Source organism: Cryobacterium sp. PH29-G1 (assembly GCF_030063365.1).
In the GTDB taxonomy this organism is placed as follows: domain Bacteria; phylum Actinomycetota; class Actinomycetes; order Actinomycetales; family Microbacteriaceae; genus Cryobacterium.
In genome coordinates, this window is sequence record NZ_JASISY010000003.1 from 230,687 (window position 1) to 287,069 (window position 56,383).

The window sequence follows — 56,383 nt, forward strand, 5'->3', positions numbered from 1 at the left end:
GCTCGCGATCGGCGGCATCATTATCGGCAATGCCATGTCGATTGCCACGCTGACCGGCCGACGCTTCTCGGAAGCGGTCGGCGACCACTGGGACGAGGTCGAGGGCTGGCTGGCGCTTGGAGCCACGCCACGGCAGTCCACCCGCGCGCTCGCCCGGCAAGCCGTCTACTTCGCGATCATTCCCACGACTGACCAGACCAAGACCACGGGGCTCGTCACGTTGCCGGGGGCGTTCGTCGGCGCGATTTTCGGGGGAGCCTCACCGCTGGAGGCCGGACGGTTTCAGATCGTCGTTCTGGCCGGCATCCTCTGCGCCGGGGCACTAGTCGCGGTCACCCTGATGCACCTCATTTCCCCAGTCACCCAGAAACCCCTCCCCTAACCGCGAGAGCGGAAAATTTGTTGCTTCAGCCCGGCTGAAGCAACGTTTTTCCCGCTCTCGCGGGAAGGGGAAGGGGGAAGGGGGAGGGGGAGGGTGGCGGGGCTATTCGATGGAGCGGTGGATCAGGCGGGACAGCACGATCGCGCTGCGGGTGTGGTCGACGTTGGGGGCCAGGCGCACCTTTTCGAGTGCCGCTTCCAGGCCCGGAATGTCCCTGGCGCGAATGTGCACCATGGCGTCGGCGCTGCCGGTGACCGTGCCGGCGTCGACCACCTCGGGTACGCCCGAGAGGATGCGCAGTAATTCGTCGGGGGCTACGGTGCCGCGGCAAAACAGCTCAACGTACGCTTCCGTGCTCATGCCGTCGACGGCCGGGTCGACCTGAATGGTGAAGCTGCGAATCACCTTGTCGGCTACCAACCGGTCGACGCGGCGTTTTACAGCGGATGCCGACAGCCCGACGACCGAGCCGATGTCGCCATAGCCGGCGCGAGCGTTCTGGCGCAACAGGTCGAGAATGCTGTGGTCGAGGTTGTCCATGGGTCGAGTCTAGGGGCGCGGAGTGCGCAAAATTGCGTCGTGGTCATCATTCTCGACGATTTCTTGCGCAGATCAGCGCGAAACGTTGAATCATGCTGTGTGAGACTATGATCGGCGTCCCGGAACGATCAAGGTTGGTTGAGCCGGGCTCTCGTGAGCGACCTGGTCCGCCATTCACCCCGAGTTCTGCTGGTTTGTTCCGAACCACGGATCCCCGAAGGAGCCTCATGTCGATCGATTCAGCCGTCCCCCTTCTCGCCGAAGAATCCGCCGTTCCCGTGCGCATCGCCACCAAGCGCTCGGTTCTCATGTGCAAGCCGCAGTTTTTTACCGTGGTCTACCGCATCAACCCGTGGATGGATCCGGCTCTTCCCACCGACACCTCGCTCGCCGTGGCACAGTGGCAGACGCTCTATGACACCTACATCGGCCTCGGCTTCGATGTGCACCTGATCGACCCGATCGATGGCCTGCCCGACATGGTCTACGCGGCGAACGGCGGCTTCGTCATCGCCAATCAAGCGTACGGCGCCAAATTCACCCACGTGCAGCGTCAGCCCGAGGGCCCCGCCTACATGGACTGGTTCGCAGCCAACGCTTTCGACGTGCGCGTTCCCGTGGAGACCAACGAGGGCGAGGGCGACTTTCTGCTGGTCGGCGATGTCATCCTGGCCGGTACCGGCTTTCGGAGCGACTCGAACAGCCACGCCGAACTCTCCAAGATCGCCGGCCGCCCGGTCATCACCCTGCGCCTGGTCAACCCGAGTTTCTACCACCTCGACACGGCCATTGCCGTGCTCGACCCTGCGACAAGCTCAGGCCGAGGCGAAATCGCCTACCTGCCGAGCGCTTTCGACGCACCGAGCCTGGCCATTTTGCAGGAGAGGTACCCCGACGCTGTGATCGCCACCGAGGAAGACGCCGCTATTCTCGGCCTCAACTCCTACTCCGACGGCTACAACGTGGTCATCGCGGCCCGCGCCAAGAATTTTGAACGCCAGCTGCGTGCCCGCGGCTACAACCCGATCGGCGTCGACCTGTCCGAGCTGCTGCTCGGTGGTGGCGGCGTCAAGTGCTGCACACTCGAGCTGCGCCGATGACCGCGCCCACCGACTCCGCGCGGGCTCACTCCACCCCCACTATTGCCGGTCCCGCCGGCACCGCGACCCAGAAGGAGCACGATATGACCTCGAACCTGACCAACGCGCAGGCCGTAGCCGCAGCATCCGTTTCGCCCGCGGCCGCCGACCTGATTGCGCAAGAGAGCGCGCACGCCGCACACAACTATCACCCGCTCGAGGTGGTCGTTGCGTCGGGTGACGGCGCCTGGGTGACGGATGTTGCCGGTCACCGCTATCTGGATTGTCTCGCCGCGTACTCCGCCGTGAACTTCGGGCACTCCAACCCGGTGCTGCTCGATGCTGCGCGGGCGCAGCTGGGCCGGATCACCCTGACCAGCCGAGCCTTTTACAACGATCAGCTCGGCCCGTTCGTGACCGCCCTGGCCGAACTCGCCGGCAAAGACATGGTGTTGCCGATGAACACCGGCGCCGAGGCGGTGGAATCCGGCATCAAGGTGGCTCGTGCCTGGGGCTACCGGGTGAAGGGCGTTGCGCCCGAACAGGCCAACATCATTGTTGCCGCCGGCAACTTCCACGGCCGCACGACCACGATCATCAGCTTCTCCGACGACGAGTCGGCTCGGGCCGATTTCGGCCCGTTCACGCCCGGCTTTCGCACCGTGCCCTACGGCGATGCCGCGGCGCTCGAAGCGGCGATCGACGAGAACACCGTAGCCGTGCTGCTGGAGCCCATCCAGGGCGAGGCCGGCATTGTCGTACCGCCGGCGACCTATTTGCCGGCCGTACGGGAGATCACCACGCGGCACAATGTCTTGTTCATCGCCGATGAGATTCAGTCGGGCCTCGGTCGTACCGGCTCAACCTTCGCCTGCGATCTCGTCGGCGTCGTGCCCGACCTGTATCTGCTCGGCAAGGCCCTCGGCGGCGGCATCGTGCCCGTCTCGGCCGTTGTCGGCAACAGCGATGTGCTCGGCGTGCTGCACCCGGGCGAGCACGGCTCGACCTTCGGCGGCAATCCGCTCGCGGCGGCTGTCGGTTTGGCCGTGGTGCAGATGCTGGCCACCGGCGAATACCAGCAGCGCGCAACCGAGCTCGGAGCACGCCTGCATGCCGGACTCAGGGGCCTGATCGGCCACGGCGTGATCGCCGTGCGCGGCGTCGGACTCTGGGCCGGCATCGACATCGACCCGGCGCTGGCACCGGGGCGGGAGGTCTGCGAGGCGCTCCTCGAACGCGGCCTGCTGGCCAAGGACACGCACGGCTCGACCATTCGCCTGGCGCCACCGATCGTGGTCTCGGCCGAAGACGTGGACTGGGCCGTCGAGCAGCTGCGCCTCGTGCTCGAAGGCCTGGGCGCGCAGTAGCGCTCGATCGAGTCTCTCGTCGCTGGATGTACGTAAGCTCGGAGGTTTTCGTGCCCGTGCCCGTGCTCGTGCAGGCGGCCCTAGGCTGGCAGCCATGTACACCGACCGGCCCGAAGCCGAACTCCGCACCTATCGCAGCGCACAGGTCGATCCGGCCGATTTCGACGCTTTTTGGGCCGAAACGCTCGCCGAGGCCGAGACGCACGACCTCAATGTCAGGGTCAGCGCGGTTGACGCCGGCCTGGCCACTCTCGATGTGTATGACGTGACCTTCTGCGGCTATGGCGGCCAGCCGATCAAGGCCTGGCTGCGAGTGCCCGCACGCGCTACGGGCCCGCTGCCGACCATTGTGCAGTTTCACGGCTACGGCCGCGGACGGGGCCAGGCCTTTGAGAACCTGCTGTGGGCATCCGCTGGCTTCGCGCACTTCGATATGGACGTGCGTGGGCAAGGATTCGGCGGCAGCACCGGCGACACCGCCGACGAGGCGGGGAGCGGCCCGCAGGCGCCCGGGTTTCTCACTCGCGGCATCGATGTGCGCGAAACCTACTTTTACCGCCGGCTCTACACCGATGCGGTGCGTGCGGTCGCGGCGGCGCGCAGCCTCGATCTGGTCGACGCGACGCGCGTGGGCGTTGTCGGTACCAGTCAGGGCGGCGGCATTGCGCTCGCCGTGGCCGGGCTCGTGCCCGATCTGGCCGCGGTCGTTGCCCGGGTGCCGTTTCTCTGTGACTTTCCACGGGCATCCGTCGTCACCGATGCTTTTCCCTACCGCGAGCTCGGCCAATATCTGGCCACCAACCGGCTGAAAGCGGCGCGCGCCCACGCGGTGCTGGCCTACTTCGACGGCGTGAATTTCGCCAAGCGGGCCACTGCGCCGATCGTGGTCACGGTCGGGCTGATGGATCCGATTTGCCCGCCGTCAACGGTGTTCGCGGCGTTCAACAATTACGCCGGACCGAAGCAGATCACGGTCTGGCCGTACAACGGTCACGAAGGCGGTGCCTGGGAGGACGACGCCCTTGCCCTGCGCGCGTTCCGCGAGCAGCTCGGCTGAGCTGGAGCGCGTTGCGCGAAAGGCACCCCTTCTGCCGAGAGCTTCGGTTGCACCGAACGCTCGGCAGAAAGGGCGATTATCGGTTGGCTACGCGCGCACCGCGGCTTTCCGCACTGGCGTCTTGCGCGCCGGGACGGCGTCGGCCGCGGCGACCAGGGGCACGGCAACGGGCTGAAGCCGGGCGAGCTGCGTGACATGCCCGGGGTTCAGCTCCTCGAGCGCGTTCACGCCGAGCAGCCGCATGGTGCGGGTGATCTGCTCCGACAGGATCTGGATGGTGCGGTCGACGCCGGCCTCGCCGCCGGCCATCAGGCCGTACAGGTAGGCGCGGCCGATCATGGTGAAGCGTGCGCCGAGGGCGACCGAGGCGACGATGTCGGCTCCCGACATGATGCCCGTGTCGAGGTGCACCTCGGTGTGAGCGCCGACCTCGCGCGCAACCTGCGGCAGCAGGTGGAACGGGATGGGCGCGCGGTCGAGCTGGCGGCCGCCGTGGTTTGACAGCGTGATGCCGTCGACGCCGAGGTCGACGAGGCGTTTGGCGTCCTCGAGGTTCTGCACGCCCTTGACGACGATCTTGCCCGGCCACTGCGCCTTGATCCAGGCGAGGTCCTCGAAGGTCACGCTGGGGTCGAACATAGAATCGATCAGGTCGGCAATCGTGCCGCTGGACCGGTCGAGGCTCGCGAAAGAGAGCGGCTCGGTCGTGAGAAAGTTGATCCACCAGTCCGGGCGGGGGATGGCGTTGACGACAGTGCCGAGCGTGAGCGCCGGCGGAATCGAGAAACCGTTGCGCTTGTCGCGCAGGCGAGCCCCGGCCACGGGCACGTCGACGGTCACGAGCAGCGTGTCGTAGCCGGCCTTCGCCGCCCGCTCCACGAGCGCCATTGAGCGGTCGCGGTCCTTCCACATGTAGAGCTGGAACCAGTTGCGGCCGTTCGGGTTGGCGGCTTTCACATCTTCGATCGAGCTGGTCCCCATGGTGGAGAGGGCGAACGGGATGCCCGCCCGAGCCGCAGCATGCGCCCCGGCGATCTCGCCCTCGGTCTGCATCATGCGGGTGAAGCCGGTGGGCGCAATACCGAACGGCTGGGCTACCGGGGCGCCGAGCACGTCCCAACCGGTCGACACGTTGGAGACATCGCGCAGAATCGAGGGGCGAAACTCGATGTCTTCGAAGGCCTGGCGGGCGCGGCCGAGCGAAATCTCGGCTTCGGCAGATCCGTCGGTGTAATCGAACGCGGCTTTCGGAGTGCGCTTCTTGGCGATGGTCCGCAGGTCGTTGATGGTGAGCGCTGCGTCGAGGCGACGCTTCTTCGCGTTGAACTCCGGCGTTTTGAAATTCATCAGCGGAGCGAGGTCTTTGATCCTGGGAATGCGGCGTTGAACCATGGTCGTCCTATCGAGTCGTCGGGGTGGAAGAAGAAGAAGCGAGCTGGGTCTCGGCGTAATATCCCGAGATGTGGGCCTGCACGGCGAGGCGGGCGGCATCCGCTTCACCGGCCATGATGGCTGCGAGAATTCCGCGATGCTCAAGCCTGAGGCGAGCGGATGTGGCCGGCCAGCTCGCGAGCGTCGCCAGACCGGCCCTGGCATAGCCCTCGATGGCGCTGCGCAGACCCGCCATGGTGGCGGTGATCACCTGGTTGCCACTGGCTTGGGCGAGCGAGAGGTGAAATTGGGTGTCGAGGGCGAGGAATTCCGCTTCGGTGAGGGTGGGGGATTCCATCGCGGCGAGGATCTGGGCGCTTTCGGCCAGGTCGACGGCGTGCGTGCGGCAGGCCTCGGCGAGGTCGGTGACGATCGAACCCTCCAGCACGAGACGGGTCTTGACCACGTCAGCCACCTCGAAACCCTGTGCGGCGACTTGCAGGCGCATGAGCGCGGACATGCCGCCGCCGGGGCGCGCAACAATGATCGCCCCGGCCGAGGGGCCGGATCCGACAGCCGTGCGAATGAGCCCCAGAACCTCGAGCACGCGCAGTGCTTCACGCACGCTGGACCGGCCGACGCCGAGATCCGCCGCGAGGGTGCGCTCGGGCGGAAGGTGGTCACCCGGGCTGAGTCGCCCCTCGAGCAGGTCGCGTTCTACGGCGTCGAGAACGACCTGCCAGGCGCGTGGGCCGCTGGGCATATGGGGTCCTCTCGGGTTACGCAACAGTCTTATGTGGTCTGACCACAGGTTACACGAATTGGCGGTGTTTGCGAGCTACAGTTTCAGCCAACCCGGGAGAGACTATGCACGCCGCACCCCAGCTCATCGATATGAAACTGCCCGACGGGCCGGGCGGCAGCGCCGGCCTCAGGGCCGTACTCGCGATCCCGGCGGGCTCCGGGCCCTGGCCGGGTGTGGTGCTCGTGCACGAGGCATTCGGGCTCACCGACGTCATGCGCCGCCAAACCATCAGGATGGCCGAGGCCGGCTACCTCGCGCTGATGCCCGACCTCTTCACCGAGGGCGGAACCCGCAAATGCCTCGTCGCAACCTTTCGGGCACTGTCGTCCGGTGCCGGCCGGGCCTTCGTTGACATCGAGTCAGCCCGGGCATTCCTCGGCCAGCGCAGTGACTGCACCGGTCGCATCGGCGTGCTCGGTTTCTGCATGGGCGGCGGCTTCGCGCTCGCCACGGCCACACGCGGTTTCGACGCCGCGTCCGTCAACTACGGTCAGCTGCCCAAGGACCTCGACGACCATCTGCAGGGTGCCTGCCCGATCGTGGGCAGCTTCGGCGGCACCGACCGCTCCCTGGTTGGCGCTGCGGCCACGCTCGCCTCGTCCCTCGAGCGGCTGAAGATCGAGCACGACGTCAAGGAATACCCCGGCGCCGGACATGCCTTTCTCAACGATGCCGAGTCCGGGCCGCGGGTTCTGCGTCCGGTTCTGAAACGTATTCTCGGTGCGGGACCCGACCCGGTGGCCGCTGCCGACGCCTGGACGCGCATCGAAGCGTTCTTCGGCGAACACCTCGGGGCGTCACAGTAGGCGTCAATGCTCTGTCGACTGATATCCTCCAACAGGAATAGGGGACATCATCGCTAAACGCTCAACCATCATTGCCATTGCCACCGTCGCATCCGTTGTCGCCATCGGCGGCGTGGCCGGCGCGCTCGCGCTGGCACCGCAAGCCGGCTCCGACACGACGCTCACCATGCGCGTCTGGGACGAGCAGGTAGCAAAGTCCTACGAAACGTCATTCGCGGCGTTCGAAACGGCCAACCCGGGTATCACGGTGGCGGTCAACGTCGTGCCGTGGGCTGACTACTTCACCAAGTTGCGCGTCGACGTGGCCGGCGAGACCGCCGACGACGTGTTCTGGGTGAACGCCGGCAACTTTGCCGACTACGCGGTCAACGGCAACCTGGTGAACGTCACGGATGCTCTCGGTGCCGACGCGCAGGCAAACTGGCAGCCCAGCGTCATCAGCCAGTACACCCTCGATGGTGCGCTCTGGGGCGTGCCCCAGCTCGCCGACCCGGGGATCGGGCTGTACTACAACGCGGACCTGCTCGCGGCGGCCGGTATCGATGCGGCAACCGTCGGCGACCTGCACTGGGATCCGGCGGCCGGCGACGACACCCTGCTTCCCGTGCTGCAGAAACTCACGGTCGACGCCAACGGGAACACGGCCGACAGCGCCGATTTTGATGCCTCGCAGATCGTGCAGTACGGCTACAACGCGGCCAACGACCTCAACGCGATCTACCTCAACTATCTCGGCTCGAACGGTGCTGCCCTGCAGGACGGCGACGAATTCGTCTTTGACACGGCTGCGGGCGAGCAGGCGTTCCAGTACGTGATCGACCTGATGAACAAATATCACGTGGCCCCGTCGGCCGCCGACACCAACCTCAACGGCGACTTCTCCCTTGATCAGTTTCTGCAGGGCAAGATGGCGCTCTTCCAGAGCGGTGTCTACAACCTGAGCAACGTGAATGAGGGCGCCGGATTCGAGTGGGGCGTGGCCACGATTCCAGCCGGTCCGGCCGGCGCGATCAGCGTGACGAACGGTGTTGTCGCCGCGGGCAACGCTGCCTCGGCTCACCCCGAGGAGACCCAAAAACTGCTCGAGTGGCTCGGCAGCACCGAGGGTAGCGCGGCTATCGGCGCCGACGGGTCGGCATCACCGGCCGTGATCGGTGCGCAGGCCAGCTACGTCGCCTCCTGGCAGAAACAGGGCGTCGACGTGCAGGCATTCATCGACGTGCTCGACAACGGCACCGTGCAGGCGCCGCGGGGTGCGAAATGGGCCGAGGGGTCGGACGCGTTCAAGTCGACCTTCGCCGAAATGTTTCTCGGCCGTATCCCGGTCGGTGAGGCGCTCCACACCGCGCAGGCCGCCGCAAACGAGGCCATCGCCGAGTGATCGCGCCAGAGTACGAGCGCGGCCGCTAACTCGTTAAGACGACGTTGAGCGGCGGCTCGCCGCGCAGCATCCGTTCAACCTGCTGACGCACGAGCCGAGCCATCCGGGGCAGCATGGCGCTCGATGCGCCGCCAACGTGCGGTGAGACGAGCACGTTGGGCAGCGCGAAGAGCGGATGCCCCGTCGGCAGCGGCTCCGGATCGGTCACGTCGAGCGCAAACCGCAGGCGGCCGCTGGTCGCGTGCGCGAGCACAGCGTCGGTGTCGGCCACGCGACCGCGCGCGATGTTCACGAGCAGGCTGCCGTCACGCATCTGCGAGAGGAATGCGTCATCGACGAGGTTGGTTGTCGCCGTGGTGAGCGGAACGCCGATGACGACGATGTCGGCCTGCGGTAACAGCTCGGGCAGGGAATCGAAGCCGTAGATGATGCCGCGCTCGTCGCTGCGAGCTGTGCGGGCCACGCGAACGACCGTGCTCTCGAAGGCGAGGAGTCGAGATTCGATGGCCTGGCTGACGCCGCCGTAGCCGAGCAGCAGCACGGTGCGGTCGGCGAGACTGGCATGGAAGGCGGGTGCCCACACTCCGGCGTCGGCGGCGCGCACGAAGTCATCGATGCCGCGCTGCGAGGCCAGGATCAGTGCGAGGGCGAGTTCGGCGGTGGAGGTCTCGTGCACGCTCGACGCGTTGGCGTAGACGTGCCCGGCGGGAAGGACCCGGTCGACGCCGTCATAGCCGATGGATTGACTCTGCACGAGCCGGGTGTCGACGCCGGCGAGGTGCGCGAGACGGTCGGTCTTGCCCATGTACGGCGTAACGACGATGTCGAAATACGGGCGGGGAGCCGGGCCATCCAGCGCCCACTCAACGACCTCGACGCCGGCAGGCAGCTCGCCGACCGCCTCGCGCAGCACGGAGTCGGGCAGGCTGACCAGAAGTGTTTCGGGGCTCATCCCCCGAGCCTACTTTGCCCCCGACCTCATTGCCGGGCCCGGGCCCGGTCGCTGGGCCCATGATCTATCGCGGGCCCGCTTTCCGGGCCCGGGCCCGGAACGGTTTGCCGGCGGGCCGGGCGCATGGTGCTGAGCGCAACACCGGCGAATACGATCACACCGCCCACGACCTGCGGTGTACTCAGCTGGGCTCCGAGCACGACGGCAATGATCACCGTGAAGACCGTGATCAGGTTGAGAAAGAGTCCCGCCCGGCCCGGCGGAATGCGTTTGAGCGCGGAATTCCACAGCACATAGGAGCCGATCGAGGGAAAGATCGCGATGAAGATCACGGCCCAGCCGATGGCGGCATCCGCTGGCCAGCTCGTTCCGCCCAGCAGCGCGACCGGTGCGAGCAGCACGGCCACGAACGTGCCCTGCACGGCCGTGGCGGTGATCGGCGGCACAGCCAACCCGCGACCCACAATCGTGTACAGGCTCCAGACCACGATCGCGGCCACCATTAGTAGGTCACCCGTGTTCAGCGACCGTGTGAAAACGGATGCCAGCGCGCCATTCGTGATGATCAGCACGACTCCCACCAGCCCCAACAGCAAACCCGCGATTCCCCGCCAGCTGATGCGCTCGCGCAGTAGGACCGCGGCGAGCACGACCATCACGGCCGGATTCGCCGCGTTGATGAGCGAGGCGGACTGCGGAGACGTGTACTGCAGGGCCGTATAGAGCAGCAGGTTGTAGCCGCCCACGCCGAGTCCGGCCAGCAGCAGCAGGCGCGGCCAGTGCTGCAGCACCTGCCCCCAGCGCGGTTTCTCCACGACCTGGGCGAGGATCAGCAGCGGCACGCAAGCCAATGACCAGCGCAGCCAGGTGAGGTCCACCGGGGATATGGTCTCAACCGCGAGGCTGCCCACGATGTAGTTCCCCGCCCACATGAGCGTGGCGAGCACGAGCGCAATCGTTGCCTTCACGCGGGCTGCACTCCGAATCCGGCGTCCGGGGCGAGGGGGTGGTGGATTGGGCCACGGCGGGCTGGCGGAGAGTGAGTCATTGTGTTCCTGGCGCTGGGTAAACGGTCTCCCTCGACCCTAGACCGGTCGCGGAGTGCGTGGTTTGACTTTACTAGACTGATCGGTATAGTAGTCAGTGACCAGATCGGTCTACCTAGGAGGTACTAAACGTATGTCAGAATTCAAGATCGCCGTCGTCATCTACGAGCCCATCACATCCGACTCCGCACACGTCTACCGCGGCCTCAAGACCGCGCTGGAATTCAAGCAGGCCGGCGATGACGTCGTCGTACTCTTCGATGGATCGGGCGTTGAAACCCTGGCTGCGATCTCGGCTGCCGGACACCCGATGAACCCACTCGCCGTGGCGCTCGAGGACAACATTCTCGGTGCCTGCGGCTTCTGCGCCAAGTCCCACCACGTCGCCGAACCGATTGCGGCTGCTGGCTGGACGTTGCTCACCGACAACAAGGGCGAAGCAAGCATCCGTAATCTGGTTGTAGCCGGCTACCAGATTCTCAACTTCTAGCCCTCGCAACATCCGCATCTCGAGCCTCAAACCACTAGGAGCACCCGTGACCCTGACCGTTCTCCTCGACCTCCGCCTGAAGCCGGAAGCGCGCGCCGACGCGCCGGGGATGTTGCGCGACATCCTGGCCGGCACGCGCTCCTTCGCCGGGTGCCTGGGCGTTGACGTGCTCCTTGACTCCGCCGATGCCGGGCACGTGATTTTGTTCGAGCGTTGGGAGTCCGTCGAAGCGGATGCGGCCTACCGCGCCTGGCGCGTCGGTGACGGTGCGACCCAGCTCGGCTCGCTCCTGGAGGCCGCCCCGACGATCACATCGTTCACAACCGCTAGCGACATTTAGGTCACTGGCCGCAGTCACCCGCAGAACTTACCGAAAGAAGCTCACACATGAACCTCAACACCCTGGATCTGACCAATCGTCGCGGCATCATCACCGGCGCCGGACAAGGCATCGGCCGGGCGCTCGCGCTCGAATTCGGTCGTCGCGGCGGCCACCTGCTCCTCGTGGGCCGCCAGCTGGCCACACTCACTGAAACCGCTCAGCTTGTTGCTGCCGAGGGCGGAACGACCGAGATCCTGGTCGAAGACCTGACTCAGTCGGATGCCGTGGCGCGAGTCGCGGAGGCGGTGGCCTCGTGGAGTGTCGTTGACCTTTTGGTCAACAATGCCGGCAACGTGCGCGCGGGTCGGCTCGACGCGACCAGCGAAGCGGATGTGCACGCGATGATCGATCTGAACCTCACCGCACCGATCCTGCTGACCAAGAGCCTGCTGCCCGCCCTGCGACAGAGCGGAACAGGGCGCGGCAGTATCCTGCTGAACATTTCCAGCGGGATCGCGCTGGTCGGGATGCCGTTCTACTCGATCTACGCCGCCACGAAGTCGGGCATTGCGCAATTCGGCGAATCATTGCGCCGCGAGCTGATCGGAACCGGCGTGCACGTCGCCACCGTGTACCCCGGCGCAACCGACACGGCCATGATGACGTCGCAGAACGCTGGCGCCGATCTCGGCTGGGAGCGCCGATCGCTCGCCGAGGTCATCACCGACCTCATTGCGGCGTTGGAAGCCGGCGAGCATGAGATCAACACCGCGCCGGAGAGTCGCCGGTCCATGCAGGAGCTGAACGTCACCGATCCTCTGGCCGTCGATGCCGCCCTCGCGCCGGGCCTCGAGGCCCTCGAACTCGCGGTGCGCGACCACCGCAGCATCTAAGAGTCACGGCATCTGATCGTCTGAGCGGGCGCGCTGAACACTCGTGCGCCCGCTCAGGCCGCGGGGTCGTATTGCCGCGGCGCGAAAGTTTGTGCCACGAGTGACCGGAGGCTCTCAAGGGATCCGGTGACGAGACCCTGGACCCGCGCCTGCACGAGCACGTTGCCAATCGCCGTGGCCTCGACCGGCCCGGCAAGCACCCTCAGCCCGGTGTGATTCGCGGTGAGTTGGCACAGCAGTTCGTTTAGAGCCCCGCCACCGACGATGTGCACCGCGCTTACGCGAGTTCCCGACAGCTCGGCGGCGAGTCGCAAGGTATGTGCGTAGGCGGCTGCGAGGCTCTCGATGATGCTGCGCACCAAATCGACGTCCGTGCGGGGTGGCCGCAAACCGTGTTCAGCGCAATACTCGCGGATACGCGTGGGCATGTCGCCGGGCGGCAGAAAACGGGCGTCGTCGACGTCGAAGATCGTGACCGGGCCGCTGACGGCGCCGGCTTGAGCAAGCAGGCCGGAGAGTTCATACGAGGACCCGGCCTGATCCCAGGTGCGCATCGACTCGCTCAGCAGCCACAGGCCCATGACATTGCGCAGGTAGCGCACGCGTCCATCGACGCCGCTTTCGTTGGTGAAGTTGGCGGCCCGACTCGCCGCGCTCAGCACGGGGGCGGAAAGCTCGACGCCGGCGAGCGACCAGGTTCCCGATTCGGCAGCCGAGTACGCTCATTGGCTATACCGCCGTGGACCTGCTGCTGCGCGAAGCGCAGGGCGGAGCCGACTTCGAGCACGAACAGATCGTGTTCCAGCCCGAACTCGTCATTCGCGAATCCACCGCCCCGTAGCCTGTGTGTCCGGGCCCGGGCCCGCTCTCTGGGCCCGTGATAGATCATGGGCCCAGTTTCCGGGCCCGGGCCCGGGCAATAGAGAACGGGGGAGCTAGCGTGGGGCCGTGGCCTCGACGATCGCGATCTCGCGCGTGGCCGTCTCTCGGTTGCGTTCCGCGGCCCGGTCGCGCGCTTCACGCATATCGATACCGGTCTCGCGGGCGCTTCGGTCATCGGCCTCGAGGGGGATCGCATCGACCAGCACGGGCGCGCCACCGGGCACCGCAGCGCCCCCGAGAACGAGAGCGCCACCGGGCACGGGTGTGCCTCGCCGCGCAGGGGCGCCGCGGCCGTCGCCGCTGTGGCGCACGAGCAGTCGGGGGGTGCTGAACGGATGCACGTGCAACCGAAGCCGACGATAACGCACCATCCAGAACAGTACGGCCGCGGCGGCCAGCAGGCCGGAAGCCGCAGCAAGCCCGAGAGCCCAGCGCGGGCCGAAGTAGTCGGCCACCCAGCCGACCAGCGGGGCGCCGAGTGGCGTTCCGCCGACGAAGATGGCCATGTAGAGCGCCATGACGCGGCCGCGCATCTCGGGCCGGGTCGTGGTTTGCACGTAGGCGTTCGCGGTTGTCATGAGGGTCAGTGACGACAAGCCGATCAGCGTGAGAGATATGGCGAAACTGGTATATGTCGGCATGACCGCGGCCAGGGCGCAGGAGAACCCGAACAGGGCGGACCCGCCCACCACGAGACGCAGCCGCGCCCGGCTGCGACGAGCAGCGAGCAGAGAACCGATCACCGCACCGATGGCCATGATCGAACTGAGCAGCCCGAACTCGGCGGCGCCCCGGCCGAACTCAATCGTGGCCATGGTCGAGGTGAAGATGGCGAAGTTCAACCCAAAGGTGCCGATCAGAAAGACGGCGATCATGACGACGACAATGTCGGAGCGGCCGCGCACGTAACGAAACCCGGCCATGAGCTGACCGCGTTCCCGGCTCGCTTTCGGCGGCTGCCGCAACTGCTTGGTGCGTAGCAGGGTCATGGCGAAGACCGTCGCGGCGAAGGTGATTGCGTTGATCATGAACACCCAGCCGGCTCCGACGGCCACGGTGAGCAGCCCGGCGGCTGCAGGTCCGATAAGACGGGCGCCGTGGAACGACGCTGAATTGAGGGCGACCGCGTTGGACAGTTTGTCTTCGGAGACGAGTTCGGAGACGAAGGTCTGTCGAGCCGGCGCGTCAATCGCAGCGACGACGCCGAGGCCGAGGGCGAACAGGTAGACATGCCAGAGTTGGGCGATATCCAGAACGGTGAGAATGCCGAGCCCGAGTGCCAGGAGACCCATCAGGGTCTGGGTCAGGATCAGTAGCTTGCGCCGATTGAATCGGTCGGCGATGAGCCCCGACCAGGGCATGAGCACGAGCTGCGGACCGAGCTGCAGAGCCATCGTGATGCCGACCGCCGTCGCGTCATAGTCGGTCAACTGGGTCAGAACGATCCAGTCCTGCGCGGTGCGCTGCATCCAGGTGCCGATGTTTGACACCAGAGCTCCGGCGAACCAGATGCGGTAATTGACGACGCTCAGGGAGCGGAACATGGCACTCAACTGTCGGCGAGCTCCTTCATGATCAGGGTCGCGGCGGCGAGAATACGGTGCTGCTCGGGGCTGAGCTGGGCGACACGATGCACGAGCCAGGCATCTCGGCGCTTGCGCGTCTCCTGCATGATCGCGGCGGCGGCATCCGTTGTTGACAGGACGACCTTGCGCCCATCAAGCGCTGAATCGGTGCGCGAGACCAGCCCGGCGTCGACGAGGCACTTGACGGTGCGGGTCATCGAGGGCGGGGTGACCCGCTCAAAATCGCTGAGCTCGGTGAGCGTCAGTGGACCGTGCAGGTAGAGCACCCCGAGCGCCGAGAATTGCCCGCTACCCAATTCGTTGTCAGCCTTTTGCTGGCGCAGTCGGCGTGCCAGGCGGCCGTTGGCGAGCCGAAATTCGTGGCTGAGTTCGGCGGTGTCGGCTTCCACGACGTTCGGCGCGCCCGGCGTGGCGGCGGCTGGCGTGGCGGCGGCTGGCGTGGTTGTGACGCCCCGTGCCGGGGAGTTGGGAGGTGTTCGGGATTCCATATATGTTTAGCATAGCAAATTAGCCTTGCTAAGTATATGAGTTTCGCGCCATGGGCGGGGCCGAACAGGGCAGACTGGCTGTGTGCCTACATATACGGATGCCTCTGGCCTGGTTGTCACTTATTACGTCTGGCCGGTCGAGGCCGCGCGAGCCGTGATTCAAATCGCGCACGGCGTCGGCGAACACGCCCAGCGCTATGCCGCGCTCGCCGCCGACCTCAACCGAGCGGGATACACCGTCTATGCCGACGATCACCTCGGCCACGGTCAGACCGGACTCGCTCAGCACCGCGGCGACCACACGAAACTCGGCCGGCTCGGCGCGGGTGGGCTGCGCGCGGCTGTAGCCGGCGTGTATCAGTTGAGCGGGATCATCCGCTTAGAGCACCCGAACCTGCCACTCGTGTTGCTCGGGCACAGCTGGGGATCGTTCATGGTGCAGATGATCGTGAACAAACATGCCGCCGAATATGACGCCATCGTGCTCTCCGGTACCGCGTACCGCTGGCCGGGCTATCTCGATGGGGGCGACCTCAACCGCAAACACCACACGCTCGGCACGACCGGTGTCGAGTGGCTCAGCCGCGACCCGGCCGTCGCGCAGGCCTTCGTGGCCGATCCGCTGACCACGGCTACGCCACTGGCGCAGCTGTTCGGCATTCGAGAGGCAGCCCGCCTGTTCGGTCGGCCCGCCCGTGATCTGCCCAGCGACGTACCGGTGCTCCTGCTCGTCGGCGGAGACGATACCGTCGGCGGGGAGCGCAGCGCGCTCAAGCTGGCCAATGCCTATATTCAGCGTTCCGGTCTGCGGGATGTGCGCTTGATCGTGTATCCGGGTGCGCGGCACGAAGTCTTCAATGAGACCAACCGCTCTGAGGTGATCGGCGACCTTGTGGCCTGGCTTAGCGAACACCTGCCACCCACGCCGTAGGCTGGTTTCATGCATGGTGAATATAAGGTTCCGGGCGGCAAGCTCGTCGTCGTTGATCTCGACGTCGTCGACGAAGTCATAACCGACTTTCGACTGGCCGGAGATTTCTTTCTCGAACCCGATGATGCCCTCGAAGACATCAACGCTGCGGTGACCGGTCTGCCAGCTGGCAGCTCGGCGGCCACGATCGCATCCGCCGTGCGCGGTGCGTTGCCAACCGGCGCGATTCTGCTCGGTTTCTCACCGGAAGCCGTTGCCGTTGCCATTCGCCGATCCCTGGCCCAGGCGAGCACCTGGCGGGACTACGACTGGCAGATCATCCACTCGCAGAAGCCTGTCGCGCCCGTTCTGCAGATGGCCCTCGACGAGGTGCTCGCGACCGAGGTCGGCGAAGGTCGCCGGCAGCCCACCCTGCGCATCTGGGAGTGGACCGAGCCGGCCGTCGTCATCGGCAGTTTTCAATCGCTCAAGAACGAGGTCGACCCGGAGAACGCTGCCAAGTACGGCTTCACCGTGGTGCGGCGCATCAGCGGTGGCGGTGCCATGTTCATGGAGGCCGGCTCCGTCATCACCTATTCGATCTATGTGCCGACCGACCTCGTGCAGGGCATGAGCTTCGCCGACTCCTACGCGTTTCTCGACGAATGGGTCATTACCGCGCTCAAATCACTCGGCATCGATGCGTTCTACCAGCCGCTGAACGACATTACGAGCCCGTCCGGCAAGATCGGTGGGGCCGCGCAGAAGCGCCTCGGCAGCGGTGCCGTGCTGCACCACGTCACCATGAGTTACGACATGGACGGCGACAAGATGGTGCAGGTGTTGCGCATCGGCCGGGAGAAGCTCAGCGACAAGGGCATTACGAGCGCCGCAAAGCGTGTGGACCCGCTGCGCAGCCAGACCGGCCTCAGCCGCGCCGCCATCATCGACCGGATGAAAGAGACTTTCACCGGCCTCTATGGCTCCACCGAGGGCGACGTCACCGCCGAGGAATACGCCAAAGCCACCGAGCTGGTCGCGAACAAGTTCAGCACGGAGGCCTGGTTGGCCCGGGTGCCCTAAAGCCGCGCGCAAAGGCAAACAGCGAACCAGCACGCCGCGCACAACGGATGCCGGGACCGGCAGCGCGCGCGCCTACCGTCCGCGGGTCAGCAGATCCTGATATTCGGCGTGCTGGTCGATCCAGCGCGCCACATACGAGCAGTCCGGCGCGACGGGCAGATCGCTGCGCACGCGCACGTCGTCGAGCGCCTGCTCGACCAGAATGCTCGCCAAACCGTGTTGACGCTGGGCCGGATTGACCTCGGTGTGCGTGAAATGCACGGCGGTGGCCGTCGTGACGTAGTCAGCAAGCCCCACGGTCTCGTCGCCGAGCAGCACCGTGTAGCGGCTTTGTGCGGGGTCGTGGCGCACCTGCACCGTGCCGGCTTCGGCCAGATCTTGCGAGTGGATGGTCGTCGATTCAGCAGTCATCCCGACAGACTAAGCGGATAGGTGGCGTGCAGGCTGAAAGAATAGACAAATGCCAAACGCGTGGACACCGACCAGCCCGAGCCGTGTCATTCACGCCAACAACCTTGAGGTGCTGCCCAGCCTGCCCGATGGCGCTTTCACCCTGATCTATCTCGACCCGCCGTTCAACACCGGTCGATCCCAGAAACGGCAAAGCACCACCTCGGTGCGCTCGGTCGCTACCGACGGCTCGCACGCCGTCGGCACGATCACGGGATTTAAGGGGCAGCGCTACGAACGCATCAAGGGTGACCTGCTCGGCTATGACGATCAATTCGAAGACTATTGGGCTTTTCTCGAGCCTCGCCTGATCGAGGCATGGCGGCTGTTGGCCGATGACGGCACGCTCTACCTGCACCTCGATTACCGCGAAGCGCACTACGCCAAGGTGCTGCTGGATGCCCTGTTCGGCCGGGAGTGCTTTCTCAACGAGCTCATCTGGGCGTACGACTATGGCGCGAAATCCAAGAACAAATGGCCCACCAAACACGACACGATTTTGGTCTACGTTAAAAACCCGGCCCGATACTACTTCGACTCGACCACGGTCGACCGGGAGCCGTACATGGCACCGGGTCTGGTCACGCCCGAAAAGGTGGCCAAGGGCAAGCTGCCCACGGATGTCTGGTGGCACACGATCGTCTCGCCCACCGGCAAGGAGAAAACCGGTTACCCCACCCAGAAACCGATCGGAATCCTGCGCCGCATCATCCAGGCGTCGAGCCGCGAACACGACTGGGTGCTCGATTTCTTTGCCGGCAGCGGCACGACCGGAGCAGTCGCGGCCGCGCTCGGCCGCCGCTTCCTGCTGATCGACCAGAACCCCGAAGCACTCGCGGTGATGCGCGCTCGCTTCGATTCGGTTCCGGACGTTGAATTTCTGGAGATACCCGCTCAACCCGAGGAGAACACATGAAGTTTCGCATTTTCACCGAGCCCCAGCAGGGCGCCAGCTACGACGACATTCTGGCGATCGCGCAGGCCACCGAGCGGCTCGGCTTCGACGCCTTCTTCCGCAGCGACCACTACCAGGTCATGGGCGACGGCGACGGCCTGCCTGGCCCGACGGATGCCTGGACCACCCTGGCCGGGCTGGCCCGCGAGACAACACGCATCCGCCTGGGGACCCTCGTCTCTTCGGTCACGTACCGGCCGCCGGGAATTCTTGCCATTCAGGCGGCGCAGGTCGACCAGATGTCGGGTGGGCGGGTGGAACTCGGGCTCGGCACCGGCTGGTTCGAGCAAGAACACCTCGCCTATGGCATTCCCTTTCCGGCCAAGCGGTTCGGCATGCTCGAGGAACAGCTCGAAGTGATCACGGGGCTCTGGAACACCCCGGTCGGGGCTCGGTACAACTTCGCCGGCGAGCACTATACCCTCGTCGATTCGCCGGCGCTGCCGAAGCCCACGCAAACCCGGGTTCCGGTGATCGTCGGTGGTGGCGGGGCCAGGCGCACGCCGAAACTCGCCGCCCGCTTTGCGACCGAGTTCAACCTGCCGTTTCCAGACTTCGCAGACATCTCTGCCAAATACGACGGCGTGCGCGCGGCCTGCGTGGCCATCGACCGCGACCCGGCCGAGTTGACCTATTCGGCAGCGCTGATCGCCGTCGGTGGGCAGAACGAGGCCGAGTTCGCCCGCCGGGCGGCCGCCGTCGGTCGCGAGCCGGCCGAGTTGCGTGAGCACGGCCTCGCCGGTACCGCCGCCGAGATCGTCGACCGGCTCGGCAGCCTGGCCGATGCCGGCGTGGAGAGCGTCTACCTGCAGATCATGGACCTCTCCGACCTCGAGCACCTGGAGTTCTTGGCGGCCGAGGTGGTTCCGCACCTGAGCTGAGGCGCAGGCCGCGAGACCTGATGTGGCGGCCGGCGTCAGGACCCCGCGTGTGCCGTCCGAATGTGCGCCGCGTACATGCGCCCGCTGTCTTTCACCGTGCGTTCGAGCGTTTTGTAGTCGACCCGCACGATGCCGAACCGTTTCTCGTAGCCGTAGGACCACTCAAAGTTGTCCAGCAGCGACCAGACGAAGTACCCGCGCACATCGGCGCCGGCCGCGATCGCTTCGCCCATTTTATTGATGTGCGCCACGATGTACTCCGTGCGTTCCAGGTCGTGCACACCGCCGTCGGCGCTCACCGTGTCGTCGTAGGCCGCGCCGTTTTCGGTCACGTAGAGCGGCGGCAGCCGGTCATACTCCTGGCCCAGCCGCACCAGCAGCAGTCGCAGGCCGTCGGGGTTGACCTCCCAGTCCATTGCGGTGCGCGGCAGGTCCCGGCTCGGAAAGCTGATGTATTCCGAGCCGATCCATGGTGACCCGACCGGTCGGGTGGCGCCGCCGGCGTGGCCATCGCCCGCTGTGGCATCCGCATGCCCGCTCACGAGGTCATCGTGGTAGTGGTTGACGCCCAGAAAATCCAGCGGAGTACCGATGATCGCCAGGTCGTCGGAGCGGATGACTTCGGCCAGACCGAACGGCTCCAGATCGCGCAGGGTGTCTTTGGGGTAGGCGCTGCGCAGCAACGGGTCGAGAAAGATGCGGTTCGCGAGCGAGTCGAGCCGCCGAGCCGCCTCGATATCGACCGGGTCAGCGGCATCGCGCGGAACAGCATTGGTGAGATTGAGGGTGATACCGAGGTGCTCTGCCCCGGATGAGCGCAGCGCGTTCACCGCGAGCCCGTGCGCGAGGTGCTGGTGATGCACCGCGGCGACGGCCGCCCGACCGTTTTGCCGACCAGGCGCGTGCACGCCCGATCCGTAGCCGAGCAGCGAGGAGCAGAACGGTTCGTTGAACGTGGTCCAGTGGGTGACCCGATCGCCGAGCGCGGAGTAGACATCCGTTGCGTAGTCGACGAAACGGTAGGCGGTGTCGCGGTTGGCCCAGCCGCCCTGTTCTTCGAGCGCCTGCGGCAGGTCCCAGTGGTACAGGGTGAGCCAGGGCAGGATGCCGGCGCCGAGCAGCTCGTCGACGAGTCGGGAGTAGAAGTCGAGTCCCTCCGGGTTCACGGCCCGATCACCCGGGCGAACCCGCGCCCAACTAGTGGAGAACCGGTAGGAGTCGAGGCCGAGCGAGGCCATGAGGCCCACATCGGCGGGCATCCGGTGATAGTGGTCCACGGCTGTTTCCAGGTCGTCGCCGCCCGCGATGGCGCCCGGTACGCGCGCGAAGGCATCCCAGATTGAATCCTCCTTGCCGCCGGCGTGGCCGGCGCCCTCGATCTGCGCGGCGGCGGTGGCCGACCCCCAGATAAATCCGTGCGGCCAGCTGAACGGTGTGGGTTTGATCTGCGACATGACGTCACGCTACCCTGCTGCACCGGGTTCAACCAGTTATTGGCGTCACGTGTTGCCCCCTTTGCCGGGACGGACTCAGGACTCTGCGAGGCCACGCGGCTAAGCTCGAATCATGCTGCAGAACAACGAACCCACGGAGGCCGACCAGCGCCGCCTCCGCCGCCGGTTTCTGGTCGGCGTCATCATCGTCGGAGCGCTTGTGGCCCTCGCGGCGGTCGCGCTCTATCTGACCGCGGTCCTGAACGCCTAAGCGGCACCCCAAACCAAACCGAACGAAACCCGAACGAAGTGAGTACATTGTGCAGTTGACCCGATGGCAGCGAATCGGCCTGACGTCGGCCGTGGGAGCAGTGCTCGCAGTCGGCGCGACCGCGCTGGTCGTGCAGGCCGTCGAGGGCGCCTCGACCCCGGTGAACTCGGCACGGCCCACGGATGCCGCCACCCCGGCCGCAACGGATGACCCGGCGCGCGCCACCCCGACCGACCCGGCTGCCGCGGTCGCTGTGGAGCCGCCTGCCGAGCCGACGGCCGAGCCCGAACCGGCACTCGACGACTCCGTTACTGTGCAAATGGACTACGCGCTCGCCCACTGGAAGCTGGAAAACTACAACACGGCCGAGTGGGGCGTGCTCGGCGAGAACGACTGCGTCAATTTCGCCAGCCAGATCATGATCGCGCGTGGCTGGACCATGGACGACGTCTGGTCGAGTCCGAAAAACGGCAACGCCTACGACGCCTCGGCGGCCTGGCGCAGCTCCACCGCCTTCATGAACTACCTCAAGTCAACCGGCAAGGCCACGGCCCTGACCGATCAGCAGCGCGACCAGGTTAAGGTCGGCGACATCGTGCAGTTCGACTGGGACAACAGCGGCGACCGCGACCACACCGGCATCGTCACCAAGGTTGAGCGGGTCGGCGACACCATCTCGATTTCATTTGCCGGGCACACCCTGGACTCCGATTACCGCTCGGTCGACACCGCGATCACGGTGGACCACCCGGGCGGAACCGCGTACTACTGGAGTGTTCCGTAGCCCGCAGGTGGCGGTAGCGCCGCCGCCGGCGATTTGCAGGCAGCGGGCGAACACCTAAGCGATAGCGTCGTCGACGATGGCCTTCGCCTCGGCCTGTACGCGGGCGAGGTGGTCGACCCCGAGAAAGGACTCGGCGTAGATTTTGTAGACGTCTTCGGTGCCGCTGGGCCTGGCCGCGAACCAGGCGTTCTCGGTCGTGACCTTTACGCCGCCGATGGCCGCTCCGTTGCCCGGCGCCACGCTGAACGCCCCGGTGATTTTCTCGCCCGCGAGCTCGGTGGCCGTGATCATCGAACCGTCCAACTTTGCCAGTGCGGCCTTCTGCGCCGGCGTGGCCGCGGCATCCACTCGGGCATAGGCGGGTGCACCGAAGTGCGCGGCCAGCTCTTCGTAGCGCTGGCTCGGTGTCTTGCCGGTCACCGCGAGAATCTCGGAGGCCAGCAGAGCGAGCAGAATGCCGTCCTTGTCGGTGGTCCAGACGGAGCCGTCGAACCGCACGAAGCTCGCGCCGGCGCTCTCTTCGCCGCCGAAAGCCACGGAACCGTCGATGAGGCCGGGTACAAACCACTTGAAGCCCACCGGAACCTCCCACAGGTCACGGCCGAGAAAGCCGGTGACCCGGTCGATCATCGTGGACGAGACCAGGGTCTTGCCCACCGCGGCGTCGGGCTTCCAGCCTTCGCGGTGGCTGTACAGGTAGTCGATGGCGACGGCCAGAAAATGGTTCGGGTTCATCAGACCGCCGTCGGGCGTGACGATGCCGTGCCGGTCGGCGTCGGCGTCGTTGCCGGTGAGAATGTCGTACTCGTCTTTGTGAGCGACAACGGATGCCATCACCGAGGCACTCGACGGATCCATCCGGATCTTCTCGTCCCAGTCCAGAGTCATGAATCGCCAGGTGGGGTCAACGGTGGGGTTGACCACGACCAGGTCGATCTCGTAGCGGTCGCGGATAGCACCCCAGTAGCCCACGCTCGCGCCGCCGAGCGGGTCGGCCCCGATGCGGATTCCGCTGGTGCGGATGGCCTGCATATCGATGATGTTCTCAAGGTCGTTCACGTAGTTGCCGCGAAAGTCGTAGGTCTCCACGGCGCTCGGCTCGCTCATCAGCACGCCCACCAAACCGCCGGCGATGAGTTCGTTGGCCCGGTTCGCGATCCAGGAGGTGGCATCGCTGTCGGCGGGTCCGCCGTGCGGCGGGTTGTACTTGAACCCGCCGTCCATCGGCGGGTTATGGCTCGGGGTGACGACGATGCCGTCGGCCAGGTCGCCGTGCTCGGCTCGGTTGTACGCCAAAATCGCGTGCGACAGCGACGGTGTCGGTACGTAGTCGTCGAACTCGTCCACCAGCACGCGCACGCCGTTGGCGACGAGCACCTCGAGGGCGGTGGTGTACGCCGGGCCGCTGAGGGCGTGCGGGTCGGTGCCGATGAAGAGGGGGCCGGTGATTCCCTGACCGGCGCGGTACTCCACGATCGCCTGCGTTGTCGCACTGATGTGATCCTCGTTGAACGCGGTGTTCAATGAACTACCGCGATGCCCGGACGTGCCGAAAACGACCCGCTGGGCCGGCACCGCGACATCCGGTTTCAAGTCGTAGTAGGCCTTGATCAGAGAATCAACGTCGATCAGATCAGATTCCAGGGCTGGTGTTCCCGCGCGTTCGCTCATGATCACAGTCTGGCACCCCCAGTAGGCTGAGAGCCATGCCCGACTCGCCGAATCCGCCCAAATCTCAGACGTACAGTTATCTCGGCCCGGCCGGCACGTTTACCGAAGCGGCGCTCGCGCAGGTTGCCGAGGCGCGCGACCAGATCTGGCGCCCGGTCAATAACGTCGGTGAAGCCTTCGCCGACGTCATAACCGGCCGCAGCGTCGCCGCGATGATCGCCATTGAGAATTCGGTCGACGGCGGCGTCACCGCCACCCAGGATGCGCTCGCGAGTGTGCCGAATCTGCGCATCATCGGTGAATACCTCGTGCCGGTGAATTTCGTGCTCGTGGCCCGGCCCGGCACGGTTCTGGCCGATGTCCACGTCATCAACGCGCATCCGGTCGCCTACGGGCAGTGCCGCAACTGGCTTGAACGTACGCTGCCCAGCCACGGTCATATCCCGGCCTCCAGCAACGTCGCCGCCGCTTCTGCGTTGTTGGACAACGACCAGGCGGATGCCGCGATCGCCCCGCCCGGCATCGACAAGCACCACGACCTCGTCGTGCTCGCCTCAGCGATCGGTGACAACCCGAACGCGGTCACCCGGTTCGTGCTCGTCGCCCGCACCGCCGAACTGACCGTGCCGACCGGAGCCGACAAGACCAGCCTCATTATTGAGCTGCCGAGTGACCGCTCGGGCGCCCTGCTCGAGATGCTCGAGCAGTTCGCTACCCGCGGCGTCAACCTCAGCCTGATTCAGTCCCGGCCGATCGGCGATTCCCTCGGCCGCTATCGCTTTGTCGTCGACGCCGACGGGCATATTCTCGACGAACGTGTAGCCGACGCGCTGCTGGGTCTTCGGCGCTTCAGTCCGAAGGTGATCTTTCTGGGATCGTATCCGCGAGCTGACAAACGCCCCATCGAATTCACCCCTCGCTACGACGACGGCATTTTCATCGAGGCGCGGGACTGGTTGCGCGGCCTAATCGCGGGGGAGCCGGCCGAGTAGAGCCGGCCCGGTCGTTCCGCTCAGCTGTCCGACTCAGCGGGCACGCGCACGATCAGCGCACCGGCATCGGCGTGCAGCCGAACCTTGCGGACCAGACCGAATTCATCGCCGTCGAGCTCGAAGTCCTGCGCGTGTTCGAGTGCGATCCGAATATCGGCCCCGCGCAGGGTCGTCATGACCCGCTCGTTCGACGACTCCGTAGCGGCAATCATGCGCCGGCCCACCGCCGAGCGCCGCAGCACCCCGTTCTCCCAGGTCACCCGGCGCCAAATGGTTAGCCAGCCGAACAAGCCCTTGGGCTGCAGCACGGCAATGTCGAGAATGCCGTCATCGAGACGCGCATCGGGCAAAAACTGCAGGTTGCCCGGCAGTAGTCCGCAGTTGGCCACGAGAATGGCGCTCACCTGCGCCGGCCGGTCGGTTCGGCCCGCAACGCTGTAGCGGATGCGAAATGGCCTCGCCTTCGGCAGCGCCCGCGCCACACCGTCCACGTAGGCGAGCCACCCCACCTGCTTCTTCAAATCGTCACTTGTGTGCGCAATCATCTGCGCGTCGAGGCCAAGCCCGGCCATGACCAGAAAGACGTGTTCCTCTACGGCGCCGGACTCGGTGGTCACGCTCGCCACTCCGAGGTCGATGGGCTTGTCCGCGCCGCTGAAGGCGATCGTGGTCGCGGCGTCGATACTCCCGAGCGGCAGCAGCAAATTGCGGGCCAGTAGATTGCCGGTGCCCGACGGCACGATCGCCATGCGCACGCCGGAATCCCGCAGCGCCTCGGCCACCGCCCGCACCGTGCCGTCGCCGCCCGCAGAGACCACCATCGCGGCGTCCGCATCGAGGGCCCGTTGGGTGGCGGCTTGGCCGACATCGTCGACGCTCGTTTCAAACCACTGCGTTTCGGCCCACCCGGCGGCTCGTGCGGCCGCGTCTACGCTCGCGCGCAGCTTGTCGAGGTCGACTTTCACTGGGTTGTACACGACGGCGGCGTGCTGATTGAGGTTTCCGGAGGCGCTCACGAGGCCTAGGCTACTGGGTTGCCCTCGCGATTGCCCGTCGGCGCGCACTTGTAGACTGGCCGGGTGATTGATCCGGTGCTGTTACGCGAAAACCCTGACCTCTTCAAGCGTTCGCAGGAGGCCCGTGGCGACTCCGTTGAGGCGGTGGATGCCGCGCTCGCCGCCGACGCCGAACGCCGTTCCACGATTACCGCATTCGAAGATCTGCGGGCCGCGCAGAACGTCTTCGGCAAGCGCGTGGCCGCGGCGCCCGGCGCAGAGAAGAAGGCTCTCGTTGCCCAAGCGCAGAGCCTCGCCGCCGAGGTGAAGGCTGCCGGAGTCGTGGCCGGCGAGGCCGACGCCCGCTTCACCGCGATCGTCAAAACCATCGCGAACCCGATCATCGACGGCGTTCCGGCCGGCGACGAGGCCAACTTTGCCACCCTGCGCACCCACGGCGACGCCCCGGTGTTCGATTTTGAGCCGCGCGATCACCTGGAGCTGGGCGAACTGCTCGGCGCCATCGACATGGCGCGCGGTGCCAAGGTTTCCGGAACCCGCTTCTACTTTCTGAAGGGTATCGGCGCCCGCCTCGAGATCGCCCTCATGAACATGGCGCTTGACCGGGCGCTCGAAGCCGGCTTCGTGCCGCTCATCACCCCCACCCTCGTGCGCCCCGAGATCATGGACGGCACCGGTTTTCTCGGCGAACACAATGACGAGGTCTATTACCTGCCCGCCGATGACCTCTACCTCACCGGCACCAGCGAGGTCGCGCTCGCCGGGTATCACAAAGATGAGATCCTCGACTTGTCCGAGGAACCCCTGCGCTACGCCGGCTGGTCCACCTGCTACCGCCGTGAAGCGGGTTCGGGCGGAAAAGACACCCGCGGCATCATTCGTGTGCACCAGTTCAACAAGCTCGAAATGTTCACCTACGTACTGCCCGAAAATGCCGCGGCCGAGCACGACCGTCTCGTCGCCCTGCAGGAGGGCATGTTGCGCTCCCTCGGCCTCAGCTACCGCGTGATCGACGTCGCCGCCGGTGACCTCGGATCGAGCGCCGCCCGCAAGTTCGACATCGAAGCCTGGGTTCCCACCCAGAATGCCTACCGCGAGCTCACCAGCACGAGCAACTGCACCACGTACCAGGCGCGCCGGCTGGACATCCGCTATCGCACCGAATCGGGTAAGACCGCGCCGGTCGCCACCCTCAACGGCACACTCGCGACCACCCGTTGGCTCGTCGCCATGCTGGAAACTCACCAGCAGGCGGATGGCTCGGTGCGCGTTCCCAACGCGCTCCAGCCGTACCTCGGCGGCCTTGAGGTGCTCACGCCCCTTCCGGTGCGGGGCGCGAAGTGACCAACGATATGACCGCCGCCCAGACGACCGCTGGCGCGCCATCCGCTGCCGTGACCTCTCAACCGTGGCTCGTTGCCCTCGATATTGACGGCACCACCATGCACGAAGACGGGTCGATCAGCCAGGCCGTGATCGATGAGGTCACCCGGCTGGCCGCGGCCGGCCACGAGATCATGCTGGCGACCGGGCGCTCGGCTGCCGCCGCACTGCCGGTGCTCGACCGGCTCGGCATTTCGCCGCGCTATGTGGTCTGCTCCAACGGCGCCATCACCATGCACCGAGACGCTTCGGCTCCCATGGGCTACCGGCGCGAATGGGTGGAAACCTTCGACCCGAGCGACGTGCTCGTGTCGATTCGCGCGCACCTCGGCGCCGCCCGGTTCGCGGTCGAAGACGAGCACGGTTTTTACCGTTACACCGAGCCGATTCCCGATGCCACCATCGGTATGGATAGCGAACGGGTCGATTTCGACGAACTGCTCAAGCACCGGGCAACGCGCGTTGTCGTCATCTCGCCCGACCACGACATGGAAGATTTTCTCCGCGTCGTGGAACGCATGGGACTGAATCGGGTGAGTTACGCGATCGGCTGGACTGCGTGGCTTGATATCGCCCCGGATGGTGTAAACAAGGCGACCGCTCTGGAACGGGTACGCCGCGAGGTCGGGGTTCCCCGTGACCGGGTCATGGCCGTCGGCGACGGCCGCAATGACATCGACATGCTCGAGTGGGCCGGCGAATTCGGTCGGGGAGTGGTCATGGCCGAGTCGCCCGACGACGTGCTGGCGGCGGGCTCCGAGATCACCGGCACCGTAGAACTCGACGGACTCGCCACGGCCTTGCGCACGCTCTAACGGGCATCCAGCCGTCTTTCAGCTTGCGCTGTCACTCTGCTCTGTCAGCCTGCGTCGTCTGCCATCAGCTAGAATCGGGCCAGTTCGCCCAATTCTTTCCACGCAGCACCTTGCGCGGGAATGGGCAACCGGGAGGGCTGTCCGAGCGGCCGATGGAGCCAGTCTTGAAAACTGGTGGGCAGAAATGTCTCGTGGGTTCGAATCCCACGCCCTCCGCAGCACGATCTGCGGTGCAATTCCAACGCAGTACGGCTTCACAGCAAGGAATATGACCGGCGCACAACGAATGTCGCCTCAGGCCGACCCAGTCGGCAACCCGATGAGAGGACATGAATGAGCGACCAGCTTCGCCCCCGCACCGCCGGTTCCAAGAATCTCAAAACCGTTGCGCGGCATGGCCGACTGAAGAAGTCGAACGCTGCCGCGACCGTGCTGAAGTTTCTTTCGGCCAGCCTGGCCGTCGTTCTGGTCAGCGGGTTCTCCGTGGGCGCCATCGCCGCCTACGACGTGGCCGTAAGCGTGCAGCCCAGCGTGCACCTCGCCAATGAGACCGATGGCCCAGTTCCCTCGATCGGTGCCATCGACGGCGGCGTGAACATGCTCGTCGTCGGTAGTGACAGCCGCGTCGGCCAGGACGCGGTTTTCGGCCCGGAGGATTCCACCGGCGACCTCAACGACGTGACGATGCTGCTCCATATCTCGGAAGACCACAGCAACGCCTCCGTCATCAGTTTTCCCCGCGACATGTTCGTCTCCATCCCCTCCTGCCCCGACCCCGAGGGCGGTTCGTTCAGCGCGATGAGCAGCCAGAAGATTAATACCACCCTCACCTACGGCGGCCTCGCCTGCACCGTGCTGACCGTCGAAAAGCTCACCGGCCTCTCCATCCCGTTCGCGGCCGAGGTTCAGTTCAGCGGTGTCATGGCCATGTCCTCCGCCGTCGGTGGCGTGCCCGTGTGTGTGGCGAGCCGCATCGAAGACGAATACACCGGAACCTTCCTTGACCCCGGCGAGCACGTGCTCGAAGGCTATGAGGCCCTGCAGTTCCTGCGCACCCGCCATGGCGTCGGTGACGGCGGAGACCTCACCCGGATCAACAACCAGCAGCTGTTCATGTCATCGCTCGTGCGCACGATCAAAAGCGCAGACACCCTGTCGGACCCGACCAAGGTCTATGCCCTCGCGAAGGCGGTCACCGCCAACATGCGCCTGTCCGACAGCCTCAACAGCGTGACCACGCTCGCCTCGATTGCCATCGCGCTCAAGGACATCGACCTCACCCAGGTTGTGTTCGCGCAAGTGCCAACCGGCACCGTTGAGGGCGGGCTGAAGGCAATTCAGCCCGCCTTCGACGGCCTGTTTGAGGCGGTTGCCGCCGATGAACCGTTGACCCTGAGCGGAACCACCGGCCGCGGTACCGTGGAAGACCCGAACGCGCCCGTTGAGGCCGTGCCCGATCCAGCCGCGAGCACCGATCCCGCAGCGACCGACGCCCCGGTGGCATCCGATGCTCCCGTGGCCACAGAGGCTCCCGGCGTGGTTCTGTCGGACTCAGTGACCGGGCAAACGGCCGGCGATTACACCTGCACGGCCGGTCGAACACTCAGCAACCAGTAGTCGAGCGCGGGCATCCGCTTTTCAACCGCAAGTGCCGTGGTCAGAACGGGTGCCCGCTATACGGCTAAGATGGACGAGTGTGTTTGCGCAAGCAGGCAACAAGGAGACGTCGCATAGTTCGGCTTAGTGCACCACCCTGCTAAGGTGGAGTACCCGCAAGGGTACCGAGGGTTCAAATCCCTCCGTCTCCGCACATATATATACCCCCTCGCATCCCTGTTTCTCAGGGATGCGAGGGGGTATTTTTATGGCGTCCTCCGGCGTGGCCGAGTGCCCGCCGGTACCAGAGCGCCGCTGGACTCCAGATAGCGTGAGCGCCTGGCGCGGTCAGATCGTGGTGGTGGCCGGTGCCGTCGCGATCAGTCGGGCGGCCAACAGTTCGGCCAAGTGGATGCCGTCCACCTCGGCAAGCTGACTCGCCTGGGTGCGGCAGGAGAAGCCATCCGCCAGGAGAATCGCCCCCGGTGCTGCCGCGCGGAGGGCGGGCAGCATCGCATTCTCGGCAACGGCCACCGACACGTCGAAGTGGCCTTTTTCCATGCCGAAGTTACCGGCCAAGCCACAGCATCCGGCGAGGGGGGTTACGGATGCCCCCAATTCTTCAAGAAGCCGGGCATCGGGCGAAAAGCCCATCACGGAGTGGTGATGGCAATGCGGCTGAACCACGACGTCGCAGCCGTCGAGCCGCGGCGGTGACCACGTACTGGCCGGCCCAACGGGGGTTGGAGCGCTCAGCAACTCGGCCAGCGTATAGGTGTTCTGAGCTATTGCCTGCGCTCGAGGGTCGTCGGGAAAGAGCTCGAGCAGGTCAGAGCGAAGCACGGCGGTACACGAGGGCTCCAACCCGAGAACCGGGATCCCCTCGGCCACGAGCGGATAGAAATCGTCCATCAGCTTTCCGAGGATGCGACGCGCACCGGTCAGTTGACCGGTAGTGATCCAGGTGAGCCCGCAGCAGGCTGGCCGTTCCGGAGTCACGACCGAGTAGCCGGCAGCCTCGAGAACCGCGATGGCGGAGTGGGCAATGGTGGGCGAAAAATTATCGCTGAATGAATCGACCCAGAGCAGCACCTGCTTGTCGCCACGAGGGGCAGGTGAACCCGCTGGCGACTTCCGTTGGCTCGCGGTGAAGGATGTGGCGGCAAATGCGGGGATGGAGCGGCGACTGTCCATGCCGCCGAGCGTGAGAACCAGTTTCTCGATCCATCGCAGCGAAAGAACGGGGTTGATCAGTCGGGACAGGGGGGAGACCAGCCGCGCCCATCGCGGAAGCCAGCCGAGCACGTAGTGCGTGATCGGTCGCAGCCGGCCCTTGTACGTCTGGTGCAGCATTTCCGTCTTGTACGCCGCCATGTCGACACCGGCCGGGCAATCGGAGGAGCAGGCTTTGCACGAGAGGCACAGGTCGAGGGCGTCGTGCACTTCCGGTGCGCGCCAGTCGCGATCGACGAGCGTGCCGTTCGCCATCTCTTGCAGCACGCGGGCGCGGCCGCGGGTGGAGTCTTTCTCATCGTTGGTCGCGATGAATGACGGGCACATGAATCCGCCGGTCGCCGTGTTATCCGCGCGGCATTTGCCGACGCCCACGCAGCGGTGCACGGCCTTGGTGAAGTCCCCGTCGTCGTGGGTGAAGGCCAAACCGTTCACGCTCAGCAACGGCAATGCCGCGGGGCGCCGCAGGTCGCGATCGAGGGGAGCAGGCTGAACAACGACACCGGGGTTGAGCAGATTCTGGGGATCGAAGATGTGCTTGAAGGCGGCGAAGGAAGCGATGGCCTCCCTCGAGTACATCAGGGGCAGAAGCTCGCTTCGTGCTCGCCCGTCGCCGTGCTCGCCGGACAGCGATCCGCCGTGCCGGGCGACCAGCCGGGCCGCATCCTGCATCATGGAGCGCAGGACGTCGCCATCGTGGTCGAGTGGGATGTCCAGGCGGATGTGGATACAGCCGTCGCCGAAGTGACCATAGGGCGCACCTTCGATGCCGTATTCATTGAGCATTGCGTCGAAATCGCGCAGGTATCCGCCCAGATTCTCCGGCGGCACGGCCGCGTCCTCAAACCCCGGCCAGGTCTGGTTGCCGGCCGCCGTGCGTCCGCCGAGACCGGCGCCATCCTCTCGGATACGCCACACCGACTTCGCCGCCGCCGCCGATGTGATGACACGCGCCGAGATGGCCGAGGCGTCCCGGGTGAGCTTGTCGGCACGGTCGAGGGTCTCTCGTCGATCGGACCCGGAGAGCTCGACGAGCAGCCAGCCTGCCCCGGAGGGCAGGTCGGAGACGGCGGCGTCACCACGCATGCGGCGAACGACGTCGACGAGTCGAGCATCCAACCCCTCGATGGCTCCCGGGTGGTGCGTCAAAATGGCCGGCACGGCATCCGCTGCCGCGAACATGCTGGGGTAGCCGAGTACCAACAGAATAGGTTCAACCGGCACGTCAACCAATGTGACCGTCGCCCCGAGCACGACGCCGCAGGTTCCCTCGGTTCCCACCAGCGCTGCGGCCAGATTGCGCCCCTTTTCGGGCAGGAGATGCTCCAGGGAGTATCCGGAGACCTGACGGCCGAACCGCCCCAACTCCGTGCGGAACAGCTCAAGTTTACCCTGGGCGAAGTCTTCCAACCCCGGTACGCCGTCCAGACCAGAACCGGCCGTGAAGCGGCGACCCCGCCCGTCGAGTACATCGAGGTCGACCACGTTGTCTGCCGTGCGTCCGAAGACGAGCGAGTGCGATCCGCAGGCGTTGTTGCCGATCATCCCGCCGATCGTGCAACGCGCCCAGGTGGACGGGTCAGGGCCGAAGCGAAGGCCGTGCACGGCGGCTTTCTTTTGCAGGGCGCCGAGCACCAAGCCGGGTTCGACCCGGGCCGTCCGGGCCTCAGGGTCGATCTCGATGACCCGATTGACCGAGCGGGAGAGGTCCACGACTATGCCCGGACCGATCGAGTTGCCCGCCACTGAGGTGCCGCCGCCGCGCATGGTGAGTGGTGTCGACGTTCTGCGTGAGACGTCTGCGATAGCGAGAACGTCGTCCGTGTCCAGCGGGAAGACAACGACATCGGGGACCACGCGATAGTTCGATGCATCGGTGGAGTATTCAGCTCGGCGGCGTCGGTCTGCATCCACCGGCCCCGCGACGTTTTCTCGTAGCAGGGCGACGATTTCGGCGGTGTCACCCGACGTGCGGGCAGTGGGCAATGTGCTCGGCGAATCAGCCATGAGTAGCATGCTACTCCAGGATGAGCTCCGTTCGGAATGGTCTATACGCCACGTGCGCGCGAAATAAGAGCTCCAGGCCACGGATCCGGGACCGCCTCGCCCGAAGTTTTCGCGACCTGCTGCATGAGCAGTACCGCGGTTTCGACGAGGTGGTCGCGCATCAGGCGGGCCGCGGCGTCGGGGTTTCTCGCGGCGACGGCATCGACGATTGGTTCGTGTTCGTGTTGAATTGCCCGAAGGGTACGTGATTGATCAGCTGTCCACACGCCGTGCGCCTGCGTGACATCACGCAGCGATTCGACCATGGCCGAAATGCGGGTATTGCCGGCTGCAGCCATGAGCATGGTGTGCAGTTGCCGGTCACTGCGCTGGAACTGCGCCTCATCATTCGTGGCCACGGCCGCCGCGAAATCGAGCAGGCAGGCCCGGAGCGCGGTGACGAGTGCATCGTCTGCATGGGTGGCGGCAAAAGCTGCGGCCGGCACCTCGAGCAACAGACGAGCCTCGAATACCTCGCGCACGTCGTCGACTTTCAATCCGCGCACGCGCACTCCGTGATTGCGCTCAATTTCGAGCATGCCCGTGTCTGCGAGGCGTAAGACCGCATCGCGGACCGGTGTGCGGGAAACGTTGAAGCGCTCCGCGAGTTGGTAGATGGAGTGCAGTGATCCGCTGGCGAGCTCGCCGGAGAGTATCGCTTCACGCAGGGCGAGATGGATGCGGTCAGTCGTGCTGACGCGGGGAGCCATCAGTGGCGCCCGGCCGTGATGGGGGAGCGAGTGAGGGTCATGACCCGATGGTAACGGTTGCACGTGGGGCGTTTGCGGCGTCCCTGCTGAGGGTGCCGTGTCGTGCGCGGGGCTTTGTTTCCGGAACATTTCGGGGATCTCGAGAAGATGCGAACGGGGCGAAAATGTGTGTAGGGTAATGACACGCATGTAGCATGCTACATATTCACCACCTCTCAAAGGATACGACGTGAAGCTAATGAATACCTCGGGACGCGCAGCGCTTTCAATTGCAGCGGTTGCTCTCATCGGACTTACCGGTTGCTCGGCAACGACGGCTACCGAAGAATCAGACGCCGTAACGGAGTCCTCCGCCCTGTTCAACGAAGAGGCCGCCGCGCTCGTACCCGCTTCGATCGCCGAGGCCGGTGTGCTGCAGATGGTCACCACGGTGGGGATGGCACCGCTGAACTACCCGGACGAAGCCGGGGATCTCCAGGGATTCAATATCGACCTCATGAGCGACCTCGGAGAAGTCCTGGGGCTGGGCATTGAGGTGCACGGCGCCAGCATGGACCAAATCATTCCCGGAATCCAGTCGGGGCGCTACGACATCACCGCAAGCAACATGGCGATCACGGAGGAGCGTGCGTTAGTCCTGGACTTCGTTCAGTACTACTTCGCCAACAGCTCCCTTGCGACGCTCAAGGGCAACCCGGATCAGGTCTCGCCTGACGCCCTGTGCGGAATGTCCGTGGGCGTCTCCAACGGATCGTTCCAGCAGACCGTTGTGATGCCAGAGAAGATGGAAGCGTGCGCCGCGGCCGGATCCGAACCGATCGATGTTCAGTCCTACGCAGATCAGCAGAAGGCCGTTCTTGCGCTGGACAGCGGACGCCTGCAGGCCGTAGCCGGTGACACCCCCATCCTTCTCTATGCGGCCAGCAAGAACGACCGCATTGAGGTCGGCGAGAAGCTCACGAACGGATCCATCCTGGGAATCGGCATGAACGAGGGTTCGGAATTGGTCGAACCGATTGCTGCCGCCATGGAGTACCTCATCAGCTCGGGTGCCTACGAGAAGACGCTGGACCGTTACGGCCTCTCCGATCTGGCCATTGAGACCGCAGAAATTAAGAAGTAACCAAAAAGGATCGGAGGAGTCGACGATGACCTCAGTACTAGATCGGACTCAACTACCGTTGGCTCCTCACGTGGTCGCCCGCAAGAACTATCGGCGTACGGTGCTCTCTATCGTCGTTCTTTTGGCGGCGATCGCTTTACTCGTGTCGGTGTTCGGCAACGAGCGGTTCGGGTGGCCCGTGATCGCGGCCTATCTGTTCCATCCGTCGATCATCGCCGGCATCGGCCATACCTTGCTCTTGACCGTCGTGTGCATGGTGATCGGAACCTTCCTCGGCGGGGTGCTGGCACTCATGCGGCTCTCGCAGAGTCCTCCCCTGCAGTGGATGGCCACTGTCTACATCTGGTTTTTCCGCGGCGTCCCGCTGCTCGTGTTGCTATTGTTCTGGTTCAACCTGGCCGCGCTGTTCCCGAATCTGGACATTGGGATCCCCGGCATGGAGCCGTGGATCACCCTCAACGCCAACGAAATCATCAGCCCGTTCATGGCCGCTGTTCTTGCGCTCTCCCTCCACGAATCCGCCTACATGGCCGAGATCATCCGCTCGGGACTGTCTGCGGTCGATCGCGGCCAGCGGGAAGCCGCGCAGGCACTGGGCATGAAGCCGTCCAAGGTCGACGTGCGCATCATTATTCCGCAGGGAATGCGCATCATCGTGCCGCCGACGGCCAACCAGGTGATCACCATGCTGAAAAGCACCTCGCTGGTCAGCGTCATCGCCCTCAGCGACCTGCTGTATTCGTCGCAGATCATCTACTCGAGCAACTACCAGGTGATTCCGCTGCTCGTCGTTGCGACCATCTGGTACCTGTTCATGGTGTCGCTGCTGACCATCGCGCAATCGCGGGTTGAAAAAATCTTCAACCGTGGCTACGCCGCACGGTCGAAAGTTACCAAGCGTCGTGCAGCAACCGAAGTGACAGAGGAGCCCAATCTTGTCTGATTCCGCCGCATCAGAAGTGGTCATCGACATTCGAAGGATCACCAAGAGCTTTGGCGATGTCGTCGTGCTCAGCGACATCTCACTGCACGTCAATCGAGGTGAAGTCGTCTGCATCGTCGGCCCATCAGGGTCAGGAAAGAGCACGCTTCTTCGGTGCGTGAATCACTTGGAGACGATCGATTCCGGTGAAATCTTCGTCATGGGCGACTACGTCGGCTATGAGCGCAAAGGTGACACGCTCATCAAGCTCAGCGAGGCAGCGACTTCGGGCCGTCGCCGACGTCTGGGTATGGTCTTCCAACAATTCAACCTCTTTCCGCACAAGACGGTACTGGAGAACGTCATCGAGGCGCCCATGATCGTCAACGGCGTTTCGCGCACCGCCGCCACCAAGCATGCCCTGGAGCTTCTGAACAAAGTCGGGCTCGCGTTCAAGCAGGATGCCTACCCGAGCGAACTCTCCGGCGGGCAGCAGCAACGGGTGGCCATCGCCCGTGCGCTGGCCATGGAACCGGATGTCATGCTCTTCGACGAGCCGACCTCTGCGCTGGACCCGGAACTTGTCGGCGAGGTGCTCAGCGTGATGACCGACCTCGCCCGGGGCGGGATGACCATGATCGTGGTGACGCATGAGATGCAATTCGCACGCGAAGTAGCCGACCGCGTGATGATCATGGACAAGTCGAAGATCATTGAAGAAGGCACCCCCGAAGAGGTCTTCGAACATCCGAAGAATGCTCGAGCCCGTGAGTTCCTCGCTCGGGTACTCGACTCGTCCCCGGCCGCCGCGCAACCGGCACGGTAAAGGGGACGAGGCAATGGATGGAGATCTCGCCGTTATCGGCGTCGGAACGACCGGGAGCATGATCCTCTGGCGATCGTCACTTCGGCCGGGGAGCGTGGTCGGGTTCGACGCCACCTATCCGGCATCAGACCACACCGCGGTCGGGGGAGACTCGCGGATGTTCCGGATGGCCTACAAGGAAGGCTCGCAATACTCGGGCCTGCTGGCCAATTCCGAACGGCTCTGGAAGGAGTTGGGCGCTCTGGGGGGTACGCGAATCCTCGACCAGAGCGGCGGTGCGCTGACGATCACCACGGACGACGGCGACTATGTGCGGTCCCTCCGCAGCAGCGCCAGGGCATCCGGCGCAGACTTTGAAACGCTCCAACCGGATGAGCTCCGGCGACGCTTTCCGCAGCACGAGGTGCTCCCCGGCGATCTCGGCCTCTTCGATCCCCGCGGGGGCCTGCTGCGTACCGACGTGGCCGTTCTGAACGCTGTGGAACAGGCGAAAGCCAACGGGGCCACCGTGCACCAGACCCGGGGTATCGACGCCGTCGTCCCCCAGGACGGTTTCGTTGAGATCCATTCCGGACAGCAGAGCTGGACGTTCAAGCGTGTGGTCATTTCTGCCGGAGCGTGGAGCCGGGATCTGTTACCGAAGCGCTACGCCGAGCACGTCAAACCGGGTCGAATTCTCCTGACCTGGTTCTCGTCCCGTGAACCGGCCAACTTCGAGAATGGTCGGTTTCCCGCCTTTATGCGTGATTCCGGTGACGTGCACATGTGGGGTGCACCCACGCTGGACGGCAACATGGTCAAGTTGGGTGGCATCTGTCGACCGAACGAAATCGTTGACCTCGATGCGATGAACCGGGAACTGACGCCGGCTGAGCTTGACGATTCCCACGCTGCGGTCGACCGGCTTCTGCCCGGCCTCATGCCTGTGGCCGTTCGGGCCAAAGCGTATCCAGACTTATATACCCGGGATGCGCAACCCCTGATTGGCTGGCTGCCGGAATTGCCGGGTGTCTACGTGGCGACGGGGTTTTCCGGCAAGGGGTTCAAGATGGCCGCCGGTGTCGGCGAATCGGTTACTCGAGACCTGTTCGGCGAGCCACCTTCCGCCAACATCGACTTCGCACGGCCGCATCGCTTTGCGGACCCAGCGGTTCTCGATCAGTCCTGGGGCCGACTCGTGTCGGCCGAACGCATCAGTCGATGAACCGGGTCCAGAGCTCAGCGTCATCAGTGTGTTCCCCCGCGTCGGGGCGGGAGACGGCATCGTGCAGGAGGATTCGACCTGTGGTCTTGAGATGCTCGTGCATTGCCCGCGCGGCGCCGGGGCCGTCTCCGGCGATGATCGCGTTGACGATGGGGAGGTGTTCCTCGAAGACTTCCGAGAGTGTCCTCGTGCCCTTGATCGTCGACGGGCCGACGAGCCGCGACGCGTCTCGGAGATTCTCGATAATGCGTTGCACGTAGCTGTTACCGGCGAGCTCGAGAATGATGCCGTGCAGCCGCTGGTCATGCGTCATGAACAGGAGCACATCCTGCGCCGTGGCCGCCGCCTGCATGGCTTTGCACTCAGCGAGAAGTCCATGGTCATCGCCGGCCTTCGCCGCGTTGGCCGCGTGTCGCGCCGCTGGTACCTCCAGCGCGATGCGAACCGCGATCATCTCGGCCAGCGCCGACGGCCCCGGAACAACCACGCGGAAGCCCTTATTGCGCTCAAATCGCACGATTCCGGTTTCGGCCAAGCGCAACAGCGCCTCGCGCACGGGGCTGCGGGACACACCCAAGTCCTCAGCGATCTGGTACACCGAATAGAGAGCGCCCGGCGTCAGGGACCCATTGCGGATGGCCTCCCGCAGCGCATTGATTGTGCGCTCGGTCAGCGAAAGCGCCCGGGAGTCCAGGGGCTGCAGAACCGAACTGTGCATCTTCATGCTCTCAGCATACGGCCACACCCTTGGTGAAACATGACAGGTAACACGTTACCTACAGCCCGCCGTTATCAGGCTGGCACTGATTGACAAATGGCCTGCGGCGTCCTTATGCTTCTAACATGCTACATGTCACGAAGTTCATGACTCGTCTGATGATTGCCGCAGAATGACGAGCTCGGTGCGCCCGCGGGTCGTGTATGCCGACGCCAATGAGCTGGTTGTGAACGCCTTGCGGTCGAGTGGTTTGCTCGCTCGTCTCGACGAGATCAGTGACCTCACCGTGCACCTGGGTGTTCCGAGTTCACCAGAGGCGTTCGTCGAGACGGTGGGTGACGCCGACATTGTGATCTTCGGCGGTACGCTTCCCGACCAGGTGCTGGAGCATGCTCCACGGCTCGTCATGGCCGCATATATCGGTCAGGGCGCCGCGAATTTCGTCAATCTCAGGCTCGCCGCACGTCGCGGGATTGCCGTCGCGGTGACCCCGAATTACGGAAGCGATTCCGTGGCTGAACACGCCCTGGCCCTGCTGCTTGCCGTCGCCCGCCGGATTGTCGCGGGTGATCGGCACCTGCAGGAGCATCGTTGGCGCCCGTTCGCGTCTGGGCTGCATCTGTCGGGCCGCACCGCTGGAATAGTCGGGTTTGGAAGTATCGGCGCCGCAACCGCCAAATTGTTCGGTGCTGTCGGCATGAAGGTGATCGTGTGGACACGAAACCCACCCGCGCAACCGATCCCGGGAGTGACCTTTGTCGGCCTCGACCAATTGGTGGAGACCGCCGATGTGCTGTCCCTGCACCTTGCGCTCACTGACGAGACGCGCGGACTGATCTCCGGTGCGTTGCTGGATCGCCTGAAACCGGGCAGCATCGTCATCAACACCGCACGGGCGGAACTCATCGAGCCCGATGCGCTCGAATCCAGGCTGCAGATCGGCACACTCTCCGCTGGGCTGGACGTCTTCACTACCGAACCACTTGAGCAGGCGAGTCCACTTCGACAGCTGGACAACGTCGTTTTGAGCCCGCATCAGGCTTACAACACCCCCGATGCGTTGGTGGCGATGCTCGCTCTGGTCGTTGACAACATTGAAAATTACACGCTCGGACGCGACTTCCATTGCGTCAGGGCGCAAACGGAATAGTCAGGTGACGAGAATGCAGTTCGAAAATCTCATTGGTGGCCGCTGGCAGGGCCAGAATTTCACCCAGAACGTCAACCCCTCGGACACCGCCGACGTTATTGGTGAGTATGCGTCCGCGACGCTCGACGAGACGCAGGACGCCATTCGGGCAGCAGCGGCAGCGCGGGGACAATGGCGCGACTTTCCCCCTGCGGAACGCGTCGCGGCACTGCGGCGCATCGGTAACACGATTCTGGAACGGCGGGCCGAGCTGGGCGCGGCGCTCTCTCGCGAGGAGGGAAAGATCCGGGCCGAGGGGATCGGCGAGGCCACTCGGGCGGGCATGACGTTCCTCTACTACGCCTCGCAGGTTGAGCAGGAGCAGGGGAGTCTTTTCTCGTCCTCACGTGCCAACACCGCCATCCACACTGCCCGCAAGCCGGTGGGCGCCGTCGGCATCATCACCCCGTGGAATTTTCCACTGGCGATTCCGGCGTGGAAGATTGCTCCGGCACTGGCGTTTGGTAACACGGTCGTTTTCAAACCGGCCGATCTGGTGCCTTCCAGCGCCTGGCTGCTCGCCGAGATCATTCACCAATCGGGGATCCCCGACGGGGTGTTTAACCTGGTCATGGGCAAGGGACGAACTGTCGGCGATGCGATGGCCAAATCCCCGGACCTGAACGCGATTACCTTCACCGGGTCAACGGCCACGGGGTTGGCAATCGCCCGCGCCGGAATCGCAAACGGCCCCAAACGCATCCAGACCGAGATGGGCGGAAAGAACTCCCTGATCGTGCTGGACGATGCCGATCTTGTGACCGCCATCGACGCCGTCATGGACGGCGCTTTCGTCTCCACCGGTCAGCGCTGCACGGCGACCAGTCGGGTGATCGCCACCCGGGGCATTTACCCGAGTCTGATTGAAGGGGTCGCCAAGCGCATGAAGGGCTTGCGTGTCGGCCACGCGCTGGAAGCCGATATCGATATCGGACCGCTGGCCAGCCAGGCCCAGTTCGATCAGGTGAGCGAATACATCGAACTCGGTCAACGCGAGGGCGCCGAGCTTGTGGCTGGAGGCGAAGCCATCGAAAACTCCACTCCCGGTTATTACCTCCAGCCGGCGCTTTTTGCGGGCGGCGCGTCACAGATGCGAATAAACCAGGAAGAAATCTTTGGCCCAGTTGCCTGCGTCATCGAGACCGACGACCTGGACGACGCGATCATCACGGCGAACGACACGCGGTATGGGCTCTGTGCCGGAATCATCACGGATTCCAACAAAGCCATCGTGAAATTCCAGCGCGAAATGGATGCCGGAATGCTCCACGTTAATCGGTCGACCGCGCTGACTGAACTCCACGTACCGTTCGGCGGCAGCAAGTCGTCGAGCTACGGCCCCCGGGAGCAGGGCACGGCGGCCAGGGAATTCTTCACCACTCTCGCCACCGTCTATACGACAACCGTCGTCTGATTCGCTTCCCTCACTCTCGATCGATTGGTTATCAATGTCATTTGTCACCCAGACCGAATTGCGTGGTCGCCTCGCTCGCACCCTGTCCGACCTCTACGGAACGGAGGTACCCGCGTACACGACGCTGCTCGATGTGGCGCAGGAGGTGAACCTCGACTTCCAGGCGGCTCACCCGGAGTTGGCCCAGACGTTTGGAAGCATTGAGCGCGTCACGGCCGAGCGGCACGGCGCCATTCGCGTGGGCAGCACGACGGAGCTGGCGCAGGTCGCCAGCATTTTCGCCGCCGCCGGCATGTTTCCCGTCAACTTCTACGACCTTCGCGATGCCAAGCCCAACCCGATTCCGGTCGTGTCGACCGCATTCCGGCCGATCGATCGTGCTGAACTGGCCAAAAACCCCTTCCGGGTTTTCACGTCGTTGCTGGTACCCGAGGATCGCCGGTTCTTCACCGAAGACGTCGAACGCGCACTGACGGAATTTATCGCGCGGCGGGTGCTCTTTTCCGAGCGGCTGCTGGAACTGGCCGGCGCATCGGTTCGAGACGGGGGGCTGCCCGCGGAAGAGGCTGCCGAATATCTGGAACTCACGGCCGCGGCCTTCGCCTTGTCCGATGACCCGGTTGATCGCGACTGGTATGACCGGCTCGAAGCCATCTCCAGCGTTGCCGCCGACATCGGCGGTGTCGCCAGTACCCACATCAACCATCTGACACCGCGGGTTCTTGACATCGACGAACTGTACCGGCGGATGGAAGGGCGCGGGATCACGATGATCGATTCGATTCAGGGTCCGCCCCGCTGGGATGGTCCGGACCTCCTGCTGCGGCAGACGTCGTTTAAAGCGCTGTCAGAACCACGCGTCTTCGCTGAAAGTGACGGCTCGACCAGCGCCGGAGAAATGCGCGTTCGGTTTGGCGAAGTCGAGGCGCGGGGTATCGCCCTGACTCCGACCGGACGAAGCAGCTATGACCAAATGATGTCCCTGACGGATCAGCGACAGGCTGAAACAGGGCGACCGCGTGCTGAGGTCGCTCGGGAGGTGTGGTCGGCGAACTGCCCCTCCGGTGACCGCGACCTGATCCTCGCCGATTTCGCCTATTTCACCTTCCACGCGCCCCTTCAGGGGGCGGCCGGAGAGCCGCCGGCCGACCTGGTGGCCATGCTTGATGGGGGCTGGTTGCGAGCCGAACCGATCGTCTACGAAGACTTTCTCCCGCGCTCGGCCGCGGGAATCTTCGCATCGAACCTGTCCGGTGACGGCGCTGTCGATGCTTCGCAGGGGGAAACGACCAGGGACGCTGAATGGATGTCGGAACATATCGGTGTGCGGGTGCTCAACTCCATTGATATCTACGCCGCCGAACGTCAGGACTCGCTCGTCGCCGCACTCCGGTCGCTGAACCTCGATGTGCACGAGATTACGCGCCCCTGGTGATGCGACCGCAGCCCGAGCATCTCAACCTGCCGATCTTCTAAAAGGAAATTCATGTCATCTCGCTACAGGCCCGTCGTCGTTGTCACCGAACCGGTGCACCACTCCGGAATGGAGTTGTTGTCCCAGAGCTGTGAGGTTCTCCTTCTGTCGGAGCTGAGCGGGCAGGAGCGCACCGCGGCCCTGCACCGGGCCGATTCCGTGATCGTTCGCAGCACGCCATTCACCGAAGACATGATGGATGCATCGCCCCGGCTCAGCGTCATTGGCCGGCACGGTGCTGGTATTGACAATATTGACGTTGAGGCGGCACGGGCGCGGGGCATCGCGATCGTGAACACCCCGCGCAGCAACACCGATTCCGTTGCGGAATACGTGGTGACGGTCGCGTTGATGCTTCTCAAGCGCATCCCCGAGGTGTCAGCCGCACTGCGCTCCGGCGCCTTTCCCAGTGGCGGCGGTTCGCTTCCCGGGCAGGTGGACCGGGGCGGTCTGAACGGTCGAGACGCGAGCGGCATGACGCTGGGCCTCATCGGAGCGGGGGCGATCGGCTCCGCAGTCGCCCGGCGGGCCATGGCCCTCGGCCTGGTCGTCAAGGCCTTCGACCCCTATATCCCCCAGCATGACGATTTTGAGATTGTGCCGGACCTCGGTGAATTGCTCGAGTGCAGCGATATCGTCAGCCTGCACGTGCCGGGCGGCGGAACCAACCGGCATCTTATCGGCGCTGCAGAAATAGCGCGCATGCGCGACGGCTCCATGCTGATCAACGCCGCGCGCGGGGACCTCGTCGACGACGCGGCACTTGTTGCCGCCCTGGAATCCGGTCATCTCGCCGGTGCGGCTCTGGACGTCTTCGAGTCGGAACCTCCGGCTCCGGACGCCGCCATCTTCTCCGCGCCCAACCTGATCGTTACCCCGCACATGGCAGCAATGACAAAAGAGTCCCTGCAGCGAATGTCGATGGACGTCGCGACAGGTGTTCTCAAGGCCCTAGCCTCGGCTCTGGACACCGATGCCGCGTAGCGGTCTCCGCTAGGCGGCATGGCTGTCAGCGGGAGCTCGGTTCGATTGCACTTTGTGCGTCGTTGCACTTAGTGTAAGTATGTGACTTCCCGCCGCACCGCGCCCGATCGCCGAGGTGACCTCAAAGCGCGCTACCGTCAGGCAATTTTGGACGCCGCAGACGCTCTCATTCGCGAGCGGGGTAAACCGCAGTTCAGCGTCGATGAACTCGCCGAGCGTGCCGATGTTTCCCGTCGAACCGTTTTCAATCACTTCTCATCGCTCGACGACGTCATCATGACGACCTGCACGCGAGTCCTCAGCGCTACCGTCGTTGAGTTTCGTGCCGCGACGGCATCGACTCCGGTGGGGGACGGGAGTCGGGTCAGCGTGTTCGACGAGATCACGACGGCACTGCGCAACATCGATTTGCCGCCCGTGGTTGCCTACCTCTCCGGCGTGCTCGCCGCCGAGGGTGAGACCGGACGCTCGCGGCACGGTATCGGCGATGTCTTCACCCGTACCACCGAACAGCTCTCAACAGAGATCGCCGAGCGCACGAGTGCGATCGATGAATTCGAGGTCGCGATCCTCGTCAGCTCACTCATGAACGGCATCGCCGTGGTTTGTGTCCATTGGCTGGCCCGCACGGGTGGGGCGCTCGACGCATCCTCTCGCACGGTGTGGAACGAACTACTTGATCGCCTCATCGTCACCATTCGCATCGGCTACGCAACACCTGACCCTCAAGAAAGCAACTGAGAACTATGGCATCCCTTCTCTACCGACTCGGTCGGTTCTCTGCTCGCCGAGCATGGCTGGTCGTCGTCGCGTGGGTGGTTATTCTTGGCCTCGCTGTCGGTGCCTTCGCCCTCTTCGGCGGAGCGCTGACCTCGGCCGTTAGCATTCCGGGCACCGCCACCCAGAAAGTCAGCGACGAGCTCGCCGAGAAGTTTCCTTCGGCCAGCGGCGGGCGGGGTACGGTCATCTTCACGACGACCGACGACTCCGCTTTCACCGACGCGCAGAAGACCGCAATCGGTGACCTACTCACGAGCAGCGTGGGACTTGACGATGTGAAAGCGGCGACAAACCCGTTCGACACGCAGGCCCAGATCGATGACCAGGCACAGAAGATCGTTGACGGTCGGCAGCAGCTCGCCGATGGCTTGGCCCAGCTCGATGCGGGGCAGGTGCAGATTAACGCGGCGACGGCTCAGGCAGATGCCGGACAGGCGCAGCTCGACGCTAGCCGCGCTCAGGCCGAGTCTGCGGGGCAGCTCGCCGCCGCTGCGCCGGTGCTCGACGCGCAGCAGGCGCAGATCGATGCCGGCCGTGCGGCCATTGCGCAGCAGCAGGCGACGTTGGATGCCAGTCGCACCGAACTCGAGACGCAGAGCAGCACGCTCGAACAGGGATCCGATCTGCTTGATCTGGCCGCGGGTATCCGTCAGGTATCGACCGATGAGACGACTGTGGTGGCGAGCATCCAGTTCGACACCTCCCTCAACCAGGTTCCCGTCGAGTCCAAAGATGCCGTCGTCGCGGAGATGACCAAGGCTCAGATCGACGGCGTCACCGCCGCGGTCTCCAACGATATTGCCGCCAGCATTCCCGAAATCCTCGGCCCGGGCGAGATCGGCGGTGTGATCGTCGCAGCGATCGTGCTGTGGGTCATGCTCGGTACCCTCATCGGCGCTGGCCTGCCGTTGTTGAACGCGCTCATCGGTGTGGGCGTCGGTGTGCTCGCTTCGCTTGCCCTGTCGGGAACCGTCGAAATGCTCTCCGTCACCCCTGTCCTCGGCGTAATGCTCGGGCTCGCGGTCGGGATCGACTACTCGCTGTTCATCCTTAACCGGCACCGAGCGCAATTGCGCGCTGGCTTGGAACAGCAGGAGTCGATCGGTCTAGCCACCGGCACCTCCGGCAATGCGGTGGTGTTCGCGGGCGCCACCGTGCTCATCGCTCTGCTCGCCCTCAACCTCACCGGCGTACCGTTCCTCGGACTCATGGGTACGGTCGGTGCAGTCTGTGTCTTCGTTGCGATTCTCATTGCGATCACCCTGACACCGGCGATGCTGAGTCTGGTCGGAACGAAGATCCTCACGAAGAAGGCCCGCAAACGAGTCGGCAGCACCCACGCCCACGCCCGAGTACCCTCCAAGCCGATGAATACCGTGCGTGCTGTCGTGACGGTGGTCGTGGGCATCATCGTGCTGCTTGTCGTCGCTCTCCCCGCGCTCTCCATGCGTCTCGGGCTCCCCGCTGGTTCGTCCGAACCGCTGGGCTCCAGCGCCTACCAGGCCTACAAAATTGCCGATGACAAATTCGGTGCCGGCGTGAACGGCCCGCTGCTCGTAGTTGCTGACCTCGAGACGGCCATTACCGATTCCGATCTCATCGCCGAGCAGGTGCGCATCGGAACCGCCCTCCATGCGGAGAACGACGTCGTCGCTGTCGCGCCGATCGGAGCGTCCGATGATGACCTGTTGCTGGCATTCCAAGTCATCCCCGAGGAGGGGCCGACCAGCGAATCCACCGAGCAACTCGTGCGGGACCTGCGCAGCCTCGACATCGATGGTGTCGCATCCCTCGGTGTTGCCGGCAACGCATCGGGCAACATCGATGTGAGCGAAAAGCTCGCCGCTGCGCTTCCGCTATACCTTCTCGTGGTCGTTGGGCTCTCGTTGATCATTTTGATCTTCGTGTTCCGTTCGATTCTCGTGCCGGTCACCGCAACGCTGGGCTTCGTGCTGTCCCTGTTCGCGGCCTTTGGCGCTATTACGGCGGTCTTCCAGTGGGGGTGGCTCGGTTCGGTCTTCGGTATCCATGATCCCGGGCCGATCCTGAGTTTCTTGCCCATCCTCGTCGTCGGCGTTCTCTTCGGATTGGCGATGGACTACCAACTATTCCTGGTCAGCGGCATGCGTGAATCATTCGTGCACGGTGCCCCAGCGCGACTGGCGGTGCAGCGTGGGTTCCATGCGGGTCGCACCGTGGTTATCGCGGCCGCACTCATCATGGCCTCGGTCTTCTCGGGCTTTATCTTCTCGAACTCGGTGATGATTCAGTCGATTGGATTTGGACTGGGCGTCGGCGTACTTCTTGATGCGTTCGTGGTGCGGCTGCTCATTATCCCGGCCGTGATGCACCTGCTCGGCGGTGCCGCCTGGTGGCTGCCGAAGTGGCTCGACCGGATCCTGCCCAACGTCGATGTGGAGGGTGCGGCGCTTGAACGGGCACACCCGGTGCCTGCCGCGAGTGAATCAGAGCGCGTCGCAGCGCCGATCTCTTAGCGTGCGGTCGGGCGGCATCGGCGGGAGGCAGTGCAGCTCATAGGGTGCTCTTAGGCGTGGCATAGGGGGCGCATAACGCGGGCTTCTACAAAGGGGTATGCGAGAAAAAACCCCCAGCCCTGAGCAGCCCGCTGCGCTTGGTCCGCAGCGCCGGCCGTGGAGTATTCGCCGACGCGCTATCGTCGCCTCCGCGCTGGCGCTCACCCTCACCCTCGGCGGCGGCACCGCCTGGGCACTGGACCGGTTCGTCATCGAGCACGTCTCGATAGCGGATGTTGACGCCTACGAGGCCGCCAACGCCAGCGACACCGCAGCTGACTCCACCACAGCTGATTCAACCGGCGCCACCGCCGCGAGCGACGCGGTCGTCACCGGCACCACGTACGTCTCCGACGATGCCAATATCTCGATCTCCACCGTTGTCACGGGAACCGGCAGCGACACCGTCACCTACTACGTGGCCGACGTGACGTTGACGGACGCCACGATGCTGCAATCCGCGTTCGCCCAAAACAGATTCGGTGAGAACATCACCGAAACCACTTCGGACACCGCTGACGACAATAACGCCATCTTCGCGATCAACGGAGACTACTACGGCTTTCGCGACACGGGCATCGTCATCCGCAATGGCGTTGTGTACCGTGACGAAGGAGCCCGCGACGGCCTCGCCTTTTACCGCGACGGCACCGTGAAGGTTTACGACGAAACCACGACCGCGGCCGCTGACCTGGTCGCCGCCGGCGTCTGGAACACCCTGTCCTTCGGCCCCGCCCTACTCGAGGACGGCGACATCGTGGCCGGCATCGACCAGGTTGAAGTCGACACCAACATCGGCAACCACTCGATCCAGGGCGAACAACCGCGCACCGCGATCGGCGTCATCGACGACAATCACATCGTGTTTGTCGTCGTCGACGGTCGTAGTCCCGGTTACAGCGCCGGCGTCACCATGACCGGGCTCGCCGAAATCATGCAGGACCTCGGGGCCACGACCGCTTACAACATCGACGGTGGCGGCTCGTCAACGATGTACTTCGACGGCAGCCTGGTCAATAACCCGCTCGGCACCGGTACCGAACGCGGTACCTCCGACATCCTCTACATCGAAGGTTAGGTCCTGCGATGATCGCCCTGATCCCGGCGTATGAACCCGGTGCGCACCTCCTGGAGGTCATCACCGGTTTGCGGCAGCATGCGCCCTGGCTGACCGTGCTCGTTGTCGACGATGGCAGCGGAGCGCGCTTCGATGCCGTCTTCGCCGCTGCCGAGCGTGCCGGCGCCGAGGTCATCCGCTATCCGACAAACCGGGGAAAGGGGCACGCGCTCAAGGTGGGCTTCCGCCACATCCAGCGCGCCTACCCGGGGCAAGACGTCGTGTGCGCCGATAGCGACGGGCAACACTCCACGACCGATATCGTTCGGGTCGCCGAGTGGATCCGCGGCTCCGACGGCGCCATCGTTCTCGGAGGCCGCCATTTTACCGGCGCGGTTCCGTTGCGCAGCAAGGTGGGCAACCTCGTCGCCCGACACGCCTTCGAATCCACGACCGGCTTTGTCATTCGGGACACGCAAACGGGCCTGCGCGGCTATCCCGCCGCGTTGCTGCCCTGGCTCCTGTCGATCAAGGGGGAGCGTTTCGAGTACGAGCTCAACATGCTGCTTGATTCCTCGGCCAATCACACGAGAATCGATGAACTGGACATCGAGACGATTTACCTCGAGCACAATGCATCGTCACATTTTCGCCCCATTAGCGACTCGCTGCGCGTCATGCTGCCACTGCTGCTGTTCGCGACGGTGTCGTTCGCATCGTTTCTTGTCGACGTGGTCGGCCTGCAACTGCTGTTCACCGCCACGGGCTCGCTGCTCGCCTCGGTCGTCGGTGCCCGCCTGGTGAGTGGCTCGATGAACTTTCTACTCAACCGGCGGCTAGTTTTTCGGGCCCAGGGAAGCGGGCACGGGCGCGGTGATGCGCTGCGATACATCGTGCTGGCGCTGGCTCTCGTCGCGGCGAGCTACCTGTTCCTGGCCGCACTGACCGGGCTGGGGATAGCGCTGCTGCCCGCCAAGTTGCTCACCGACACCACTCTGTACGTGCTGAGCTTTCTGGTGCAGCGGCGATTCGTCTTCGCGCGGCGGGACATCCGTGCGCCGGACTCGACAACGACTGCGACAGCGGTGACGCCGGCACCCGCCGCGGCTGCGGCCGTTTCTGCACCGACTGGAACTCGATCCATCGATCCGCGCGCTGCTGCTGACTGAATCACCGATAAAGTGAAAGTCACCTGCACGAGGAAGTGGTGGCGCAATCAATTGGAATCGGTCCCGGCGTCGAGCTGACGCTCACGCGCACGTCCCTGAACCCGACGTGAACGCTGAGCTGCCCGACCTTGAGCGCACCGTCGATGAAGGCCTGCTGATCGCATTGTCGGCCGTGCGGATGGCCGTGAAGAACGACATTATCGTGGGAGCACTGCGCGAGCACTTCGACTATGACCCCGGGCGCTATGCCGAGAATGCACGCAGCGAGCTGCACCGGCTGGCGCGGCAGAACGAAGAGTATGGGCGGCGCGTGAGCCGAATGAGCAAGGATTTAGCGTCAACCAAATGGCGGCTCGGGCTCACCAATGATCAACGGCACGATCTGCTGCAGTTCGCCCTGAGATTACGCGTGCACGAACGGTTGACGCTCGCCCTCGATGCCGTGGCCGATGATGCCGACCAGGTGGCGCGCATTGTGGCCAGTGCGCAACGCACGGCCAGTGAAGAAGTCAGCTCGGCGGTCTCATCGAAGCTCATCGAGCTGGCCGTCGATCAGCGCGAGCCCGACTACGCCGAACATCGCGATGAACGTCTGGAAGCTTTCGTGCTCATCAACCTGGCCATTCTCAAAGCCAAGCATGACGCGGCCACCGCCCCCGAATTCAACGAGTACTGAGTTCTCAGTATTACGGCCGGTGCGAGGCTAGAGCCCCGGCAGGAATTGTTGCCACACACGCCGCCGATCGCCGCGGGGGTCCGCTTCGACCCGATCGATGACGTCGATGATGAGGGTCAGGCGGTCGGATTCGGTGTACCGGGGCCAGTTGCTCTCGACAACTCCGGTGCAGGCGAAGTGCAGCCAATGACGGCGCATCCGCTCGCCCGCCCTGGTGAACGGCTCTCTGCCGCCGAGCGCCGTCATCGTGCGGGCGAACGGGGAATCGACTTGGTCGAACAGGGCGTACATTTCGATGCCGTGCGTGGCATCCAGCCCGAGCAGGTGCATGAGCCGCGGGGCAATGTCAAAGCGGTAGAAATGCACGGGGGCATACCGGGAGTGCAACCCGGCCACGATGATGCTCGGATACCAGAAGGCGTAGTCGCCGCCAAAATCCGCGGCGGCACGCCTGATCGGCAGCCCCGGGTATACCGCCCGCATCGCGGTGTGGGTGTCTCCGGGGGCGTGGTCGAACAGCGCTTGAATGCGCCACGGTGAGCGGGGCAGCACATTGGCCCGGCCCCGAAAAATAGCGCCCTCCCGATCGTTCGTTCCGATGATCAGCGGCACCCGGTGTGCGCGTCCGCTACGAAAGGCTTCCAGCGGATGCTCCGGCAGGAACGTTCCGTCGATGACCGGTGCCAAACAGAATGTACCGGGATGCGCATCGGGCGTGCGCACCTGCAGGGCGAGCGCGGCCCGGGTCAGTGCCCCCAGCTCGGCGGTGGCCAGTAGCTCGTTGATGGAGCTGGGGGAAAACGCGGTTTGCGCGCGCAACACACTCACGAAATGCTCGGCCCACTCATCGGTGAGCTCGCTCGTATAGGCGGCGTTGCTCGGCGGGCTTTGCGCGATCGCACGGGCGAACAAGCCCCGCGCTGCGGGCGTCGCCATCAATGTGATGATCGCGTTGCCCCCGGCCGACTCACCGAACACCGTCACGTTATTCGGGTTGCCCCCGAAGGAGCGGATGTTGGCGCGCACCCACTCCAGGGCGGCCACCTGGTCGCGCAGGCCCAGATTGTTTTCGATCGGGCGCACCGGCGTGGAGTAGCGACTGAAATCGAGGTAGCCCAGAGCGCCCAGTCGGTAGTTGAAGCTGACGTAGACGACGCGGCCGCTGTTCACGAAGCCCTCGCCCTGTCCGGGAAAATCCTGGGCCGATCCGGTGCTATAGCCGCCGCCGTGGATGAACACCATCACCGGCATGGCCAGCCGTCGGCGGTGGGGGACAGCGGGCGAGAGCACGTTGACGGTCAGGCAATCCTCGCTGGCGCGCACGCGCGGGCTGGCACCCTTGAACTGGCCGCGATACGGCTGTGGGGCCACGTCGCCGTAATGGGAGGCGTCTCGCACCCCCGGCCACGGGGCGATTGGTTGCGGCGCTCGAAAGCGGCGGTCACCGACCGGAGGAGCCGCATAGGGGATTCCGCGCCAGGCCAGAATGGCGCCCTCGCGAATGCCGCGTACCACGCCGCCGGTGACGCCCACGTCGAGCACGCTCGGCGTGGACGAGAGAACAGGAGACTCTGTCGAAAGCATTTGGAGCGCCACGGGGTTCCCCGATCTGTCGAAACTTGCAGCGTGCTGCCAGCCACCACCGATATTCGCGGTTCGGTTCAATCCCGAAGCGTTCACCCGGTTAGTAAACTACCCGCATCGAATCCCGGATAGGGCTTGATTTTGCCGTCGTCAACGCGCCGAACCGGGCGGCGGCGCGAAGGCCCTCCAATAGCTGGTATAGTTTTCAAGTTGTCTCCGGGAGCTAAAGTTCGCGGGATTGACATGCGCTCGTAGCTCAACGGATAGAGCATCTGACTACGGATCAGAAGGTTGGGGGTTCGAATCCCTTCGGGCGCACAGCTAAAACCCCGTCTGAACAAGCATGCAGCTTGTTGGGCGGGGTTTTTTCGCCCCGTGTCGATTCGTCGTCCTGCCTTCGGCCTGCGAATGCGCCGAAAGCAGCGAAGATCCGCGGGATGGCAGCGAGGTTGAGCCTGTGCGGTTTCGCACGATTGGCAATTCCACGCGCAGGCTGGGGTAGCATCGGCAGAAGCGAGCAAATCTCAACTAGTCTGGCTTCGTTGCTAGCTTCGCTGAACCCCACAATCTGAACGGCCCTAACGTGCGAGTTTCTCACCGGGCAATGTTCGGGCGCCCGGTGAGGAAGGCATTCCTGCGAGGGATTGCCTCGGTGGGACGAGGGGTAGGGCCCTCGTTCCATCGCCCCCTGCTCGGTTCTCCCCGATCCATTCGTTTTACTGGGTCGCTTGGTCTCGGTCTGGCCCTGCGGGTGAGTCATCACCGGGCGTCGTCGGACAGTCAATGCGCAGTTTGTCGCAGAGCGCCGTTAGCTGGCGCAACTCATCGTCGGTCAGGGTGTTGCCGATGCGCTCGGTGATGGACCCGATGTGATCGACGGCAACCCGGCGAAACAGGGCGAGGCCGGCATCTGTCAGCTCGACGATGGCGCCGCGCCCATCGGCCGGGTCGCTGTGCTTGTGCAGGTAGCCTCGGGAAACCAGCCGGTCGACGAGGCGGCTCACGCTCGGCTGGGTCAACAGCACGTGCTGATTGAGATCACGCAGACGGATGCGTCGCTCGGGTTGCCGCGACAGGTTGAACATCACGTCGTACTCGTTGAGCGAGATTTCCTTCGCGGGAAAATTGGCCGCCAGACTGCGCATGATGGAGACCTGGGCTCGAAAAAGGGATTCCCACGCTCCCACCGCGATCATTCGATCCACCACTTGCGGCTCCCTGCCTCATGCTCCGCTGACGCGAGCGCTGTATCCAAGGATAGGGACTGGCGGAGCTTGCGGGAACCGCGTGCGAGCGTTGGTCGGCAGCCGCCGGTCGGGATCCGCCGGTCGGGATCCGCCGGTCGGGAGACGATCAGGCAGTTGGCATGAAACTCGCAGGAGATTTCGCCGCTAAAAGGTGGCGCCCGTTACCTATTCGTTATATGTTTTAGGTGCGTCAACCGTTTGCTGTGGCGGACGACGTGAAATGTGATTGCAGGACACTCTTGGTGCAAGGGAAGAGGGTCAGTCGTAGCCTCTGCGACTGGCCCTCAATCACGTTAACGGCCTATGTTCCCTGCCACGCTGCCACGCTGCCACGCAGGCAAGCGCGTCGCAGCGCAACGTCAGCTGGCTTTGAGCGCTTCCCGGCAGCGCCGCTTAGAACAGGTCGGGGCTCGGCGTGGTCGACTGGCGGATGGCGACGTCCGCGTGGCGGTCAAAGCGGTAACCGACACCACGAACGGTGCGCACGATGTCTTCGTAGCGGCCGAGCTTGGAGCGCAGGCGGCGAACGTGCACATCAATGGTGCGCTCGTTCGGAGTGTCCTCTTCGTCGGCGGAGTTCCACAGCGACGAGATGATCTCGGCACGGTCAATGGTGCGACCCTCCCGCAATACGAGGTACTGCAGCAGTTCGAATTCTTTGTAGGTCAGCGCGGCGGTCTCGTTGTCGAGGATGACACGCTTGCGGGAGATGTCCACGACCACGCCGCTGCGGGCACGGTCGAGTTCTTCGGGCTCGGCGCGGTGCTGGGCCAGAGCGGCCGGGTCCTGCAGGGCCAGGCGCACGACGTCAACGTCACGTCCGCCAGCACCCTCGGGAGCCAATGCAACAGCGGCATAGGTTTCGGCTGACGGGGCGATATCGGCGGCGAGGGCTTTGAGCGCCTCAACAATGCGGTTCAGGCTCGTACCGGCTGCGGCCGCCTTGGCCTCGTCGATGCCGACGTACAGCACGAAGCCGCGAGCCTCGGTGCCGGTTGGCACGGCGCGAATGCGCGGGGCGGCAGTCGGGGGCGCCAGGTTCAGGTCGGGACGGTTGAAGTCGGTGGGGCGAGTGGCGTGGATGTGTGCGAGAGACATGAGGGGTCCTTGACTGTTCGATCGATGGGAGCCCGACGGATGCGCGAGAAGCGCGAGGTCCGTGATCAAAGGCTCCGGATGGCCCGTGGGGGCCGGAGGGCGAACGCTTCAAGCAAGCATTCGGGGCATCGGCCTGACGTGTGCAATTCAGTCAGGCAGGACGCGGAAGAAGAAGTCTCAGTTAGCGACACATTCGGCAACAGCTGATGGCGGGGGTGCCGGCCATCATCATGGCGGCAGTCCCGGGGGCCTCAAGGGAGGTCAGGGGGTGTGCGCTGGTTGTCATAACTGTGAGTAAAGCCGAATGTGACGCCGTGTGTCAATTTGATGTCGCGGTAAGTCGCCGTATGACGTGCATCACGTTCGCGCGGCCACGCACATTTAGGCGATTCCGTGCACAGCTGCGCCTTTGTGATAGTTCCCTCGATGAAACATCGTTGTATCAAAGATTATTGAAGTGAAACCGGCCTGGCGTATTGCCGGTCGCAGGACCTGCATGAGCTGGCCGGGTTGTCTCGGTCGTGCGGTGTCGGTCGAGTCGTCAGACCAATCCGTACAGCCGGTCGCCCGCGTCGCCGAGTCCGGGCACGATGTATCCCTGCTCGTTGAGCTTGTCGTCGACGGAACCCAGCACGATGGTCACTTCGCGGCCGGCCAGTGCCTCCTCCACGGCGGCCAGGCCTTCCGGTGCGGCGAGAATGCAGACCGCCGTCACGTCGACCGCGCCGCGGTCGAACAGAAAGTTGATGGCGGCGATGAGCGATCCGCCCGTGGCGAGCATCGGGTCGAGCACGAAGCACTGCCGATCCGACAGATCATCTGGCAACCGCTCGGCGTACGTCGTGGGCTGCAGCGTCTCTTCATTGCGGGCCATGCCGAGAAAACCGACCTCGGCGGTCGGCAGCATTTTCATCATGCCCTCGAGCATTCCGAGCCCGGCCCGCAGGATCGGCACGACGAGCGGCTTCGGATCACTGATGCGCACACCGTGGGCGGCCGACACAGGGGTCTGCACGGTGACGGCCTCCACGCGCACGCCGCGCGTGCCCTCGTAAGCGAGCAGCGTCATGAGCTCTTCGACCAGCGATCGAAACAGCGGAGACGGTGTGTCCTTATCGCGAAGCACGGTGAGCTTGTGCGTGATGAGCGGGTGGTCGGCAACGTGGACTCGCATAGGCTCAATTCTACTAGAGGCAATCCGCCGGTTTGAGGTACAGATGCGAGCACGAGATCAGCACGGTGAGTGGATGCTGCTCGCCCTGGCCGAGGCGCGCGCGGCGCTGTGCAGCGGAGACGTCCCTGTGGGCGCCGTCATTGTTGATGCCGCGGGCCAGGTCATCGGCCGCGGCCGGAATGAGCGGGAACTGCACCAGGACCCCACCCTGCACGCCGAGGTCGTCGCTATCCGCCAAGCGGCAGCGCGCCTCGGGGATTGGCACCTGACCGGGTGCACGCTGATCGTCACACTCGAACCTTGCGTGATGTGCGCGGGTGCGATTCTTGCCGCGCGCCTGCCCACGGTGGTCTTCGGCGCCTGGGACGAGAAGGCTGGCGCGGCCGGTTCGGTCTACGACGTACTGCGCGACCGCCGGCTCAACCACCGCGTCGAAGTCTTCGCCGGCGTCGACGATGCGGAGTGCGGCGACATGCTCAGGACATTCTTCGAGCACCCAGACCGTCGAGGTGCGCGCTGAGCTTTACTCCAGACCCTTGATGACGAAAGTGTCGGTGGGCGGGTTCGCGAGGTTAGGGTCGAAGAAAATGTCGGGCTCAAGATAAATGGTGCGGGCCAGCGGAACAGCGGCGCGAATGCGGGTCTCGACGGAATCGATGTCCGCCGCGATGTCGGCAAAACGGTGTTCACCGTCGAAGGCGAGCTTGGCGCCGACCAGAATTTCATCCGGGCCGAGGTAGAGCGTCTTGAGGTGAATGATGCGCTTGGTCTCGGGGCCGTCGAGAATGGCCGCTTTGATCGCGTCGAGGTCTTTCCTGCTTGCCCCCTCACCCACCAGCAAGCTCTTGGTTTCAACGCCGAGGATGATTGCGACCACGACCAGCAGCGTGCCGATGGCCAACGTTCCGATGGCGTCCCAGATGGGTTCGTCGGTGATGATGGTCAGGCCGACCCCCACGAAAGCGAAGGCGAGGCCGGTGAGGGCCGCGACGTCTTCGAGCAGTACAACGGGTAGCTCCGGTGCCTTGGCGTGGCGAATGAATTGCACCCAGGTCTGCTTGCCGCGTGTGTGGTTGGACTCCCGAACCGCGGTGCGCAGCGACAGGCCTTCAAGCACCATCGCGACGGCCAGCACGAGCATCGGCAACCAGGCGTTTTCCAGCGGATGCGGATCCTGCAGCTTATCGACGCCCTCGTAGAGCGAGAACACCCCACCGATCGAGAACAGAATGATCGACACCACAAAGGCATAGACGTAACGCTCACGCCCATAACCGAACGGATGCTCGAGGTCGGCCAGCTTCTTGGCCTTGCGCCCGCCGAGCAGTAGGAGGAGCTGGTTGCCGGAATCCGCCAGCGAGTGCACCCCTTCGGCGAGCATCGAGGATGAGCCGGAGAAGCCCCAGGCCACGAACTTCGTTACTGCGATGCCCAGATTGGCCGAAAATGCTGCCACGATTGCCTTGTTTCCGCCCGATGCGCTCATGAAATCATCTTAGAACCGGTGCCCGTGGCTTGGGCGCACTGCACCAAC

The 56,383-nt window shown here is 64.6% G+C and carries 53 protein-coding genes and 3 tRNA genes (1 of these 56 only partly in view); 36 read left to right on the top strand and 20 right to left on the bottom strand.

All coding sequences use genetic code 11. From position 1 onward, the window contains the following. A protein-coding gene (locus QMK22_RS05715; protein WP_283496659.1) for an ABC transporter permease crosses the window boundary here: on the top strand, positions 1–382 show its 3' portion. The gene continues 377 nt to the left of window position 1, outside the view; the window shows 382 of its 759 coding nt (coding positions 378–759); its start codon lies off the left edge, out of view; its stop codon occupies positions 380–382. A 102-nt stretch (positions 383–484) separates the two neighbouring features. Here QMK22_RS05715 and QMK22_RS05720 read toward each other — a convergent pair whose 3' ends face one another. Next, entirely contained in the window at positions 485–922 is a 438-nt protein-coding gene (locus QMK22_RS05720) for an Lrp/AsnC family transcriptional regulator (protein ID WP_092106650.1), read from the bottom strand. Positions 923–1,149: 227 nt separating this feature from the next. Here QMK22_RS05720 and ddaH point away from each other — a divergent pair, with 227 nt between their 5' ends. From ddaH to QMK22_RS05735, 3 genes are all read left to right on the top strand, one after another. Next, a complete protein-coding gene (gene ddaH, locus QMK22_RS05725) occupies positions 1,150–2,022 on the top strand; it encodes a dimethylargininase (RefSeq protein WP_283496660.1) in 873 nt (290 codons plus the stop codon). Between the two features lie 83 nt (positions 2,023–2,105). Further along, positions 2,106–3,368: an ornithine--oxo-acid transaminase gene (gene rocD / locus QMK22_RS05730; protein ID WP_502857189.1), complete on the top strand. Its 1,263-nt coding sequence runs from the start codon at positions 2,106–2,108 to the stop codon at positions 3,366–3,368. A 94-nt stretch (positions 3,369–3,462) separates the two neighbouring features. After that, entirely contained in the window at positions 3,463–4,425 is a 963-nt protein-coding gene (locus tag QMK22_RS05735) for an acetylxylan esterase (RefSeq protein WP_283496662.1), read from the top strand. Between the two features lie 87 nt (positions 4,426–4,512). Here the strand turns inward: QMK22_RS05735 and QMK22_RS05740 are convergent, their stop codons facing one another. Next, the gene (locus tag QMK22_RS05740) at positions 4,513–5,817 is read right to left on the bottom strand and encodes an alpha-hydroxy acid oxidase (RefSeq protein ID WP_283496663.1); all 1,305 of its coding nucleotides are present in this window, start codon (positions 5,815–5,817) and stop codon (positions 4,513–4,515) included. Positions 5,818–5,824: 7 nt separating this feature from the next. Continuing rightward, the gene (locus QMK22_RS05745) at positions 5,825–6,559 is read right to left on the bottom strand and encodes a FadR/GntR family transcriptional regulator (RefSeq protein WP_283496664.1); all 735 of its coding nucleotides are present in this window, start codon (positions 6,557–6,559) and stop codon (positions 5,825–5,827) included. A gap of 104 nt (positions 6,560–6,663) precedes the next feature. Here QMK22_RS05745 and QMK22_RS05750 point away from each other — a divergent pair, with 104 nt between their 5' ends. Next, on the top strand, positions 6,664–7,407 hold the full coding sequence (locus QMK22_RS05750; protein ID WP_283496665.1) for a dienelactone hydrolase family protein: 744 nt from the start codon (positions 6,664–6,666) through the stop codon (positions 7,405–7,407). Between the two features lie 112 nt (positions 7,408–7,519). Beyond that, positions 7,520–8,788, top strand: coding sequence for an ABC transporter substrate-binding protein (locus tag QMK22_RS05755; protein ID WP_283496666.1), 1,269 nt, complete (start codon positions 7,520–7,522; stop codon positions 8,786–8,788). A 25-nt stretch (positions 8,789–8,813) separates the two neighbouring features. Here QMK22_RS05755 and QMK22_RS05760 read toward each other — a convergent pair whose 3' ends face one another. Both QMK22_RS05760 and QMK22_RS05765 read right to left on the bottom strand, forming a co-directional pair. Further along, on the bottom strand, positions 8,814–9,740 hold the full coding sequence (locus QMK22_RS05760) for a 2-hydroxyacid dehydrogenase (RefSeq protein ID WP_283496667.1): 927 nt from the start codon (positions 9,738–9,740) through the stop codon (positions 8,814–8,816). A gap of 26 nt (positions 9,741–9,766) precedes the next feature. Then, a complete protein-coding gene (locus QMK22_RS05765; RefSeq protein WP_283496668.1) occupies positions 9,767–10,708 on the bottom strand; it encodes a DMT family transporter in 942 nt (313 codons plus the stop codon). A 211-nt stretch (positions 10,709–10,919) separates the two neighbouring features. Here QMK22_RS05765 and QMK22_RS05770 point away from each other — a divergent pair, with 211 nt between their 5' ends. From QMK22_RS05770 to QMK22_RS05780, 3 genes are read left to right on the top strand one after another with little or no spacing between them, the layout of a single operon-like run. Beyond that, positions 10,920–11,276 carry a sulfur reduction protein DsrE gene (locus tag QMK22_RS05770; protein ID WP_283496669.1) on the top strand — a complete coding sequence of 119 codons (357 nt, stop codon included), beginning with the start codon at positions 10,920–10,922 and terminating at the stop codon, positions 11,274–11,276. Between the two features lie 46 nt (positions 11,277–11,322). After that, positions 11,323–11,616: a putative quinol monooxygenase gene (locus QMK22_RS05775; protein WP_283496670.1), complete on the top strand. Its 294-nt coding sequence runs from the start codon at positions 11,323–11,325 to the stop codon at positions 11,614–11,616. A 47-nt stretch (positions 11,617–11,663) separates the two neighbouring features. Then, a complete protein-coding gene (locus QMK22_RS05780) occupies positions 11,664–12,491 on the top strand; it encodes an SDR family NAD(P)-dependent oxidoreductase (RefSeq protein WP_283496671.1) in 828 nt (275 codons plus the stop codon). Positions 12,492–12,544: 53 nt separating this feature from the next. On the opposite strand, the gene QMK22_RS05785 is transcribed toward QMK22_RS05780, so the two are convergent. The 3 genes from QMK22_RS05785 to QMK22_RS05795 form a co-directional block, all read right to left on the bottom strand. Next, on the bottom strand, positions 12,545–13,153 hold the full coding sequence (locus QMK22_RS05785; RefSeq protein WP_283496672.1) for an FGGY-family carbohydrate kinase: 609 nt from the start codon (positions 13,151–13,153) through the stop codon (positions 12,545–12,547). A gap of 273 nt (positions 13,154–13,426) precedes the next feature. Continuing rightward, positions 13,427–14,926 carry an MFS transporter gene (locus QMK22_RS05790; RefSeq protein ID WP_283496673.1) on the bottom strand — a complete coding sequence of 500 codons (1,500 nt, stop codon included), beginning with the start codon at positions 14,924–14,926 and terminating at the stop codon, positions 13,427–13,429. After that, a complete protein-coding gene (locus tag QMK22_RS05795; RefSeq protein WP_283496674.1) occupies positions 14,923–15,447 on the bottom strand; it encodes a MarR family winged helix-turn-helix transcriptional regulator in 525 nt (174 codons plus the stop codon). Before QMK22_RS05795 ends, QMK22_RS05790 begins: the two co-directional genes overlap by 4 nt. A gap of 82 nt (positions 15,448–15,529) precedes the next feature. On the opposite strand from QMK22_RS05795, the gene QMK22_RS05800 reads away from it, so the two are divergent. Both QMK22_RS05800 and lplAB read left to right on the top strand, forming a co-directional pair. Further along, positions 15,530–16,378 carry an alpha/beta fold hydrolase gene (locus QMK22_RS05800; RefSeq protein WP_283496675.1) on the top strand — a complete coding sequence of 283 codons (849 nt, stop codon included), beginning with the start codon at positions 15,530–15,532 and terminating at the stop codon, positions 16,376–16,378. 9 nt (positions 16,379–16,387) lie between these two features. Then, positions 16,388–17,440 carry a lipoate-protein ligase LplAB gene (lplAB, locus tag QMK22_RS05805; protein WP_283496676.1) on the top strand — a complete coding sequence of 351 codons (1,053 nt, stop codon included), beginning with the start codon at positions 16,388–16,390 and terminating at the stop codon, positions 17,438–17,440. Between the two features lie 72 nt (positions 17,441–17,512). Here lplAB and QMK22_RS05810 read toward each other — a convergent pair whose 3' ends face one another. Beyond that, entirely contained in the window at positions 17,513–17,851 is a 339-nt protein-coding gene (locus tag QMK22_RS05810) for a GNAT family N-acetyltransferase (protein ID WP_283496677.1), read from the bottom strand. A gap of 49 nt (positions 17,852–17,900) precedes the next feature. Here QMK22_RS05810 and QMK22_RS05815 point away from each other — a divergent pair, with 49 nt between their 5' ends. Both QMK22_RS05815 and QMK22_RS05820 read left to right on the top strand, forming a co-directional pair. Then, positions 17,901–18,806 (top strand): DNA-methyltransferase, encoded by a 906-nt coding sequence (locus QMK22_RS05815; protein WP_283496678.1) that lies wholly within the window; start codon positions 17,901–17,903, stop codon positions 18,804–18,806. Continuing rightward, the gene (locus QMK22_RS05820; RefSeq protein WP_283496679.1) at positions 18,803–19,726 is read left to right on the top strand and encodes an LLM class F420-dependent oxidoreductase; all 924 of its coding nucleotides are present in this window, start codon (positions 18,803–18,805) and stop codon (positions 19,724–19,726) included. Before QMK22_RS05815 ends, QMK22_RS05820 begins: the two co-directional genes overlap by 4 nt. A gap of 35 nt (positions 19,727–19,761) precedes the next feature. Here the strand turns inward: QMK22_RS05820 and QMK22_RS05825 are convergent, their stop codons facing one another. Further along, positions 19,762–21,180: a GH1 family beta-glucosidase gene (locus QMK22_RS05825; RefSeq protein ID WP_283496680.1), complete on the bottom strand. Its 1,419-nt coding sequence runs from the start codon at positions 21,178–21,180 to the stop codon at positions 19,762–19,764. A 112-nt stretch (positions 21,181–21,292) separates the two neighbouring features. Between QMK22_RS05825 and QMK22_RS05830 the strand changes: the two genes are divergently transcribed. Together QMK22_RS05830 and QMK22_RS05835 are read left to right on the top strand one after the other, a co-directional pair. Next, positions 21,293–21,430 carry a hypothetical protein gene (locus QMK22_RS05830; protein ID WP_283496681.1) on the top strand — a complete coding sequence of 46 codons (138 nt, stop codon included), beginning with the start codon at positions 21,293–21,295 and terminating at the stop codon, positions 21,428–21,430. A gap of 55 nt (positions 21,431–21,485) precedes the next feature. After that, the gene (locus QMK22_RS05835) at positions 21,486–22,214 is read left to right on the top strand and encodes an amidase domain-containing protein (RefSeq protein WP_283496682.1); all 729 of its coding nucleotides are present in this window, start codon (positions 21,486–21,488) and stop codon (positions 22,212–22,214) included. Positions 22,215–22,268: 54 nt separating this feature from the next. On the opposite strand, the gene pgm is transcribed toward QMK22_RS05835, so the two are convergent. Continuing rightward, positions 22,269–23,885, bottom strand: a complete 1,617-nt coding sequence (gene pgm / locus QMK22_RS05840) for a phosphoglucomutase (alpha-D-glucose-1,6-bisphosphate-dependent) (RefSeq protein ID WP_283496683.1) — start codon at positions 23,883–23,885, stop codon at positions 22,269–22,271. A 35-nt stretch (positions 23,886–23,920) separates the two neighbouring features. On the opposite strand from pgm, the gene pheA reads away from it, so the two are divergent. After that, a complete protein-coding gene (gene pheA / locus QMK22_RS05845; RefSeq protein WP_283496684.1) occupies positions 23,921–24,877 on the top strand; it encodes a prephenate dehydratase in 957 nt (318 codons plus the stop codon). Between the two features lie 20 nt (positions 24,878–24,897). Here the strand turns inward: pheA and QMK22_RS05850 are convergent, their stop codons facing one another. After that, positions 24,898–25,893, bottom strand: a complete 996-nt coding sequence (locus QMK22_RS05850) for a diacylglycerol/lipid kinase family protein (protein WP_283496685.1) — start codon at positions 25,891–25,893, stop codon at positions 24,898–24,900. A gap of 63 nt (positions 25,894–25,956) precedes the next feature. Here QMK22_RS05850 and serS point away from each other — a divergent pair, with 63 nt between their 5' ends. From serS to QMK22_RS05875, 5 genes are all read left to right on the top strand, one after another. After that, complete coding sequence (gene serS, locus QMK22_RS05855) at positions 25,957–27,237, top strand: serine--tRNA ligase (protein ID WP_283496686.1); 1,281 nt, start codon at positions 25,957–25,959, stop codon at positions 27,235–27,237. Next, entirely contained in the window at positions 27,234–28,091 is an 858-nt protein-coding gene (locus QMK22_RS05860) for an HAD family hydrolase (RefSeq protein ID WP_349360672.1), read from the top strand. The genes serS and QMK22_RS05860 overlap by 4 nt, the downstream gene beginning before the upstream one ends. A gap of 131 nt (positions 28,092–28,222) precedes the next feature. Further along, positions 28,223–28,307 (top strand) — tRNA-Ser (locus QMK22_RS05865). Positions 28,308–28,424: 117 nt separating this feature from the next. Beyond that, complete coding sequence (locus QMK22_RS05870) at positions 28,425–29,708, top strand: LCP family protein (RefSeq protein WP_283496687.1); 1,284 nt, start codon at positions 28,425–28,427, stop codon at positions 29,706–29,708. Positions 29,709–29,810: 102 nt separating this feature from the next. Continuing rightward, positions 29,811–29,899: transfer RNA gene (locus QMK22_RS05875), tRNA-Ser, on the top strand. Positions 29,900–30,035: 136 nt separating this feature from the next. On the opposite strand, the gene QMK22_RS05880 is transcribed toward QMK22_RS05875, so the two are convergent. Together QMK22_RS05880 and QMK22_RS05885 are read right to left on the bottom strand one after the other, a co-directional pair. Further along, a complete protein-coding gene (locus QMK22_RS05880) occupies positions 30,036–32,927 on the bottom strand; it encodes an FAD-binding and (Fe-S)-binding domain-containing protein (protein WP_283496688.1) in 2,892 nt (963 codons plus the stop codon). Between the two features lie 41 nt (positions 32,928–32,968). Next, a complete protein-coding gene (locus QMK22_RS05885; protein ID WP_283496689.1) occupies positions 32,969–33,676 on the bottom strand; it encodes a GntR family transcriptional regulator in 708 nt (235 codons plus the stop codon). Positions 33,677–33,914: 238 nt separating this feature from the next. Here QMK22_RS05885 and QMK22_RS05890 point away from each other — a divergent pair, with 238 nt between their 5' ends. The 4 genes from QMK22_RS05890 to QMK22_RS05905 are packed head-to-tail and all read left to right on the top strand — an operon-like array spanning position 33,915 to position 37,751. Next, complete coding sequence (locus tag QMK22_RS05890) at positions 33,915–34,799, top strand: ABC transporter substrate-binding protein (protein WP_283496808.1); 885 nt, start codon at positions 33,915–33,917, stop codon at positions 34,797–34,799. Between the two features lie 25 nt (positions 34,800–34,824). After that, positions 34,825–35,742, top strand: a complete 918-nt coding sequence (locus QMK22_RS05895) for an amino acid ABC transporter permease (protein WP_283496690.1) — start codon at positions 34,825–34,827, stop codon at positions 35,740–35,742. Then, positions 35,735–36,547: an amino acid ABC transporter ATP-binding protein gene (locus QMK22_RS05900; protein ID WP_502857150.1), complete on the top strand. Its 813-nt coding sequence runs from the start codon at positions 35,735–35,737 to the stop codon at positions 36,545–36,547. The genes QMK22_RS05895 and QMK22_RS05900 overlap by 8 nt, the downstream gene beginning before the upstream one ends. Positions 36,548–36,560: 13 nt before the next feature. Next, complete coding sequence (locus QMK22_RS05905; RefSeq protein WP_283496691.1) at positions 36,561–37,751, top strand: FAD-dependent oxidoreductase; 1,191 nt, start codon at positions 36,561–36,563, stop codon at positions 37,749–37,751. Here QMK22_RS05905 and QMK22_RS05910 read toward each other — a convergent pair. Next, complete coding sequence (locus QMK22_RS05910) at positions 37,741–38,475, bottom strand: GntR family transcriptional regulator (RefSeq protein ID WP_283496692.1); 735 nt, start codon at positions 38,473–38,475, stop codon at positions 37,741–37,743. The two genes, QMK22_RS05905 and QMK22_RS05910, sit on opposite strands and share 11 nt — an antisense overlap. Before the next feature lie 166 nt (positions 38,476–38,641). On the opposite strand from QMK22_RS05910, the gene QMK22_RS05915 reads away from it, so the two are divergent. From QMK22_RS05915 to QMK22_RS05955, 9 genes are all read left to right on the top strand, one after another. Continuing rightward, positions 38,642–39,619, top strand: coding sequence for a 2-hydroxyacid dehydrogenase (locus QMK22_RS05915; protein WP_283496693.1), 978 nt, complete (start codon positions 38,642–38,644; stop codon positions 39,617–39,619). 13 nt (positions 39,620–39,632) lie between these two features. Then, the gene (locus tag QMK22_RS05920) at positions 39,633–41,072 is read left to right on the top strand and encodes an aldehyde dehydrogenase family protein (RefSeq protein ID WP_283496694.1); all 1,440 of its coding nucleotides are present in this window, start codon (positions 39,633–39,635) and stop codon (positions 41,070–41,072) included. 34 nt (positions 41,073–41,106) lie between these two features. Further along, complete coding sequence (gene hglS / locus QMK22_RS05925) at positions 41,107–42,507, top strand: 2-oxoadipate dioxygenase/decarboxylase (protein ID WP_283496695.1); 1,401 nt, start codon at positions 41,107–41,109, stop codon at positions 42,505–42,507. Between the two features lie 51 nt (positions 42,508–42,558). Beyond that, positions 42,559–43,530 (top strand): hydroxyacid dehydrogenase, encoded by a 972-nt coding sequence (locus QMK22_RS05930; protein WP_283496696.1) that lies wholly within the window; start codon positions 42,559–42,561, stop codon positions 43,528–43,530. 81 nt (positions 43,531–43,611) lie between these two features. Further along, entirely contained in the window at positions 43,612–44,271 is a 660-nt protein-coding gene (locus QMK22_RS05935; RefSeq protein ID WP_283496697.1) for a TetR/AcrR family transcriptional regulator, read from the top strand. Between the two features lie 5 nt (positions 44,272–44,276). Further along, positions 44,277–46,805, top strand: coding sequence for an MMPL family transporter (locus tag QMK22_RS05940; RefSeq protein WP_283496698.1), 2,529 nt, complete (start codon positions 44,277–44,279; stop codon positions 46,803–46,805). 97 nt (positions 46,806–46,902) lie between these two features. Next, positions 46,903–47,922 carry a phosphodiester glycosidase family protein gene (locus QMK22_RS05945; RefSeq protein ID WP_283496699.1) on the top strand — a complete coding sequence of 340 codons (1,020 nt, stop codon included), beginning with the start codon at positions 46,903–46,905 and terminating at the stop codon, positions 47,920–47,922. 8 nt (positions 47,923–47,930) lie between these two features. Further along, complete coding sequence (locus tag QMK22_RS05950) at positions 47,931–49,070, top strand: bifunctional glycosyltransferase family 2/GtrA family protein (RefSeq protein ID WP_283496700.1); 1,140 nt, start codon at positions 47,931–47,933, stop codon at positions 49,068–49,070. A gap of 106 nt (positions 49,071–49,176) precedes the next feature. Then, positions 49,177–49,746, top strand: a complete 570-nt coding sequence (locus tag QMK22_RS05955) for a hypothetical protein (protein WP_283496701.1) — start codon at positions 49,177–49,179, stop codon at positions 49,744–49,746. A gap of 27 nt (positions 49,747–49,773) precedes the next feature. Here the strand turns inward: QMK22_RS05955 and QMK22_RS05960 are convergent, their stop codons facing one another. Beyond that, positions 49,774–51,330 carry a carboxylesterase/lipase family protein gene (locus tag QMK22_RS05960; protein ID WP_283496702.1) on the bottom strand — a complete coding sequence of 519 codons (1,557 nt, stop codon included), beginning with the start codon at positions 51,328–51,330 and terminating at the stop codon, positions 49,774–49,776. 245 nt (positions 51,331–51,575) lie between these two features. Here QMK22_RS05960 and QMK22_RS05965 point away from each other — a divergent pair. Next, positions 51,576–51,648: transfer RNA gene (locus QMK22_RS05965), tRNA-Arg, on the top strand. A 398-nt stretch (positions 51,649–52,046) separates the two neighbouring features. On the opposite strand, the gene QMK22_RS05970 is transcribed toward QMK22_RS05965, so the two are convergent. From QMK22_RS05970 to upp, 3 genes are all read right to left on the bottom strand, one after another. Beyond that, the gene (locus QMK22_RS05970) at positions 52,047–52,526 is read right to left on the bottom strand and encodes a MarR family winged helix-turn-helix transcriptional regulator (RefSeq protein WP_283496810.1); all 480 of its coding nucleotides are present in this window, start codon (positions 52,524–52,526) and stop codon (positions 52,047–52,049) included. Positions 52,527–52,970: 444 nt separating this feature from the next. Continuing rightward, positions 52,971–53,675, bottom strand: coding sequence for a winged helix-turn-helix domain-containing protein (locus QMK22_RS05975; RefSeq protein ID WP_283496703.1), 705 nt, complete (start codon positions 53,673–53,675; stop codon positions 52,971–52,973). 541 nt (positions 53,676–54,216) lie between these two features. After that, positions 54,217–54,849, bottom strand: a complete 633-nt coding sequence (upp, locus tag QMK22_RS05980; protein ID WP_283496704.1) for a uracil phosphoribosyltransferase — start codon at positions 54,847–54,849, stop codon at positions 54,217–54,219. A gap of 43 nt (positions 54,850–54,892) precedes the next feature. Between upp and tadA the strand changes: the two genes are divergently transcribed. After that, entirely contained in the window at positions 54,893–55,369 is a 477-nt protein-coding gene (tadA, locus tag QMK22_RS05985) for a tRNA adenosine(34) deaminase TadA (RefSeq protein WP_283496705.1), read from the top strand. A 3-nt stretch (positions 55,370–55,372) separates the two neighbouring features. On the opposite strand, the gene QMK22_RS05990 is transcribed toward tadA, so the two are convergent. After that, on the bottom strand, positions 55,373–56,335 hold the full coding sequence (locus tag QMK22_RS05990) for a cation diffusion facilitator family transporter (protein WP_283496706.1): 963 nt from the start codon (positions 56,333–56,335) through the stop codon (positions 55,373–55,375). Positions 56,336–56,383: the final 48 nt, after the last annotated feature.

Excerpts from the sequence above, each read along its gene's own strand:
- QMK22_RS05720 (WP_092106650.1), bottom strand. The coding sequence starts at position 922 with ATGGACAACCTCGACCACAGCATTCTCGACCTGTTGCGCCAGAACGCT.
- ddaH (WP_283496660.1), top strand. The coding sequence starts at position 1,150 with ATGTCGATCGATTCAGCCGTCCCCCTTCTCGCCGAAGAATCCGCCGTT.
- rocD (WP_502857189.1), top strand. The coding sequence starts at position 2,106 with ATGACCTCGAACCTGACCAACGCGCAGGCCGTAGCCGCAGCATCCGTT.
- QMK22_RS05735 (WP_283496662.1), top strand. The coding sequence starts at position 3,463 with ATGTACACCGACCGGCCCGAAGCCGAACTCCGCACCTATCGCAGCGCA.
- QMK22_RS05740 (WP_283496663.1), bottom strand. The coding sequence starts at position 5,817 with ATGGTTCAACGCCGCATTCCCAGGATCAAAGACCTCGCTCCGCTGATG.
- QMK22_RS05745 (WP_283496664.1), bottom strand. The coding sequence starts at position 6,559 with ATGCCCAGCGGCCCACGCGCCTGGCAGGTCGTTCTCGACGCCGTAGAA.
- QMK22_RS05750 (WP_283496665.1), top strand. The coding sequence starts at position 6,664 with ATGCACGCCGCACCCCAGCTCATCGATATGAAACTGCCCGACGGGCCG.
- QMK22_RS05760 (WP_283496667.1), bottom strand. The coding sequence starts at position 9,740 with ATGAGCCCCGAAACACTTCTGGTCAGCCTGCCCGACTCCGTGCTGCGC.
- QMK22_RS05770 (WP_283496669.1), top strand. The coding sequence starts at position 10,920 with ATGTCAGAATTCAAGATCGCCGTCGTCATCTACGAGCCCATCACATCC.
- QMK22_RS05780 (WP_283496671.1), top strand. The coding sequence starts at position 11,664 with ATGAACCTCAACACCCTGGATCTGACCAATCGTCGCGGCATCATCACC.
- QMK22_RS05795 (WP_283496674.1), bottom strand. The coding sequence starts at position 15,447 with ATGGAATCCCGAACACCTCCCAACTCCCCGGCACGGGGCGTCACAACC.
- lplAB (WP_283496676.1), top strand. The coding sequence starts at position 16,388 with ATGCATGGTGAATATAAGGTTCCGGGCGGCAAGCTCGTCGTCGTTGAT.
- QMK22_RS05810 (WP_283496677.1), bottom strand. The coding sequence starts at position 17,851 with ATGACTGCTGAATCGACGACCATCCACTCGCAAGATCTGGCCGAAGCC.
- QMK22_RS05815 (WP_283496678.1), top strand. The coding sequence starts at position 17,901 with ATGCCAAACGCGTGGACACCGACCAGCCCGAGCCGTGTCATTCACGCC.
- QMK22_RS05820 (WP_283496679.1), top strand. The coding sequence starts at position 18,803 with ATGAAGTTTCGCATTTTCACCGAGCCCCAGCAGGGCGCCAGCTACGAC.
- QMK22_RS05825 (WP_283496680.1), bottom strand. The coding sequence starts at position 21,180 with ATGTCGCAGATCAAACCCACACCGTTCAGCTGGCCGCACGGATTTATC.
- QMK22_RS05830 (WP_283496681.1), top strand. The coding sequence starts at position 21,293 with ATGCTGCAGAACAACGAACCCACGGAGGCCGACCAGCGCCGCCTCCGC.
- pgm (WP_283496683.1), bottom strand. The coding sequence starts at position 23,885 with ATGAGCGAACGCGCGGGAACACCAGCCCTGGAATCTGATCTGATCGAC.
- pheA (WP_283496684.1), top strand. The coding sequence starts at position 23,921 with ATGCCCGACTCGCCGAATCCGCCCAAATCTCAGACGTACAGTTATCTC.
- QMK22_RS05870 (WP_283496687.1), top strand. The coding sequence starts at position 28,425 with ATGAGCGACCAGCTTCGCCCCCGCACCGCCGGTTCCAAGAATCTCAAA.
- QMK22_RS05880 (WP_283496688.1), bottom strand. The coding sequence starts at position 32,927 with ATGGCTGATTCGCCGAGCACATTGCCCACTGCCCGCACGTCGGGTGAC.
- QMK22_RS05885 (WP_283496689.1), bottom strand. The coding sequence starts at position 33,676 with ATGGCTCCCCGCGTCAGCACGACTGACCGCATCCATCTCGCCCTGCGT.
- QMK22_RS05890 (WP_283496808.1), top strand. The coding sequence starts at position 33,915 with ATGAATACCTCGGGACGCGCAGCGCTTTCAATTGCAGCGGTTGCTCTC.
- QMK22_RS05895 (WP_283496690.1), top strand. The coding sequence starts at position 34,825 with ATGACCTCAGTACTAGATCGGACTCAACTACCGTTGGCTCCTCACGTG.
- QMK22_RS05905 (WP_283496691.1), top strand. The coding sequence starts at position 36,561 with ATGGATGGAGATCTCGCCGTTATCGGCGTCGGAACGACCGGGAGCATG.
- QMK22_RS05910 (WP_283496692.1), bottom strand. The coding sequence starts at position 38,475 with ATGAAGATGCACAGTTCGGTTCTGCAGCCCCTGGACTCCCGGGCGCTT.
- QMK22_RS05915 (WP_283496693.1), top strand. The coding sequence starts at position 38,642 with ATGACGAGCTCGGTGCGCCCGCGGGTCGTGTATGCCGACGCCAATGAG.
- QMK22_RS05920 (WP_283496694.1), top strand. The coding sequence starts at position 39,633 with ATGCAGTTCGAAAATCTCATTGGTGGCCGCTGGCAGGGCCAGAATTTC.
- hglS (WP_283496695.1), top strand. The coding sequence starts at position 41,107 with ATGTCATTTGTCACCCAGACCGAATTGCGTGGTCGCCTCGCTCGCACC.
- QMK22_RS05930 (WP_283496696.1), top strand. The coding sequence starts at position 42,559 with ATGTCATCTCGCTACAGGCCCGTCGTCGTTGTCACCGAACCGGTGCAC.
- QMK22_RS05940 (WP_283496698.1), top strand. The coding sequence starts at position 44,277 with ATGGCATCCCTTCTCTACCGACTCGGTCGGTTCTCTGCTCGCCGAGCA.
- QMK22_RS05945 (WP_283496699.1), top strand. The coding sequence starts at position 46,903 with ATGCGAGAAAAAACCCCCAGCCCTGAGCAGCCCGCTGCGCTTGGTCCG.
- QMK22_RS05950 (WP_283496700.1), top strand. The coding sequence starts at position 47,931 with ATGATCGCCCTGATCCCGGCGTATGAACCCGGTGCGCACCTCCTGGAG.
- QMK22_RS05960 (WP_283496702.1), bottom strand. The coding sequence starts at position 51,330 with ATGCTTTCGACAGAGTCTCCTGTTCTCTCGTCCACGCCGAGCGTGCTC.
- QMK22_RS05970 (WP_283496810.1), bottom strand. The coding sequence starts at position 52,526 with ATGATCGCGGTGGGAGCGTGGGAATCCCTTTTTCGAGCCCAGGTCTCC.
- QMK22_RS05975 (WP_283496703.1), bottom strand. The coding sequence starts at position 53,675 with ATGTCTCTCGCACACATCCACGCCACTCGCCCCACCGACTTCAACCGT.
- upp (WP_283496704.1), bottom strand. The coding sequence starts at position 54,849 with ATGCGAGTCCACGTTGCCGACCACCCGCTCATCACGCACAAGCTCACC.
- tadA (WP_283496705.1), top strand. The coding sequence starts at position 54,893 with ATGCGAGCACGAGATCAGCACGGTGAGTGGATGCTGCTCGCCCTGGCC.
- QMK22_RS05990 (WP_283496706.1), bottom strand. The coding sequence starts at position 56,335 with ATGAGCGCATCGGGCGGAAACAAGGCAATCGTGGCAGCATTTTCGGCC.